Annotated in this window: 45 protein-coding genes (2 of these 45 only partly in view); 21 read left to right on the plus strand and 24 right to left on the minus strand. The window is 47.8% G+C overall.

Annotation, left to right across the window (positions count from 1 at the left end):
• The 3 genes from phoR to CBX96_RS01005 form a co-directional block, all read right to left on the minus strand.
• On the minus strand, positions 1-104 hold the beginning of the coding sequence (gene phoR / locus CBX96_RS00995; protein ID WP_109285404.1) for a phosphate regulon sensor histidine kinase PhoR. The gene continues 1195 nt to the left of window position 1, outside the view; only the first 104 of its 1299 coding nucleotides appear in the window; the start codon lies at positions 102-104; its stop codon lies beyond the left edge, outside the window.
• An 80-nt stretch (positions 105-184) separates the two neighbouring features.
• Positions 185-874 carry a phosphate regulon transcriptional regulator PhoB gene (phoB, locus tag CBX96_RS01000; protein WP_011623460.1) on the minus strand — a complete coding sequence of 230 codons (690 nt, stop codon included), beginning with the start codon at positions 872-874 and terminating at the stop codon, positions 185-187.
• A 185-nt stretch (positions 875-1059) separates the two neighbouring features.
• The gene (locus CBX96_RS01005) at positions 1060-2004 is read right to left on the minus strand and encodes a porin (protein WP_164717875.1); all 945 of its coding nucleotides are present in this window, start codon (positions 2002-2004) and stop codon (positions 1060-1062) included.
• Positions 2005-2296: 292 nt separating this feature from the next.
• On the opposite strand from CBX96_RS01005, the gene rdgC reads away from it, so the two are divergent.
• A complete protein-coding gene (gene rdgC / locus CBX96_RS01010; RefSeq protein ID WP_086902322.1) occupies positions 2297-3211 on the plus strand; it encodes a recombination-associated protein RdgC in 915 nt (304 codons plus the stop codon).
• A 227-nt stretch (positions 3212-3438) separates the two neighbouring features.
• Here rdgC and CBX96_RS01015 read toward each other — a convergent pair whose 3' ends face one another.
• On the minus strand, positions 3439-5250 hold the full coding sequence (locus tag CBX96_RS01015; protein WP_109285405.1) for a M61 family metallopeptidase: 1812 nt from the start codon (positions 5248-5250) through the stop codon (positions 3439-3441).
• 140 nt (positions 5251-5390) lie between these two features.
• On the opposite strand from CBX96_RS01015, the gene CBX96_RS01020 reads away from it, so the two are divergent.
• The 5 genes from CBX96_RS01020 (at position 5391) to CBX96_RS01040 (ending at position 12007) form a co-directional block, all read left to right on the plus strand.
• Entirely contained in the window at positions 5391-7553 is a 2163-nt protein-coding gene (locus tag CBX96_RS01020) for a lipopolysaccharide assembly protein LapB (protein ID WP_109285406.1), read from the plus strand.
• Positions 7554-7702: 149 nt separating this feature from the next.
• Entirely contained in the window at positions 7703-9259 is a 1557-nt protein-coding gene (locus CBX96_RS01025; RefSeq protein ID WP_109285407.1) for a GGDEF domain-containing protein, read from the plus strand.
• 56 nt (positions 9260-9315) lie between these two features.
• Positions 9316-10671: a nucleotide 5'-monophosphate nucleosidase PpnN gene (gene ppnN / locus CBX96_RS01030; RefSeq protein WP_109285408.1), complete on the plus strand. Its 1356-nt coding sequence runs from the start codon at positions 9316-9318 to the stop codon at positions 10669-10671.
• A gap of 14 nt (positions 10672-10685) precedes the next feature.
• Positions 10686-11468 (plus strand): flap endonuclease Xni, encoded by a 783-nt coding sequence (gene xni, locus CBX96_RS01035; protein WP_109285409.1) that lies wholly within the window; start codon positions 10686-10688, stop codon positions 11466-11468.
• Positions 11469-11578: 110 nt separating this feature from the next.
• Positions 11579-12007, plus strand: coding sequence for a DUF3192 domain-containing protein (locus CBX96_RS01040; RefSeq protein WP_109285410.1), 429 nt, complete (start codon positions 11579-11581; stop codon positions 12005-12007).
• A gap of 101 nt (positions 12008-12108) precedes the next feature.
• Here the strand turns inward: CBX96_RS01040 and CBX96_RS01045 are convergent, their stop codons facing one another.
• From CBX96_RS01045 to CBX96_RS01055, 3 genes are all read right to left on the minus strand, one after another.
• On the minus strand, positions 12109-12450 hold the full coding sequence (locus CBX96_RS01045; RefSeq protein WP_109285411.1) for a cytochrome c3 family protein: 342 nt from the start codon (positions 12448-12450) through the stop codon (positions 12109-12111).
• A 65-nt stretch (positions 12451-12515) separates the two neighbouring features.
• Positions 12516-14177, minus strand: coding sequence for an FAD-binding protein (locus CBX96_RS01050; protein ID WP_109285412.1), 1662 nt, complete (start codon positions 14175-14177; stop codon positions 12516-12518).
• A 176-nt stretch (positions 14178-14353) separates the two neighbouring features.
• Complete coding sequence (locus CBX96_RS01055; RefSeq protein WP_181382116.1) at positions 14354-15595, minus strand: OprD family outer membrane porin; 1242 nt, start codon at positions 15593-15595, stop codon at positions 14354-14356.
• 406 nt (positions 15596-16001) lie between these two features.
• On the opposite strand from CBX96_RS01055, the gene CBX96_RS01060 reads away from it, so the two are divergent.
• Positions 16002-16709, plus strand: a complete 708-nt coding sequence (locus tag CBX96_RS01060; protein ID WP_041416929.1) for a FadR/GntR family transcriptional regulator — start codon at positions 16002-16004, stop codon at positions 16707-16709.
• Positions 16710-17042: 333 nt separating this feature from the next.
• Here the strand turns inward: CBX96_RS01060 and CBX96_RS01065 are convergent, their stop codons facing one another.
• Positions 17043-19859 carry a prolyl oligopeptidase family serine peptidase gene (locus CBX96_RS01065; protein ID WP_109285414.1) on the minus strand — a complete coding sequence of 939 codons (2817 nt, stop codon included), beginning with the start codon at positions 19857-19859 and terminating at the stop codon, positions 17043-17045.
• A gap of 254 nt (positions 19860-20113) precedes the next feature.
• On the opposite strand from CBX96_RS01065, the gene CBX96_RS01070 reads away from it, so the two are divergent.
• Entirely contained in the window at positions 20114-21124 is a 1011-nt protein-coding gene (locus tag CBX96_RS01070; RefSeq protein ID WP_011623471.1) for an isocitrate dehydrogenase, read from the plus strand.
• Positions 21125-21258: 134 nt separating this feature from the next.
• Here CBX96_RS01070 and rlmM read toward each other — a convergent pair whose 3' ends face one another.
• The 4 genes from rlmM to CBX96_RS01090 all read right to left on the minus strand — a co-directional run bounded on the left by rlmM (position 21259) and on the right by CBX96_RS01090 (position 24547).
• Positions 21259-22344, minus strand: a complete 1086-nt coding sequence (rlmM, locus tag CBX96_RS01075) for a 23S rRNA (cytidine(2498)-2'-O)-methyltransferase RlmM (protein WP_011717757.1) — start codon at positions 22342-22344, stop codon at positions 21259-21261.
• A gap of 153 nt (positions 22345-22497) precedes the next feature.
• Positions 22498-22890, minus strand: a complete 393-nt coding sequence (locus CBX96_RS01080) for a DUF423 domain-containing protein (protein ID WP_109285415.1) — start codon at positions 22888-22890, stop codon at positions 22498-22500.
• A gap of 93 nt (positions 22891-22983) precedes the next feature.
• On the minus strand, positions 22984-23655 hold the full coding sequence (locus CBX96_RS01085; protein WP_109285416.1) for an alpha/beta fold hydrolase: 672 nt from the start codon (positions 23653-23655) through the stop codon (positions 22984-22986).
• Positions 23636-24547, minus strand: coding sequence for a transcriptional regulator GcvA (locus CBX96_RS01090; RefSeq protein WP_011626781.1), 912 nt, complete (start codon positions 24545-24547; stop codon positions 23636-23638). Before CBX96_RS01090 ends, CBX96_RS01085 begins: the two co-directional genes overlap by 20 nt.
• A gap of 176 nt (positions 24548-24723) precedes the next feature.
• On the opposite strand from CBX96_RS01090, the gene CBX96_RS01095 reads away from it, so the two are divergent.
• Positions 24724-24963: a hypothetical protein gene (locus tag CBX96_RS01095; protein ID WP_109285417.1), complete on the plus strand. Its 240-nt coding sequence runs from the start codon at positions 24724-24726 to the stop codon at positions 24961-24963.
• Between the two features lie 151 nt (positions 24964-25114).
• On the opposite strand, the gene thiI is transcribed toward CBX96_RS01095, so the two are convergent.
• The 3 genes from thiI to pomA form a co-directional block, all read right to left on the minus strand.
• Positions 25115-26569: a tRNA uracil 4-sulfurtransferase ThiI gene (gene thiI / locus CBX96_RS01100; protein WP_011717761.1), complete on the minus strand. Its 1455-nt coding sequence runs from the start codon at positions 26567-26569 to the stop codon at positions 25115-25117.
• 216 nt (positions 26570-26785) lie between these two features.
• Entirely contained in the window at positions 26786-27706 is a 921-nt protein-coding gene (locus CBX96_RS01105; RefSeq protein ID WP_011623478.1) for a flagellar motor protein MotB, read from the minus strand.
• A 3-nt stretch (positions 27707-27709) separates the two neighbouring features.
• Entirely contained in the window at positions 27710-28477 is a 768-nt protein-coding gene (gene pomA / locus CBX96_RS01110) for a flagellar motor protein PomA (protein WP_011717762.1), read from the minus strand.
• 314 nt (positions 28478-28791) lie between these two features.
• Between pomA and xseB the strand changes: the two genes are divergently transcribed.
• Genes xseB through dxs form a run of 3 tightly spaced genes read left to right on the plus strand, consistent with a single transcriptional unit; the run spans position 28792 to position 31805 of the window.
• Positions 28792-29031, plus strand: a complete 240-nt coding sequence (gene xseB, locus CBX96_RS01115) for an exodeoxyribonuclease VII small subunit (protein ID WP_011623480.1) — start codon at positions 28792-28794, stop codon at positions 29029-29031.
• 2 nt (positions 29032-29033) lie between these two features.
• A complete protein-coding gene (gene ispA, locus CBX96_RS01120) occupies positions 29034-29915 on the plus strand; it encodes a (2E,6E)-farnesyl diphosphate synthase (RefSeq protein WP_109285418.1) in 882 nt (293 codons plus the stop codon).
• Positions 29916-29936: 21 nt separating this feature from the next.
• A complete protein-coding gene (gene dxs / locus CBX96_RS01125; protein WP_011623482.1) occupies positions 29937-31805 on the plus strand; it encodes a 1-deoxy-D-xylulose-5-phosphate synthase in 1869 nt (622 codons plus the stop codon).
• 126 nt (positions 31806-31931) lie between these two features.
• On the opposite strand, the gene grpE is transcribed toward dxs, so the two are convergent.
• Positions 31932-32543, minus strand: coding sequence for a nucleotide exchange factor GrpE (gene grpE / locus CBX96_RS01130; RefSeq protein ID WP_086902308.1), 612 nt, complete (start codon positions 32541-32543; stop codon positions 31932-31934).
• 99 nt (positions 32544-32642) lie between these two features.
• On the opposite strand from grpE, the gene nadK reads away from it, so the two are divergent.
• The 7 genes from nadK to CBX96_RS01165 all read left to right on the plus strand — a co-directional run bounded on the left by nadK (position 32643) and on the right by CBX96_RS01165 (position 43431).
• The gene (gene nadK, locus CBX96_RS01135; RefSeq protein ID WP_084789193.1) at positions 32643-33521 is read left to right on the plus strand and encodes an NAD(+) kinase; all 879 of its coding nucleotides are present in this window, start codon (positions 32643-32645) and stop codon (positions 33519-33521) included.
• Positions 33522-34270: 749 nt separating this feature from the next.
• A complete protein-coding gene (locus tag CBX96_RS01140) occupies positions 34271-35917 on the plus strand; it encodes an L-lactate permease (RefSeq protein ID WP_086902307.1) in 1647 nt (548 codons plus the stop codon).
• A 62-nt stretch (positions 35918-35979) separates the two neighbouring features.
• Positions 35980-38784, plus strand: a complete 2805-nt coding sequence (locus tag CBX96_RS01145) for an FAD-binding and (Fe-S)-binding domain-containing protein (RefSeq protein WP_109285419.1) — start codon at positions 35980-35982, stop codon at positions 38782-38784.
• A 303-nt stretch (positions 38785-39087) separates the two neighbouring features.
• Positions 39088-39831: a (Fe-S)-binding protein gene (locus CBX96_RS01150; RefSeq protein WP_011626788.1), complete on the plus strand. Its 744-nt coding sequence runs from the start codon at positions 39088-39090 to the stop codon at positions 39829-39831.
• 10 nt (positions 39832-39841) lie between these two features.
• Complete coding sequence (locus CBX96_RS01155; protein ID WP_109285420.1) at positions 39842-41236, plus strand: lactate utilization protein B; 1395 nt, start codon at positions 39842-39844, stop codon at positions 41234-41236.
• A gap of 1 nt (position 41237) precedes the next feature.
• Positions 41238-41807, plus strand: a complete 570-nt coding sequence (locus CBX96_RS01160; RefSeq protein ID WP_109285421.1) for an LUD domain-containing protein — start codon at positions 41238-41240, stop codon at positions 41805-41807.
• 445 nt (positions 41808-42252) lie between these two features.
• Positions 42253-43431, plus strand: a complete 1179-nt coding sequence (locus CBX96_RS01165; RefSeq protein WP_109285422.1) for an AAA family ATPase — start codon at positions 42253-42255, stop codon at positions 43429-43431.
• 269 nt (positions 43432-43700) lie between these two features.
• On the opposite strand, the gene CBX96_RS01170 is transcribed toward CBX96_RS01165, so the two are convergent.
• The 3 genes from CBX96_RS01170 to CBX96_RS01180 all read right to left on the minus strand — a co-directional run bounded on the left by CBX96_RS01170 (position 43701) and on the right by CBX96_RS01180 (position 47545).
• The gene (locus tag CBX96_RS01170) at positions 43701-44210 is read right to left on the minus strand and encodes a hypothetical protein (protein WP_023268122.1); all 510 of its coding nucleotides are present in this window, start codon (positions 44208-44210) and stop codon (positions 43701-43703) included.
• A 242-nt stretch (positions 44211-44452) separates the two neighbouring features.
• Complete coding sequence (locus CBX96_RS01175) at positions 44453-45964, minus strand: hypothetical protein (protein WP_109285423.1); 1512 nt, start codon at positions 45962-45964, stop codon at positions 44453-44455.
• A 228-nt stretch (positions 45965-46192) separates the two neighbouring features.
• Positions 46193-47545, minus strand: a complete 1353-nt coding sequence (locus tag CBX96_RS01180) for an MATE family efflux transporter (protein WP_109285424.1) — start codon at positions 47543-47545, stop codon at positions 46193-46195.
• 422 nt (positions 47546-47967) lie between these two features.
• Here CBX96_RS01180 and CBX96_RS01185 point away from each other — a divergent pair, with 422 nt between their 5' ends.
• Positions 47968-49512, plus strand: coding sequence for an MFS transporter (locus CBX96_RS01185; RefSeq protein ID WP_109285425.1), 1545 nt, complete (start codon positions 47968-47970; stop codon positions 49510-49512).
• A 143-nt stretch (positions 49513-49655) separates the two neighbouring features.
• On the opposite strand, the gene CBX96_RS01190 is transcribed toward CBX96_RS01185, so the two are convergent.
• Positions 49656-50177, minus strand: a complete 522-nt coding sequence (locus CBX96_RS01190; RefSeq protein ID WP_109285426.1) for a DUF3087 domain-containing protein — start codon at positions 50175-50177, stop codon at positions 49656-49658.
• A 336-nt stretch (positions 50178-50513) separates the two neighbouring features.
• Here CBX96_RS01190 and CBX96_RS01195 point away from each other — a divergent pair, with 336 nt between their 5' ends.
• Positions 50514-51290 (plus strand): ABC transporter substrate-binding protein, encoded by a 777-nt coding sequence (locus tag CBX96_RS01195; RefSeq protein WP_109285427.1) that lies wholly within the window; start codon positions 50514-50516, stop codon positions 51288-51290.
• A gap of 36 nt (positions 51291-51326) precedes the next feature.
• On the opposite strand, the gene CBX96_RS01200 is transcribed toward CBX96_RS01195, so the two are convergent.
• The 4 genes from CBX96_RS01200 to CBX96_RS01215 all read right to left on the minus strand — a co-directional run.
• Positions 51327-52424 carry a GTP-binding protein gene (locus CBX96_RS01200; RefSeq protein ID WP_109285428.1) on the minus strand — a complete coding sequence of 366 codons (1098 nt, stop codon included), beginning with the start codon at positions 52422-52424 and terminating at the stop codon, positions 51327-51329.
• A gap of 123 nt (positions 52425-52547) precedes the next feature.
• Positions 52548-53933, minus strand: a complete 1386-nt coding sequence (locus tag CBX96_RS01205; protein ID WP_109285429.1) for a DEAD/DEAH box helicase — start codon at positions 53931-53933, stop codon at positions 52548-52550.
• 229 nt (positions 53934-54162) lie between these two features.
• Positions 54163-57192 carry an EAL domain-containing protein gene (locus CBX96_RS01210; RefSeq protein ID WP_109285430.1) on the minus strand — a complete coding sequence of 1010 codons (3030 nt, stop codon included), beginning with the start codon at positions 57190-57192 and terminating at the stop codon, positions 54163-54165.
• A gap of 156 nt (positions 57193-57348) precedes the next feature.
• Positions 57349-57671, minus strand: the 3' end of a protein-coding gene (locus CBX96_RS01215) for a glycogen synthase (RefSeq protein ID WP_181382127.1). The gene runs 1261 nt beyond the window's last position; the window shows 323 of its 1584 coding nt (coding positions 1262-1584); the start codon falls outside the window, past its right edge — the gene reads right to left on this strand; its stop codon occupies positions 57349-57351.

Raw genomic sequence — 57671 nt, forward strand, 5'->3', positions numbered from 1 at the left:
AGTATCCAGAGGGGTTTCCCTACCAATAAACCAATTAGCAAACATAGCAGTAAGAACACCGCTAAGCGCGAAAACAACCGGTACCCTGAATAAGAGTCGAACATAAGTAAACCCAGACATCAGGCTAAATAAGAGGAGCACAAGATAGCTTAAAAGCTAACCTGTGCCTATCTCTTATTTGGCACTAAATGCGCGTAGAGAAACGATAACCAGCCCCACGAACCGTTTGAATGAGGCGGTCATGACCCGACTCTTCGACCGCTTTACGCAAGCGACGGATGTGCACATCGACGGTTCTGTCTTCTACATACACATTGGTTCCCCAGACGTTATCGAGCAGCTGTTCGCGGCTGTAAACACGTTCAGGGTGTGTCATAAAGAAGTGTAATAAACGGAATTCCGTTGGCCCCATATCGAGTACGGTATCGCCAACACTCACCCTGTGGCTCACAGGGTCGAGTAACAATCCTTGTACATCGATGGTTTCTTCGAGGCGGGTCGGTGCGCTACGGCGCAACACAGCCTTGATACGCGCCACCAGCTCCTTGGGTGAGAACGGTTTAGTGATATAGTCATCGGCGCCCACTTCGAGGCCCTTAACCTTATCTTCCTCTTCACCTCGAGCGGTTAACATAATAATGGGGATCTGACGGGTAAACTCATCCTGCTTGAGGCGTTTGGCCAATTGAATACCACTTCCACCAGGAAACATCCAATCCAACAAAATCAGATCGGGGTAAGGCTCCTTTAGCAGCGCAATGGCCGAATCAAAATCTTCCGCCGCAGAGGTTGTAAACCCATGCTGTTCCATTACAAAAGTCAGCATCTCACGGATGGCTAACTCGTCTTCTACTATCAATATCCTTGCAGTCATAAGTGATTTTCTGTCAGTGAATGTCAACACGGTTATTATTAGTCATTTTTATTACAGATTTATGAATAAGCGTGCCGCAAAAGCGATATTGTCGCGATAATTGTCATATTAAGTTTATATAACTGTTTGTTTATCGCAATAAAAAAGGAGGCCTAAGCCTCCTTAATTCAACCTTAATGCTGAGATTAGAACTTGTGTTCTAAGCCAACACCGATGTATTTGTCATCGTCGTTAGACGCTTCCATAGAGCGGTTAGTATAGAAAGCAAACACTTTTGTTGGCTTACCTAAGCTGTAGTCCGCACCCACTGACCATGAATCACCTAAGTCTTCCATGTCTTGGTATTGGGCTTTTAATGTCACAGCGTTGATATCGTAAGCTGCGCTTAACAGGTAACCGTTCACGCTGTCAGTGTTAACAGGTAAAGCGTTTTTGTAGGTTTGTTCCTGTTGTTGGTACATACCACCTAAGGTTAAATCAGCGATTTTACCTTGTACTGATGCACGCAGGATTTCGTAACCTTTTACGTCAGAATCGTAAGCGATAGCGGCGTAGAAAGGTGATTTTTTCAGTTTAGCGTCACCGTACATAGCGGCTAAGCTGAAACCGTCTTGAGCTTGCTGGTCAGCATCGCCTTCAGCGGCATAAGTTGCACCAAATACGAAACCACCGATTGAAGGTGACAGGTAAGTTGCAGTTTGGCCTAAACGGTTTTCACCTTTGAACAGGCTCTTTAAGTCACCTGATAAATCGTTGAACTGGTCAACGTTACCTTGAGAGATCTTTAACAGAGTGTCGTTGCGACCAACAGAGAAAGAACCAAATGCACCTTTTAAACCAACGAATTGGTTACGGGCTTTGAAGTTGTCGCTTGTTGCAGCGCCAGTATCCACTTCGTACTCTACTGTGTAAAACGCTTCCAGCGAGCTAGACAGTTCGAAATCACCCTTCACACCAAAACGAGAAGCATTACTTTGAATAGTTGTTGTAGAATCACCTTTCTCATCATTTGATTGAGCGGTAACGTTCAACTTACCATAAACAGTCAGTGGCTCAGCGGCATAAGCAGAAGCCAGAGTTGCAGAAGCTAGCGCAGAAGCAAGTAGAGTTTTACAAAAAACGTTCATCATTTAATCCTTTCGACGTTATGTTCGTCTTGGTTATTGGTTTGGAACGACCGAAAGTTTGCAATGAATCTGTTTCAGTTTTATTTCAATTGTGACAACTTGGGTCAGCCACCACGAAACCGCACTCCCCCTCAAAGATAAAACCGAGTAATACCAAGGGTTACAGGCAGATTTTTTCCAATGTTACATTTTGATGAATTCTGCAACCGGGGCAAAATTTAACGATTTAAGGTAGGTTTACCCCGCTGCAACTATGCCGTAAACTGCGACTTTATTTTTCCAATGAGCGCATCTTATGTGGTTTAAAAATCTTACTCTTTACCGTTTCAATAAACCTTTTTCCATCGAGACAGAAGCACTTGAAACCGCACTCGCCGATTTCACATTTTCCCCGTGCGGCAGCCAAGACGTCAGCAAATTTGGGTTTTCCAATGCCTTAGGTAAACAGGGCAGCACCTTAGTGCACAGCGCCAACAATCGTCACCTTATCTGTGTCACTAAAGAAGAAAAAATTCTGCCAGGCCAAGTGATTAAAGAATCATTAGAAGAAAAAGTGGCGCAAATTGAAGATGAAGAAAATCGTAAGCTCGCCAAAAAAGAAAAAGATGCGCTGAAAGATGAAATCATCACTAGCCTATTACCACGCGCCTTTTCACGTCGCAGCCAAACTCGCGCGCTGATTTTACCTGAGCTGGAAATGATCCTCGTTGATAGCTCTAGCGCCACTAAAGCCGAAGAATTATTAGCCTTATTACGCAAGGCCTTAGGCAGCTTGCCAGTGATCCCATTAAGCTTTAAAGCGCCAGTTGAATCAAACCTCACTCAATGGTTAAAAGATGGCAGCGCACCATTACCCTTTGAAATGCAAGATGAAGCCGAGTTGAAATCGGCCGCCGATGAAGGCGGTATCGTGCGCTTTAAGCAGCAAGATCTGAAAGAAGATGAAGTACTTGCCCACCTTGAAACCGGCAAAGAAGTGCATAAGCTCGCCCTGCACTTTGGCCAATCAATTGCGCTACTGCTGCAATCCGACGCCAGCGTAAAACGCTTAAAATTCTCCGAAGAATTTAGAGCGGGTAATGATGAGCTAGGTAATGAAGATCCAATGGCGCGTCTCGATGCCGACTTTGCCTTAATGGGCAGTGAGTTAGTCGCGCTGATGCACGCCCTAGTTTCGGCATTAGGCGGCCTTGAAGAGACTCAAGCTTAGACTTAACGCTTAAGCAAGCTGATAAAGCACAGCCATATTTAGCGAAAGCGCCAAACGAGCTTAAGCTAAATCAAACGAAATAATGTATAAAGGCGCCGCAGTTGAACTTAGCTCACTGCGGCGCCTTCTTAGTATCGATGACTGAAGTAATACATTGGCAGCGATTCGAGGGAGCGATTCAAGTATGCCAACCTTAATTGCCGCCACTCACTCAAATCGCAAACGGACTAGCTTTTCGTCAGCAGCTCACCCTTATTATCGAACGGCCAATCAATGCCAAGCCAGGCTTTGAAGAAGGCTTTTTGCTGCTTAGTCGCCTTTACATCGCCTTTTAGCGCTAGCTTACCGCTTTGTTTCTCACCTAAGGTTAACGCCACTTGCTTGATTTTGTCGTTGTTAAATAAGGTGATTTCGACCTTATCACCCACTTTAAAGTCTTTGATGCGTTTATCGAAACCTTGTGCCGTGACCTTTAAGCCATTAATCGCGAGGATCTCATCCCCTGCCACGATACCGGCCTGCCAAGCGGGGCCATTACGCAAGACTTGAGAAAGCACTAAAGAGCCATGTTCGCTGCTTAAAGTCATGCCCGTAAAAGGCTCAGCTTTAGAGTCTTTACCATAGGACATCACTAAACCTGCCTGAGACAACAGGCCTGAAAACTCAAGACTTAGAGGACTATTCACATGGCTCTGCCACCAGGGGCCATAATCCTTACCCGATAAGTCCTTCAGTATTTGCTGCACATCGGCCACAGTGTAACCCTTAGGCACGCGGTAATCCTGATAGAGTTTACGATGAACATCGCGATATGAGTGGGCAAGATTCGAGTCAGTCAGCAGGGAGAAATCCAGCGCCAGTGAGGCTAAATAACCTTCAGAGTAAATATTCACACTGTGGTTAATGGCATAATCACCACCCGCGCTGCTCCACTCCCCTAAACTGGCCTCGGCCACAGATTGAATTTCGCGCCCGGGTGTCAGCTCACTCTTCTCAATGCGTTTAGCGAGATCTTCTAAAAACTCCTTAGGTGTCATCACTCCTGCACGCAGCAGTAACTGACCTTGGAAATAACTGGTCGAGCCCTCGGCAATCCACAAAAGTTCAGTCATGTTTTCATGCTGATAATCGTAAGGGACCAAACCCGCTGGACGATAGGCTTTAACGTTCCAGGTATGAATAAACTCATGGGAGGCGGTGCTGATAAAGCGTAGGTAGTCCTTACGCTCGCGAAAACTAAACCGAGGTAGTTGGATGACCGTCGAGTTCAAATGTTCGGTTGCGCCACTCGCGCCGCTAGTGGCGTGCACCATATACACATAACGCTCAAAGGGATAACCATCCCAAATCGCCTTGGCTTGACCACTCAGCGCGGTTAAATCTTTCACCACCTTGTCGGCATCGTAGTTGCCTTCGCCCCACAGTACTAACTCATAGTCTTTACCATTAGCACTGAAGGTTTTGTGGGTGCTCACGCCGGTTTCGATGGGCGAATCAATCAGCACATCATAATTAGGCGCCACAAAGGAATGCGCCGCGTTGCCTGACGACATACCCGAATAACTTTGCCAGTTCTCGGGAACCGTTAACTGTACTGCGACAGCATCGGCTCGAAATTGCGGGCTATACATAAATACGCCACTGGCATCTAAATAGGCGTGGGTAGCATCGATATGACGCACACGTTGACCTAATTCATTGGCATAAAGCTGATAATTCACTGTCACGCTGGTGGGCTTATCGAGGGCTATTTGCCATTCACCGCTGGCGGTGCGTTTCCATGGCAGTGCGTTGCCTCGTGCATCGGTCGCGCTAAATAAACGCACACCGTCGGATAAAGGTAACACTTGATATTTCCCCGTACGCCACACGGGAAGATTGACATTGAACTCACCCGCTTTAGCCTCGGGGAAGGTCACACTCACCTTCGCAAGGTGATGTTCTGGTTGGCTTAAATCAATTTTGTAATCCACATCGGCAAATACGTTAGCCGACCCTAATACACTTAATACCAAAATAGATAATCTACTGGGTTTCACTCTGACTTCCTTCCGTCTTCTGTTATTATGCTTCTTATATTTTTTCCAAGTATAACAAGTCGATGTAGCATCCTCATTAGGCGCTAACAAAAGCTAACAAAATAAGTTCCTTGACTTAGGGAATATAGGGCCACCTACACATGCATAAACTCATTGTTATTTTCGTGACCTTGTTGATGTCTATTTCTTTTCAAACAAAGGCTACCGATCTTGAGGCCGAAGAAATAGAATTGCGTGAAACGCCGCAGAAGATGTATGACAGACTTAACCAGTCCATCTCTTTTCCTATTGCCTTTAAGAATCGTGAACAATTTGAACGTGCCGCCCAAGAGCAGGGTTACAGCAGTGATGAATTCGAGCATATTCTGCAACTGCTTGCGCGGTTAAATCTCGAGCCAAATGTGAAATCCAAAGTTGGGTTTCAAGACGCCAATAGCCTGATTGAATTACTGGCAAGCATAGCGCAGAGTCCCTTCGAACAAGCCACAGTCGCTATGCTCAAGGGGCGTTATATCGGCCGTACCGAACAAAAATACCAAGAGGCCATCGCATTTTATAATGAGGCGCTGACACGGATTAACGACAGTTATGATGTGGAATCCATGCTGCTAAAGCACACCATTCATGAACATTTAGGCGGATTGCACCTCGTCATCCGCCAAGATGTGCCCGCGTTAATGCATTTTCATACCTACCGCGATATCGCCTACAAGCTTAGAAACGACTACCTTATCGCGGCGGCCGAATCGAAACTTGGGCATTATTACAATAAAAATCAACAACTCACTAAATCATTACAACACTATAGCGAAGCAATTCGCCTGTCTAATCGCTCCAATTATCCTTCGATGAAAACCCACCTGCAGCTGCAACTGGCGAAGGTGTATCGGGATTTAAAACAATGGGATGAAGCCTTAAAGAATGCCCATGAGGCTGCAGCAGGTTTCAAAAAACTGGGCAACGACACTTATTTATCAAGCTGTATGACGGTCATCGCCATGGTGTATGGTGAACAAGGTGATTGGAACCGCGCCATCGATTACTACCTAAATGCCCAGCAGCTCGACGCCAAACGCGGTAACTACATCGCGCAAGGGCTAAATTTTCACAATCTCGGCCAAGCCTATTCACACCTTCATGATGAGGTAAACGCCCTCAAATACTTATTGATGGCGAATCAGATATTTCAAGAAAAACAAAGCCATCACTATTTAGTCTATAACGAACTGCTTATCGGTGAGATTGCCCAATCGAAGGAAGATTGGCCGCTGATGATGAGCCACGCCGAGAATGCTTTGGCTCTCGCCAGTGATTTAAAATTGCAGGATGAGCAAAAATCGGCGCTGACACAAATCGCCCTGTCTGCGGAAAAGCTCAACGACCAAGCTAAAGTGATTAGCACACAAAAGCGCATTATCGAATTGAGCGAAGCACTCGAAAGCACAGCCAAAGATCCATCGGTTTCCGCCTCCGTGCTGGCCGAGCAGCAACTCAAGCTCGAACTCAGCATGTTGCAAGGCAAACTGAACGATGCGGTTGAAACCACTAAAAATACTAACAAATTGCTGGCCTTTAGTGGCCTGATTGCGACTGTACTCTTAGTGGGGATCATCATACTGCTCAATCAGCGCCTTAAGCACAAACGCCAAAACGCCATGCTGCAGCAGTTAAGCCTCGAAGAGCCTTTTACCCACCATCAGGGATATGCCGCGCTATTAAAGGATCTCGCCCAAAGCACAGCGAATGCGCCCACAGCCGCCCTCGCCTTAATTGAATTTCGCGAGCATGTCAGTACCGATCTGAATCACGGCCAATATTTTGCCAATGCCATTACACGCCAATTAACTGGCCATATCACTAATGCATTGTCGATGCCCGTGTATGTGATCCGTCAGGGCTTGTTTGCCGTAAGATTTACCGAGGCAGAAGAACCACAGCGGGTATTACAAACACTGCGGGCACAGCTGGATACCAACGGCATGGGCTATCATTTTAATTTAGGCTGGATTAGCTTACCGCTGTTGACTAAAGCAGAAATCAAAATAGCCCCTAAATTACTGTTTGAAACCCTGCAAATGGCACTTGCAGGCGCGCGCAGTTTGCCGAATGACACTAGCCATTATGTGAGCCTTAGAGCCTTAGATTTTGTGCCACCGACACTCTTTGCCGATCCGCTATTTTTGCACCTCGAAAAAGGGATTGAACGCGGCCTGATAAGGGTCGAGACCAGCGCAACCAAAGACGACATCATTTGGCCCTGCTGGGAAAATAACCAAGATCGACATTTATTAGAAAATATTTGATCAATATCGACAATTAATCATCGTGGCATGGGGAAAGCAATTTGCACTCTACCGCCATTGTTATAACATTAGAAGCATATGAGTTTACCGCTAATCTGGACAGAGGACGTCATGCTTGTTAGCCCTACAGAGTTAGGAAAATACTCCGGATGAAGGATTCCAACGCGACAGTGACACAGCTGGCATTGCTTCAGCAAAAACTTCACTCGGCAAAATTGGCCCTCGATGAAGTAAACGAAGACAGGAATGCTAAGTTACAAACACTACTCCAATTTATTGGCCATTTAAGTCTTGCCTGCAAAGGGCAGAATTTAGAACTGGATAATAAACTTGCCAAACTTCGCCACAATTTAAATACCTTTGAGCGAGTCGATGAAGCATTACCGGAGTTGGTTGATGTTGAACGCCTGTTAAAGGGTCAGTACAACCACGTGATGGTGCAACTGGAAGAGAGCCGCACTGGGCTTGCTCAAGTCATTCGCCAAATCCAACGGGTTAACTCGGCGCCAGAAAAACTCAAAAAAGAAGTTAACTACTTCAAGCAAGATCTTTCAAAACCGTTCCACACTGTGTGGGAATATATTCCTAAAGTTAAACAAATCATTGGCTTCTACGATACCATCCTGCAGCAGCAGTTCAACGAGACTGAAAAGCTCGATGTCTTGCCTAAGCACAGGCAACTCGCCCACGAACTGGCGCAGATGATTTCGGAAATCGAGTTTCGTAAAGATCAACGTGACCAAGTGCTGGTGATTAAAGAGCTGCTGGCATCGGAAGTCGAAATCGATACCTTGCTCGAAGCCTATCAAACCATTTTATCTCTGCTGCTCGATAACATCGCCCGCGAAAAATCGGCCTCACAAGAGTTTTTGTACGCCCTAAACGATGCTTTAGCCGCGGTACGTGAAGTCGTGAGTGAATCCTACAATCACAACCAGCGCAGTTTTCAGCTTAAAACCCAGCTCAACCGTGAAATCAATTCGCGCGTCGATAATGTGGGTGAAGCCATTATCGATACCGACGATATTGTCGATCTTAAAGCCCAGTTGACCGAGCAGCTTAGCTCGATTCGCTCCGCCCTCGCCCGCAAAGAAGCCTTAGAGCAACGTGAACAAGCTTTGCTGCGCAAGTCGATGGAAACAATGCGCAAAGAGCTTAACGAGTTGAGCAACGAGGCGAACACCTATAAAGAGCGACTCTTCGAGCAACAAAAACTCAATCTATTGGACAGCTTAACCCAGCTCCCTAACCGTGCAGCCCTCGAAGAGCGCATGGAACTTGAGTACCGCAATTATCAGCGCCATAAAAGCCCGCTGTGGATTGCGGTGGCCGATATCGACCACTTTAAGAGTATCAATGACAGCTTTGGCCACAGCACGGGCGATAAAACCCTGCAGGTCATCGCCATGGCATTAAAGAACTCTCTACGGGATACCGAGTTTGTCGCCCGCTACGGCGGCGAAGAGTTTGTGCTCATCCTGCCAGATATTGGCGGAGGCGACATTGCTCAACTTTTAAACAGAGTCCGTGAAAAAGTAAAAAATATTCCATTTAAATTTAAAAATCAGCGAATTACAGTTACAGTATCTATAGGGGCTGCGCAGGTTATGGGGAACGAGCTCATACATGAAACCTTCGAGCGCGCCGATGCAGCACTCTACAAAGCAAAACATGAAAGCAGAGACAGGGTTGTGATTGACGTATAACAAAGTCCGCCTATACGTCGCTAGTTATCACTCCTGTCGAGACGAAGGAGTGATAAATGATAGTAAAAGTCAGCCCAAAGGGCAGCATGGATCAGCTTTCACAACTTGAAGTTGATCGCCTCAAAAAAAGCGCCAAGAGCGCCCTATATCAACTGTATCGTAACTGCTCACTCGCCGTACTCGCCGCAGGCCTCAAGACCGACAACTCTAAAGCGCTATTCGAGCAATATCAGAACTTCGATATCAATGTGCTTCAACGTGAACGTGGGGTTAAACTAGAGCTTATCAATCCCCCCGAGCAAGCCTTCGTCGACGGCCAAATTATCACAGGGATCCAAGAACACTTGTTTTCGGTGCTCAGGGACATCCTCTATATCAGCGATAAATACGACACCCTAAAGCATATCAACCTCACTAACGCGAGCCACATTACTAACGTGGTGTTCGATATTTTGCGTAATGCCCGCGCCATTGCACCGATGAAAGACCCCAATGTGGTCGTCTGTTGGGGTGGTCACAGCATTAACGCTGTCGAATACCAATACACCCGTGAAGTGGGCTATCAACTTGGTCTAAGGGAATTAGATATTTGCACCGGCTGCGGCCCTGGCGCGATGGAAGGTCCGATGAAGGGCGCCGCCATTGGTCATGCAAAACAACGGATTAAAAACGCCCGTTATATTGGTCTCACAGAGCCCAGTATTATTGCCGCCGAGCCGCCCAATCAGATTGTTAACGAGCTGGTGATCTTACCCGATATCGAAAAACGCCTCGAAGCCTTCGTGCGCTTAGGCCACGGCATTATCATCTTCCCCGGCGGTGCGGGTACCGCCGAAGAGCTACTGTATATTTTGGGCATTTTGCTCAATAAAGAAAATCAGGATACCCCCTTCCCACTGGTGCTCACTGGCCCCAGTGAGAGCGCGGATTATTTTATTAAAATTGATGAGTTTATCGCCGCCACCTTGGGGCCTCAGGCGCAGCAAAAATATCAAATCATCATAGACAATCCCGCCGAAGTCGCGCGGGTGATGAAGCAAGGCATGGAGCAAGTGAAAACCCATCGCCGCGCCACCGGCGATGCCTATCAATATCAATGGGGACTGAAGATAGAACCCGAGTTCCAATTGCCCTTTATCCCTAGCCATGAGGTGATGGCCAACTTGAATTTACATTATCAAGCCAATAAAGCCGAGCTGGCCGCCAATTTGCGTAAAGCATTTTCGGGTATCGTGGCAGGTAATGTAAAATCAGACACCATCAAGCAGATTGAACAACTAGGCCCCTTCCACATTAAAGGGGATCCACATTTAATGGAGCTGATGGACAATTTGCTGGGCGCCTTTGTCGCCCAACATAGGATGAAACTGCCGGGAAGCGCGTATGTTCCCTGCTATCAAATAGTGAAGTAAAACAATAACCGCCAATGAATAAGTTTTTAATTATCGATGGTCTCAACTTAGTTCGCCGCATTTATGCGGCGATCCCTGATGAGAACGATATGGACAGTTTAACGGAGCGTGTGAGTGTCGCCTGCACTAAACTGCTGCGCATTCACCACCCGACCCATGTCGCCATCGTCTGGGATGGTGATGAGATCTCCTGGCGTAAACAGCTTTACCCCGATTATAAAAAGGGCCGTAAACCTATGCCCGAGCCTCTGGCTGCGGGCTTACCGGCACTGCAGGAACACCTAAAAAGCTTACCAATCCAATCGATTTATGCCGCAGCCGAGGCCGATGATGTTATCGCCACCCTTGCGATGAAAACCGCTAAAGCCCAAGGTGAAGCCGTTATAGTGTCAACCGATAAAGGCTTTAGCCAACTCAATCACCCGCGTATCAGTCAATGGGATCATTTTAATCAGCAGTACCTCAACATCGCTGAGCTTGAGCAAAAATTGGGCGTCGATCGCAGCCAATTTCTTGATTTAATGGCACTGGCGGGTGATAGCGGCAATAAAATCCCCGGCATCGCAGGCATAGGCCCCAAATCGGCGGCAGAATTACTGCGAACCTTCAGAACCCTAGCGGCGCTGTTTTCTTCTCTGCCCAATCTTGGCGCAAAACAAGCCAAGAAACTCGCCGAAGGCCGAGACATGGCTCGCCTCAGTTATAAATTAGCCCAGTTACAAATCGATTTACCCTTAAACATCAACCTCAAGGATTTTAGGGTCAACGGCCACGCCAATACGCCGCAGGTCGATTAGCACCTATTGTTAACACTAAGTTGCAATAAAGCCGTTTACCTTAGGTCATCAAAGGCGTATTTTATTGACTTGCCAGATAGTACATTGGATATGCAAAGGAATTAGATTCAATGAAATCAAAAACTTCGGTCATTATTGGTAGTATATTTGCCGCGTATGTCGCCTTCGTCGCGGTTGTGGTGCTGGTATATGAGCCCACCCCTGATGAAATGGATTGGGAAGACAGGCAAGTCTATAACAGCCAAAAATTAAATGAGTTAACACTCGGACAGGATATTTCTACCGTTAAGACTTTATTTGGCAAAGCCGACTTTTCAGAGGCGAAATCCATTAAGGATGGCCAGCTACAAGTGCTCTTTTATCGTACTCACCATGAAAAATCCGATGGCGTGACCACCAAAGAAGAATGCACCCCGCTGATGTTTAAAGACGATAAACTTGTGGCCTGGGGTGATGATACTTATAAGCAGTATCTCGAAGCCGGCACAGATATCGTCAGCCGCACCGCCCAAGAGGCAGAAAACGCTAGCAAAAATTAACTTTGCCTAGGCACTTCTCATCACTCACCAATATTCGATATAAAAAACCACCTCTGCAGGGAAGGTGGTTTTTTAGTCACTTATGGTTGCTTTGAGTGAAATTATGGAGTGACAAAATCAAACTTTAAATGGCAACCTTGGCAGTAATTTTCAGACTTTTGGTGCACATGGTGACATTTAGCACAGTCAGTTTCGGTACTGAAGTGGCGATTGTTATGTGGATTTGTTGGTTTAAAATTCTCCGTTTTAACCGCCAATTTCGCAGTGTTGTGGCATTGCACACACTTCAACATAGGCACAGCTTCGCGAGTTTCCCCTTGGTGGCAGCTAGTACATTTTAAGCCTTTGGCCATGTGGGTTTGATCAAGTAGTTGATCGGCGGCAAAAGTACTGCCTACAAACAGGCTTAATGCCAGTGAGAGAATAATAGTTAAGTTCTTCATGGTTTGATTCCGTTATTCATTTTGAAAGATGCCGATAAAGGCACCACAATTGATGACGTTATGGCCTAAAGCTTGGCGACATACTTACCAGTTAAATAACCAAAGGTGTAACAGCGACCAAGGGACAGACCAAATACCGTTAATGGATAGTCAACACCACCGTAAAAACCGCCCCCCATGTTACCGACAATGAACAAGCCACCGATTGGCTTACCATCGGCATCGAGTGCTTGATGGTTTTCGTTAACTAATACACCAGAGGTGATCGCGGATAAACGCATGCGGCGGTGAATACCATAGAATGGGGCCTTTAACACCGGAGCCATTTTGCTTGGCGCTTTACCAAAGTCCTCATCACGACCTGATTTGCATAGCTCGTTGTAACGGTTAACATTTTTCACAAAGGTTTTAGGGTCGCAACCTAATTTCACAGCGAGTTCTTCTAGAGTGTTAGCCACAAAGGTATTGATTTGTGATGGGAATACGCCTTTCTTCTCTGAAGGATCTTCCGGCATATAGTTCTTCAATTCTTCAGGTGTGTAGGCTTTACCAGGCCAGTTTTTAGCTTGTTCCATATAGTCAGAATCGAAGATCTGGGAGTAACAACCTTGGTCAGCTTCGCTGCGTAGGTAGTTATTCATCAGTGACATTTCAACGGCTTCGTTGACGAAACGCTCCCCTTTACGGTTTACCACGAGGAATGGCATGTCACACATAGCCGCGGGACCCGCATCAAAGTCGTGGAGCATTTTAGTGTGCCCAGCAGGCTCAATGACGCCACCGGCCCAATACGCCATGACAAAACCGTCACCCGTACGCTCCATTTGCTTACGCTCGAAGTTTTTCAGATCGGGGATAAAGAAGTCACACATGGCTTTGTTATTTTGGTAATCACCCGCGGCCAAAATCACCCCTTTTTTGGCCATAAACTTATGATATTTACCATCACGATTTTGGGCTATGACCCCAATGACCTTACCGGTAGCATCTTGGATCAGTTGATTAGCGGGTGTGTTAAAGAAGAATTTAACCCCTGCTTTTTCGGCAGTTTTTGCCAGAGCACGCATACCATCACCAGCGGTATAGGGTTTAGGGCCAAAATAGGACGTCACAAATTCCAATGGATATTCGGTAATGCCTTTAATACCGTGTTGTGGCTTAGTGCCTTGGTCAACAACGGATGCACCGCCTTGTTTGGCTCGGTCAATAACCCAAGATACCGCCTCGCCTGAGTTATAGGCCCAACTTCTGAGTAGTGCTGGATGACTGCGATGAGCGTTGTCGGCCATTAGGCGGTTTATCAAGGCTTCAATTCCCGCCTTATCGCTTTTCTTCAAATCTAGACCAGAGCCAGTGTTACCTTGAGCCACGGGAATTGCCTGTTTTTGCAATACCGCGACTTTAGCACCATTTTCCGCCGCCGAAAGCGCAGCAGGAACACCCGATGCCCCCGCGCCAACCACAACGACATCGAAGGTTTGGGTCGATGCAATTTCACTGTCGGGAATGGCTCTTGGCTTTGGCATAAATTCCAACGTCGCATGGCCAATTTGGGCGTATTCCTGCGCTTGTGTAGAAACAGGAGATGCACTAGCAGAACCCGTTAATCCAGCAAAGGCTAAGCCCCCAGTCCCGATCGCCGCTCGGGTTAAAAAGCTTCGGCGTGATAGACCATTCTGCAAAACATGTGCGGTATATTGGTCAATTTCTCTCGATTCTTTACTCATTTTCATTACTCCGTTGACTATATCGTTTGGTGCTCTGCACCATCTACAACGACATAAGATTTGCTCTAACGTCAAAGCTGACGAACGGCTTGTTAGCCAAGTGATAAAGATTTAAAAAAGGGTGTATTCAAATGACGTTAATACACCCAACAAGTAGGCGCAGGGGAGCGCGCGAATTAATGACCTATAGCGAACTTGTAAGTTAGATATAAGCGGAGATCGTTGAGGTCTTCTTTCTGATCGAAATCGACGATGGCATAACGAGCTCTTACACCCAGTCCCTCCAAGGCACCAGCAAATTTGTAGGTCACAGAAAAGTTGGTTTCGGTAAAGTCATTGAGACTTTCCGGTGAGTCATAATCCCCAAAGAAGGCATAGGCGCTAAGGCCTTTAGCTCCGACTTGACCGAAGTCATACTCCAGTTTCAGGGCGTTCACTTCTTCATCGGCGAGTGCGGATTGGTATACTTGTTGAATCACAACCTTGTCATCGCCCCATGGCGTCAGAACAGTGTCATCACCAGTTTTGGCGTACATGTAAGTGACATCCACGCCAGCAAACTTAGCCCCTAAGTGGAAACCATATTGGTAAGTATCCAGATCACCGGCAGATTTATTACCTGTGGCCTGTTGATTGAGGTAGGAAGGAATGAAGTACAGATTAGTGCTACCCAACTGGGTCGACAGATTTACCTTGGCATAGGTCTGTTGGAACACATCTTCCATATAGTATTGCCAGAGGTTGATTTGAGTTTTGACTGTATCAAAGGGCAGCTGATATTTAGCACCAACGGCATACATAGGATTATCTTCGACATCCACCACATTGCCAGTATTGCGTTTTACTTCAGCTTTTACCGCTTCACTCACAGAGATAAAGCGTTCATCGGTCCATCCCATAGAATCGGTGATATAGAGTGCTGATAGTGTCAGATTTTCAATGCTGTGGTTTTCGGCTGAAAAGCCACGGAAGGTGCGAGGTATGGCGCGAATATCATGGGGGTTCATCATTGGCGTGCGTAACTCTTGAGCACCTAAACGAAATTGAGTATTCCACCAATCGCCTTGAACATAATATTCCTGCATCCGGTTGACACTCTGGTGATCACCATTCGCATCTCGACCAACTAAGTTATAAACCGCGTCGGAATCGTTAACCCAAATCGGGTTGGCAGAGGCAAAGCTAGTGCCAATACTCAGGCCATTCACTTTTGCAGTCTTGTAATAGAACAGACCGCCGAGTGACGTCGTGTGCTGGGTGGTGGTGCCTTCATCGAAATCTTTGGTGAAATCTAAAAGACGTAATTCACCTTTTACTGTGCCTTCACTGAACATCTTGTCGATACTGGTGTCGGCGATTGCGGGTACCGCTAATGCAGACAACACTACCAAGGATAAATAAGACTTTTTCATCATCATCTCTTCCTATTATTAGTAGCCTAAAGCGATTTTTAGGCTTTTAAAAAGCCGCAAGAGCTTTTGGTCAAATGTATGACGTATGAACAATGTCATCAATGGCATGTTTCGAGATATGAGAATTAAGTTACGAAATTCGTAGAGATGTAACTTGGATCAACAAAAGTGAATGTTTTTTAATCTCTAATATAGCTGTTGGTTGATTGCAAAATGGACGAAAGGAGATGCTAGCCTTAACTCAATAATTCAACTTTAAATTCAGAACCTTACACAATTCAGACTGACCAAATAACGCCTTAAATCGAGGACTAAACTGAGTAAACAAATGTCAGGCTTAACCTAATGAAAATTCAAACATCAGCTTGATTTATGTTAAGATTTCCACTTAGTTTTGATTCGAGATGACATTTTGAATACCTTTAAACCCGTTAAGCAGTTAAGAGCATCGACAGAAGTTGGACAGCAACTCAAAGAGGCCATTATTGACGGCAGGTACAAAGCTGGGGATAAACTTCCTTCGGAGCGAGAGTTAATCGAGCTGTTTATGGTCAGCCGTACTGTGGTCAGAGAGGCCGTAAAAATCCTCGAAGCAAGTGGTCTAGTTGAGATTCGTCAGGGTGCCATGGGAGGCGCCTTTGTAAAGCAGGTCGACTACGAGCGTTTAAGCGATGCCTGTCGGGATCTACTCACTATGGGTAAAATGTCGTTGCCTGAAATTGTCCAGGTCAGGATGTTGCTCGAACCACAGGTTGCCCGTTTAGCCGCGAAAAACTGCACGGCCGAACAAGCGGCAAGATTGCATGATGCTAATCAGCATGAAAACGATACCTTAGAATATCCCGACACAGTGTATTTACGTTCCCAAGTGCATTTTGTGTTGGCCGAAATTTGCGGCAATCGTTGCTTAGAAGCCATTAGTAAATCGCTGCTGTTGTTATTACGTCGAAATACCTTAACCTTGAAACCGCCGACTGACGAAATCCATCCCTCTGGTTCACATGATAAATTGGTCCAGGCTGTCGTTAATGGGGATGAAGACCGAGCCGAGGCAGAGATGCGTGCCCACTTGGAAGATTTTTGTAACAGAGTGGCCGAGGTTGAGCGTAAATACAGATAATACTAGCCTTTGGTACGACCGCGCTTTCTACAAATCCCGAATTAGTTCGGGATTTTTGCTTTACGAGAGTGGCATCAATACATATATCGAGGTCAGTACGAAATCTTTATAGTACGCATAAATCTGTGGGTACTTGTTATGCGTCGGCGCAGCCCCAAAGATTTCTTGCTTAAACTGGTGGATATAAGAGTAATAAACTCAAAGTGTTACAAATTCATCCCCCTCACTTCCGCAACTCTTTATCAGGAATAGAACAGCAGAAAGGATTTCCTCCCTCGGCATAAAAACGCCACCTTTCGGTGGCGTTTTTATGGATAAACCTAAAACAGAAGATTACTCATCATCGGCTTTATATTCGACATAGGCTTCTCCTTGGCTTAGCCAGGCTGGCGCGGGTTTACCTTTAAGATAATGGTCGAAGTATTCCATCATCCGAATGCTGTAATCGAGCTTATTAGGGTATTTCTTCAGATGATGGGGTTCATCTTCATATTGTAAAAACACCACATCTTTACCCGCACGGCGCATCGCCAAGTACATTTCAACACCTTGCTCCCAAGGCACCGCATCGTCTTTATCGCCAAACATGATCATCAACGGCGTTTGAATGCGATCGGCATAGAAGACCGGCGAGTTCTCAATATACTTTTGCGGCGCAGCGAAGAGGCTTTCACCTATACGGCTTTGGCCGGTTTCGTATTGGAATTGGCGCGCAAGCCCTGTGCCATGGCGAATACCGCTGTAAGCGCTGGTCATGTTGGCCACTGGCGCACCCGCCACCGCAGCTTTAAACATCTTGGTTTGAGTGATAGCAAATGCCGTTTGATAACCGCTCCAAGAATGTCCTTGTAAACCAATGGCGTTAGCATCGGCAACGCCCATGTCGATAAGCTTTTGCACGCCAGAGGTCAGTGCTTGAACCGAACTGGCACCGGGATAACCGATATCGAAACGAATATCCGGCAAGAATACCGCATAACCGTTATTCACATACCAAGCGAAGTTTGGTCTATGGTTGACCTTCATTTGCGGGAAGGCATGCAGTCTGTCGGTCATAAAGCGATAGTAGTACACCAATACAGGATAACGTTCGCCCGCTTGATAGTTTGTCGGCTTAATCAGCACGCCATCGAGCGGCTTGCCATCACCATTGGTCCAATGCACTAATTCGGCTTGGCTCCAATTAAAGGCTTGACGCTGCTTATCTAAATCGGTTTGCTTCACGGCTTTTTGTGGAGCCTGATAGCTTGCGGTATACAAGTCAGGGAACAGATCGAAGCGCTCCTTAGAGAACACCAGCGTATCCGCATCTTTACTGCGCCCAAGCACAGTTAACTTATACTCGCCTTCCATCAAGGTCTTAACGCCCGCTTCGCCTAAGGTCGCTTGATAAAAACCATCGGCCTTAGTCTTGTCGCTGTAACCATGCAGCAGCACAGTGGCATTGTAGGCCAATGTGGTTGGCTCATCGGGATTATCGACTAAACCTTCAACACGATATTGGATTTTTTGAGCGCGGCCCTGCCCTGCAGTTAAGGCAAATCCGCTTTTCGATGCGGTATTAAACTGCCACACATCGTATTTGTCGTAGACGAGGAAACCAGCATCGTCCTTCAGCCAAGGGCCAAAACCATAACCCGGCGCATTGGAGGGATAATCATGGTCTTCATCGGCAAAACTCACCTTTAAAGACTTGGTCAGATTAGTACGGCGCCCTTCGGCAATGTCGTATAAGTACACATTACCTTGCTGATAATAAGCCACATATTTACCGTCACCCGATAAACTCGGCTCAGCATCGCTGGGTTGTTGGGTTAACAGCGGTAACTTGCGCCCGGTGTTGATATCCACCAAGTAATAATCTTGATAAAAACCCGCCCAAGTGATCATTTTGCGATAGGGTAAGTCAGAGCTTGCCAGCATATAACGCTTATGCTGCGACAGAGTCACATCCGGCACCGTTTTATCGCCAAGCTGCACCACATTGTTTGAACCTAAATGCAGCACGGCTAAGTAAGTGTGCTTTTGCTCTTTATCATATTGTTTGATTTCATGGGGTTTAATCCGTGGATCGTCCCCATGCCAAACCTTAAGCCCACGTAAGCCTGTGACAATCTCTTTGTCGTAAAGATCTTTTTCTTCAGCAATTTTCTTCAGGCTAAGCTGCTGGCTCACCTCGGGCACGCGGCCAAAGAAGAGTCGCTCACTGTCTAGCGAGAAGTTTAAACTGGCGTAACGGTTTAACGTCCACTCTTTGGTGTTTGGTACAGGGCGAATTTTGCCCGAAGCGATATCGACTAGGCTTAGCTGATAGCTGCGGCCATAGGGTAATTCACTCGCATCCCCTTGAGTAAAGGCCAGCCAGCGACCATTTTTCGACAGTGAAACCGCACCAATTTGTTGAGTTTGAGATTCAAATGCCGTTGATTTTTTGTAGTCTTTCAAATCAATCAGTTGCAGTTGATGTTGTTTCGCCTCGATATCATTGACCGCAACGGCCAAGCGGCGACTGTCTTTATCAAACTGATAGGCGGTCACATGCTCCAGATCCACCCGCTGCGATGGTGAAGACAAATTCACTAAACTCAAACGACGGCCTTGGTCGAACTTATCGACCTTCACCTTCTCGGCTTTGGGCTTATCATCAGTGCCTTCGGGCTTCTCTTTGGCGTCTTTCTTGACCTCCTCGTCGGCTTCAAACCAAATGGCTAAATGCGCGCCATCGTCGCTAAAGACAAATTCTTTTACCCGTTCAAATTTGGTTTGCGTACCCGTTTCAGTGTCGAGCAGCACCATATCGGCCTTAAGCTTTTTCTTCGCTTTAGCATCGCTGGTTTCAACGGTGAGTAAACTGGGTTTAACCGCCATCGCTACATAACGGCCTGTGTGACTCACGATAGGATCCGAGCCACCTTCAATTTGGAATGCGTTACCTGTTTGTAGATTCTTAATCAAACCATGGCTATCGCCACGATCCGGTGCCACCTCCACCGCGAGCACTTGACCATTGTCAGCGATAACGGGTTTTTCGAGGGACTCAAAATGCATAATGTCGGTCAGGGTAAGCGGTTTAGTGCTGGTTTCTGCATGGGCATTGGGCAGTATTCCGAGGGATAAAAGCACTAGCGATGTGATAGGTAATAACTTCAATGTCTTCCTCTTTTATGTAGTTGTTAGACTAAAGTAGACTTTTTTAACTATTGGTCCTCCATCATCGTTATAACCCAGTATTTTTACAAGTTATACCCGATAAAAAATCGTGATATTGCTCACTATTTCCTGTGAAGTTTGACCAAAGACGGTTAAAATAATGGGGAGAAAAAACACCAAATTCATAGTCATGTTACCCGGCTAATCCCGGGTCGGACAATTGCAGTAACGACGAACCGTGGAAGGACTTCTCCATGTCAAAAAGAACGATAACCGTAATTCCAGGTGATGGAATTGGCCCAAGTATTATTGATTCAGCCTTAAAAATTCTTGATAAAGCAGGTTGTGATTTTGAATATGAATTTGCCGATGCCGGCTTAACTGCTCTCGAGAAGCAGGGCGAACTACTTCCGCAGCGTACTTTAGAACTGATCGAAAAAAACCGTATCACCCTGAAAGGCCCGCTGACAACACCTGTAGGCGAAGGCTTCACCTCTATCAACGTGACATTACGTAAGAAATTCGGCCTGTACGCTAACGTGCGTCCAGTGTTGTCTTTCAAAGGCACTCAAGCCCGTTATGAAAACATTGATATCATCACAGTGCGTGAAAACACCGAAGGCATGTACTCAGGCCACGGTCAAAAAGTTTCTGAAGACGGCACCACTGCTGAAGCGACCAGTATCGTCACTCGCCAAGGCGCTGAGCAGATCGCGACATTCGCCTACGAACTGGCCCGCAAAGAAAACCGTAAGAAAGTCACTATCGTGCACAAAGCAAACATCATGAAGTCAACTTCAGGTCTGTTCCTGAAAGTGGCCCGTGAAGTGAGCCAGCGCTACCCAGACATCAAAACCGAAGAAATGATTGTCGATGCGACTTGCATGAAGTTAGTGATGAACCCAGAAAACTTCGACGTCATCGTGACCACCAACCTGTTTGGTGACATTCTCTCGGATCTGTGTGCTGGTTTAGTCGGTGGTTTAGGTATGGCACCTGGCGCCAATATTGGCCGTGATGCAGCGATTTTCGAAGCGGTTCACGGCAGCGCGCCCGATATCGCAGGTAAAAACCTCGCGAACCCAACGTCAGTGATCTTAGCCTCTATCCAAATGCTGGAATACTTAGGCATGGCCGATAAAGCCGACATGATCCGTAAAGCCGTATCGGCAGTGATTGAAGAAGGCGACCGTACGACTCGCGATTTAGGCGGCACCCACGGCACGACAGACTTCACTCAAGCGGTACTTGACCGTCTGTCATAATCGCTTTGCGCGAAACAAAAAAACGCACCCTAGGGTGCGTTTTTTTATGGCCGCAATCTTGCAGAACTGCCAAATAAAAAGCCCCAGACATGACTTGGGGCTTCACTCACTAACAGAACGCTAAAAACCGCTGATTAGTTCCAAGCCTGGCTCGGTCTAATCCACAGGTGCACAGTCACTTCATCACGGTCATGGTATAAATGCTTACACTGTAACTGGAATTCGTTGATGCCGTTTTCCTTGAGGATTTCCTGCATGGTATTCAAAATTGCCATCACTTCTTTATAACGGCTCTTCATCGGCAGTTTGAGGTTGAAAATCGCTTCTTTAAACCAGCCATTGATGGCCCAAGCTTCAATCAGCTCAGCCACGCGCGCGGGTTTTTCAACCATGTCACACACTAACCAATAAATGTTTTTACGCTGTGGCTCGAAGCGGAAACCATCCTCGCGGAAATGTTTCACTTGTCCGGTTTCCATCAGCTTTTCGTTCATCGGGCCATTATCGACCGCGGAGACCATCATGCCACGACGCACTAACTGATATGTCCAGCCGCCTGGGCAAGCGCCTAAGTCCACTGCGTTCATGCCGCTGCGAACCCGCACTTCTTGCTCTTCTTTAGGCACAAACTGCGCGAAGGCTTCATCGAGTTTCAAGCTTGAGCGGCTCGGCGCATCGGCAGCCATTTTCAGGCGCGGGATCCCCATAAAATAGGGTGAGCTATTGTTACTGAAGGAATAACCTACGTAGGCGCGACCTGGGCCGATAAAACACACGTGGATAATCGGACGCTTAGGATTTTCCTGTGCCAGCAAACTGCCGGATTTTTTCAAATGCTGGCGCAAAGGCACGGTAAACTTACGGCAAAATGCCGACAGTTCTTTCGCTTCATTGGTGTCAGGGGTTTCAACCCTCAGCTCACCCGCTTTACTCACCTCACTGAGCGCCGCCACAATCGGGCTGACACGATCAGACTCGGGTAAATCCGCCAACAGCTCGCTTGCGGCAAACATCTGACGGGCAAAAATCAGTGAATCTAACGGCAGTTGCTTCACTAAGGTATCGCCGCCGTCTTCTTCAAAACATTGATATACCACGTAGGCATCGTTGTTGTTGGCCTTAACAAAGCCACCCACATTGAGCTCGGCGGCTCGCTGTTGGATTTCTGCTGCGCATTCTTTCTCATAGCCTGCACGGCAAAATAAAAATAGGTTTTTCATGGAGATCCTTAAGAAATCCAAGCCATAAACATGGCCGACTATCGATTTGGGCGCCAGTATAGCAATTTCAATGCACAAAAGCCCGATTTGCTATCGGGCTTTTGTGTTATTGGCAGCATGAACACATGGCGCAGTGGCTGCGCCACACAAGTATTATGACTCGTTGCCATCCACCACTTTATGGCGCCATACGGCTGCAGCCAGCAATAACCAACCTAAGAGGAAACAGCCACCACCCATTGGGGTAATAGGGCCTAACCATTTGCTACCGACCAGTGCTAAACCGTAGAGCGAGCCAGAAAACAGCACTATGCCTGCCATAAACAGGTACGCCGCCCAATCTAGCAAGCGTGAGGTTAACCACTGCCCGGCAAAGGCCACGACAATCAGCGCAAAGGTATGGTAGAAGTGATATTGCACGCCTAGATTAAACACATCAATTAGCTCAGGCGGCGCGACAGCCTTGAGTCCATGGGCACCAAAAGCGCCTAGTGCGACCGCAAAAAATCCGCTTACCGCGGCGAGTAACAACAATCCTTTACGCATTTTTACCTCCAAAAACCAATAGGCTTTACGACGGATGACGCTCAAGCCGTTAATCCAGACTCTGAGCGCTTTACGCCATATCAAGAAAAAACATTAGCCAATAAATTTTGCTGATAAATCAACAGCCAATGCAAGGTTAGCCGCTTCGGTCATGCCTGACGACTTTCTTGGGACAAAACTATGATCCCCATCGGCTAAGTATTCAATTTGGATATCGCGCTTAAGCGGCCAAGTGGGGATCTGCACCTGAGTGCCAAACTTATCCCGCTCACCCTGTAGCACTAATACGGGCACTTGGCAGTCGTTTAGGGGTTCTAACCTAGGTTCACCGCCCTTAAGCGGAATAAAGGGATAACCTAAACAAATAACGCTGTCGATACGGCTCGCTAGCACACTATCGCAGGCCAGTAATGCCGCCATGCGTCCGCCCATAGATTTTCCCATCAAGACCACACGCTTAACCTTAGGCTGAGCGTGCGCCACATCGAGCATCTCGCTAAAACAGGCAAGCAACTTTGGCGCTCTGTCAGGGGGGCGCTTTTTACCATCCACGGCATTGGCCTGCATATAGGGAAAGTTAAAACGCATCACTTGAAAACCCTTGGCGACAAGACCTGCGGCCATTTGGCACATAAAGTCGGAATCTCGATTCGCTCCCGCGCCGTGGGCAAATAAAATCAAGGTTTCTGATGGCTCTCCTTCTAACACATAGGCATTTGAAGCAACATCCTCGTTGACCGAGGGATTATCCGGGCAACAACTCACTGCGTGACTCCTCGGCAAACATATCTAACATCCACTCACGAAACGCGACCACTTTACCGAGCTCGGCATGATTCTGTTGACAGACGAGGTAATAAGCATCTTTGCTCACTAACACTTCTTGGAATGGGCACACCAGTCGCCCCGCCTTAATATCGGGACGAGCCAACACGCTATAACCTAAGGCCACACCTTGGCCGTGGGCCGCAGCCTGCAAAACGAGGGAAGAGTGACTGAAAATCGGCCCTTGGTTAACGTTGATATCACTTATCCCACATTGTCTAAACCAAGCCTGCCAATCGTGGCGGCTCATATCGTGCAGCAGGGTGTGGTATTTTAAGTCTTCCGGCTTTGACAATGGCTTAGGGCCATTTAACAGCATGGGCGAACATACAGGGATCAGCACTTCATTGCGGAGTTTATCGGCCCGCAGTCCCGGCCAATTGCCTAAACCATAATAAATGGCAACGTCGACATCGTCGGTTAAGGAGCTGGCCTCTGTGTCTACCGCTTTAATTCGTACGTCAATGTCGGGATTTTTTTCACTAAACTTCGACAGGCGCGGCACAAGCCACTGAATCGCAAAGCTTGGCGACATGCTCACGGTCAACGAACCAATGGCGCTACGTGCGAGCAGTCTGTCGGTCGCATCCGCCAGTTGGGTGAAGATATCTTTAATATCGAGAAAATAGCTCTGACCTTCTTCGGTCAGCAGCAGCGAACGATTCTTTCGGCGAAATAATTTTAATCCGAGAAAATCTTCCAGCGCCTTAATTTGGTGACTCACCGCAGCCTGAGTCACAAACAATTCTTCAGCCGCTCGAGTAAAGCTCAAATGCCGTGCGGCGGCCTCAAATGCTTTAACCGCATTCAGTGGTGGTAAGCGTCTTGACATAGTGATCTCTATCTCAATTTTTAATTAGTTTTTCTAATCCTTATTGTTACATTTAATCGTTTGTAAAGGCCAGCGTTTTTGATTAAATTTTGCGCCAACGAAACACATGAGTTGGACAATCTCGAACGGGTGATGGGAATGTCTGACAGCAATACTTTGTCAGCCCGGAGGCGACTATGTTCAATTTAAAATCTGCTTTTGCGTTAGTGTTAGTGTTAGTCAGCGCACTCAGTGCCAATGTCAGCGCAAATGTTATCGATGCAGAAATTATCATCGACACCAGTGATTTACAGGCAAGCATCAATGCCGAACTGACTGCGACGATGGAAAAAATGCATGAAGAAGCGCTGCAGGATCCTACCTTATTGCTTGCCGATGAAGTGTTACCGGCCCAGCAAGTGGTCAAGACCGAATAAATTGCACTGTTTATCCGTAAAATAAAAGCCGCATTCCAATGCGGCTTTTTTGTATTCGTTTACCTGCGAATTGGCGCATTAAGACCCAAATTCATGCGCATTAAGGCCAAAATTGACGTTTGGCCTTCGCACGTGCATTACTGGCAATCGCTTAAGGGCGGTAAACCTTAACATTGTGATAACCTTGCTCAATCAGGTATAGCGCCTGTAATTTACTCATCACACCACGCTCACAGTACAACAGGTAAGTCTTCTGCTTATCGAGATCGGCAAACTGAGTCGCTAATTTGAAGAAAGGAATACGCTTGATTTCCACGCCTTCAATCTCCAGCGGCTTGTTCTCTTCTTCCTCTGGGGCGCGAATATCAATCACCACTTCATTGGTGTCGATAGCAACAACGGTTTCAGTTTCAGTGATACGCGTATTCATTTGTTCTGCTATCTCCCTGATATCAATGGCCACGGCCTGCTCAACGATACGGTCAATCAAGTCCTCAGAGAATTTAGTCTCCTCGGCCTCAACCTTGGCCAGTACCGCCTTCACGGTCGGCTTTTGCGAAATCACGCCGCAATATTCAGGCATAGATTTAGCAAAATCTTCGGTGCCAATACGGCGACATTCGTTGATGATGTCCTGCTTGTCCATGGCGATCAGCGGGCGCAGGATCAGCATATCGGTGCAGCGGTCAATCACGTTTAAGTTGGTTAAGGTTTGGCTCGATACTTGACCTAAACTCTCACCTGTCACAATCGCCTGAATGCCCATACGCTCGGCAATGCGCGCCGCGGTGCGCATCATCATACGCTTGAGCACCACGCCCATTTGACCGTTGTCGATTTTCTCTAAAATCTCGGCCACCACAGGCTCGAACGGCACGGACACAAACTTCACCTTGTGGGATTCACCATAGGTTTTCCACAAATGATAAGCGACTTGTTTCACGCCAATTTCATGCTGCGCGCCGCCGAGGTTGAAGAAACAGTAATGGGTACGTGCGCCCTTCTTAATAAATTGGTAGCTCGACACGCCTGAGTCAAAACCGCCCGAAATCAAGGACAACACATCTTCCTGTGTCGCCATTGGGAAACCGCCTAAGCCTTCGATACGCTTGGTCACCATATACAGTTTATCGCCCTCGATTTCGAGGTTAACTGTCACTTCTGGGTTCTTTAAACGCACGCCAATCGCATCGGTAAACTGGTTTAAACCACCACCGACATAACGCTCGACTTCGATAGAGTTAAAATCGTGGGAGCCAGTACGTTTGACGCGCACACAGAAGGTTTTACCGGCAATTTGGTCGCGATATACGGGTAAGACTTGTTGGTAGATATCGTCAACAGAGGTAAAACTGTATTCATCCACTTGCACCACATGGGCGATCCCAGGAATACAGGCTAAACGCTCACCAAAGGCCTGAGCTAATTCAGGTTTATCATTTGGCACCTTTACCCAAATACGGTCCCATTGACGTTGCACTTTAGCATCTTCATCAACTTTTTTGAGCACGTTACGGATGTTGGTTTCAAGCATTTTGGTGAAGCGCATGCGCACGGGCTTGCTCTTCATCATGATTTCTGGGTACAGCTTTACAATAAACTTCATGGGATTTCCGCGGGCAATTTTGTAAACAGCAAAATTGGTTAAAAGAATAATCGCCGGATTATAACAAACTCACGGCGATTGGCGCACCTGTTTCCACACTCGGACTGCACGTGGCGTGCGCTTATGTACAGTTGAACTTATAGTCAAAAAATCACAAATAAAAAAGCCGTGAGCAAGTCACGGCGTTATTATCGAATCACAGGTTTGAATTAAAAGCTATTTACCTACTTGAATTTCTTCGGATTCTTTGGCTTTACCCTGTTCAATGGCAATCTCAACTCGACGATTTCGCGCACGGTTTTCTGGTGAGTCATTGGGCACGATTGGATTATTCGACGCCATACCGACCACTTTCATCCGCTTAGGATCGAAGCCCTTCACTTGCAGCAGCACATCGGCCACTGCCACAGCGCGTTTACTGGAGAGATCCCAGTTCGAGCTGTAGAGCTCATCACTTATCTGCATATCATCGGTGTAACCCGATACCGTGATGATCCCCGGCACATCTTTTAGCAATTCGCCGACCGAGCGCACCACGGGTTTAAATCGCGGCTGCAGGAAGCCAGATCCTGAGGCAAACGAGCCCTTCTCACGGATACGGATAATGATTTGCTGCCCAAGTGACTCAATTTCGATCGCCCCATCGGTGATCTCATTATTGAGTTCCTGTGCCATTTTCTTCACTTGTTGATTGATTTTATCCTGCGCCGCCGCGGCTTCGGCTTTTACCGCATCCGCCGTTTCTTGGGCCGTCGCCGAGGCTTCACCGCCCCGCTGCGAACCATTTTGCTGCTGCACACCACCCGCGCTATCGTCTTCGCCCGCTTGATAATCCAATACAGGCTCGGTCATTTCGTTGGTTTGTTGGTTAATGATTTCAATCGGCGTGGGATCGGGACGACCAGGACGAAACTCCAATGCAATCACAGACGTCCCCTTAGGAATGTCTTTGACTTCGACCTTGTTTTGCACCCCGAAGGCATACTTCATCGAGCCTGCGATCTGCTTAAACTTCATCACGTCCATTTCAGAGAATGACAGCAGCAGCACGAAGAAACACATCAAGAGGGACATCAAATCGGCAAATGTTGCCAACCAGAGCGGCGCTCCGGGCGGTGGACAGTTGCACTTAGCCATGGGCTACTCCCCGTCCGTTGTATCGATTTTCCGCTGTTTTTCAGCAAGATAATTCTTCAAGAAACCTTCAATCACCCGCGGGTTTTGGCCATCTTGAATGGCTAATACCGCATCCATAATCAGGTTGCGGTTAAGCATCTCTTCACCCATGCGTAGGGTGAGTTTATCGGCAATGGGAATACATACCATGTTGGCAACCACGGCGCCGTACAACGTCGTTAACAAGGCCACCGCCATCGATGGACCAATCGATTTAGGATCCGACATGTTGGATAACATGGCCACCAAGCCCACTAAGGTACCAATCATCCCCATCGCGGGACCAACGTCACCAAAGGCCCTAAAAATCGCAATGCCGTTGCGATGGCGCTCTTCTGTAAGGGCTATGTCTTTTTCAAGTGCGGCGCGCACCACTTCACCATCGTGACCATCGACCAACATATCGACGGCTTTTTGCATAAAACTGTTGGAAATTTGCGCTTCTTCGAGGGCAAGGAATCCGCCTTTACGGGCGGCGTCCGCCATAGTCACGGATTGCTCGATAAGATCTTCAGGCTTATCAATCTTAAACATAAAGGCTTTGACGGCGATTTTTACCGCCCCCAAAAACTGTTTGAGATTGAATTTCATCATTACAACGAAGAATGAACCACCGAACACGATAAACACTGAGGGGACGTCGATAAAGATTGCCAGGCCGCCGCTGGTCATCATAGCCCAAAGGATAAAACCAAAGCCCCCGACTAGTCCTATAACTGTAGCTAAATCCACAACGGCTCCTCAATATTCGGTATAAACGACATGATACTGACTCTATTCGCAAAATAATACAAAATGTCATCCGCATAGGGATTACACTTTGGTTTTAACCTGAGCCTTACTCTATGATGTCAAAGGATGATTATAAGCATAATGCTATTATTGTCATTTATCGGACAAGCACTAAGCAAGTTTAGCGACAATTTCTATTTTCTGAAAAAAATTCAGCAACAAAGCGTGCTATTGAGCAAATATCCGTCGACTGAATTTGACCCTTGAGTCGCCCTGATATACCTTGTGTCCGCTCTTTCAAAGGAATTATTAACGTGGCGAAGAAACCCGAAAATCTCAGTTTTGAAGAATCCCTTGGTGAACTCGAGCGCATCGTTGCCGAATTAGAACAGGGCGATGTCTCTCTGGATGATGCGTTAAAACAATTTGAACGTGGCATCAATCTGGTGCGTAACAGCCAAGCAAAACTTGAGCAAGCTCAGCAAAAAGTGGCCATTTTACTCAAGCAGGATGAAAATGCGCCCCTCTCTCCCTATGCCGTTGAGGGCGAATAAGCGTGTTAGTCAATGCAATAAAAGAATATCAACTACGGGTTGATGACCAATTAAAACAACGTTTCAGCACACTCGAAGACACTGCGCCACAATTAAAGGCCGCCATGACCCACGGCGCGCTGTTAGGCGGTAAGCGTATTCGTCCCTTCTTGGTTTACAGCGTGGGGCAAATGTTTGGCGTGTCGCTTGAAAAGCTCGACGCCTGCGCCGCCGCCATTGAGTGTATTCATGCTTATTCGTTAATTCATGACGATTTACCCGCCATGGACGATGACGACCTTCGTCGTGGTCAGCCCACAGTGCATATCGCCTTCGATGAGGCGACCGCCATCCTTGCTGGGGATGCTCTGCAAACCTTAGCCTTTGAAATTGTTACCGAAGCAGTACCAGGGATCAGCAGCGAGCAACATATCGCCATGGTGAGATCGCTGGCGAAAGCCTCGGGTTACCGTGGTATGTGCGGCGGCCAAGCGATTGACTTAGCCTCAACCGATAAGCTCATCGACCTTAAGGCCCTAACTCAACTCCACAATATGAAAACGGGCGCCCTTATCAGCTGCGCCGTTGAGTTAGCCTTGATTGCCGCTAATGCGCCAAAAGATGAATATCAGACTATGATGGAATTTGCCCATGCGGTAGGACTTGCCTTCCAAGTGCAAGACGATATTCTGGACATCATTGCCACCACGGAAGAACTCGGCAAACCCCAAGGCTCAGACGCCGAGTCCAATAAGAGTACTTTTCCGCAACTACTTGGACTGCAAGGCGCCAAAGATACCGCCGCGCAACTGATCCAAGAGGCACTATCAGCGCTGGCTAAATTGCCATACAATAGCCAGTTAATCGCAGACTTCGCCCGCTATATCATTGAGCGAAGAATATAATAAGAGACGAAGTATCTCGCTATGAGTTTGGACATTTCACAGTTTCCCGTGTTGGCTCAGGCCAACACTCCTAATGAACTCCGCCAGCTTCCTCAGGCCCTGTTACCTCAATTGGCCGATGAGTTGCGGGAGTTTCTTCTTAAGTCCGTTGGCATGTCCAGCGGACATTTTGCCTCTGGACTCGGCACAGTCGAACTGACTGTCGCCCTGCATTATGTCTATAACACCCCGTTTGATCGTTTGATTTGGGACGTTGGCCACCAAGCCTATCCCCATAAAATTCTCACTGGTCGCCGCGACAGAATGCACACCATTAGGCAAAAGAACGGTTTACACCCTTTCCCTTGGCGGGAAGAAAGTGAATACGACACCTTTAGCGTCGGACACTCCGGCACATCCATCAGTGCCGCATTAGCTATGGCCGTTGCCGCCGAAAAAGAACAGGCTGGACGCAAAGTGGTCGCCGTGATTGGCGATGGCGCCATGACGGGTGGTATGGTGTTCGAGGCCATGAATCACGCGGGTGATTTGCACAACGATATGCTGATGGTGCTGAACGATAACGAAATGTCGATTTCAGAAAACGTCGGCGCGCTCAACAATCACTTAGCGCAACTGATGTCAGGCCGCCTCTACACCACGATTCGTGAAAGCAGCAAGAAAGTGCTCAAGGGCATGCCGGTCATCAAAGAGATGGCCAAGCGCACTGAAGAACACCTTAAGGGCATGGTTGTACCTGGCACTCTGTTTGAAGAGTTAGGCTTTAACTATATCGGCCCAATTGATGGCCACGATGTCGACGCTCTAGTGGAAACCCTGCGCAATATGCGCTCTCTAAAGGGTCCACAAGTACTGCACATCATGACCAAAAAAGGTCGTGGTTATGAACCGGCCGAGAAAGATCCTATCGGTTGGCACGCGGTACCTAAATTTGACCCGTCACAGTTTAAGAAGCCAGCCACTAAGCCGGGCCTGCCGACCTTCTCCCAAGTGTTTGGCAAATGGTTATGTGATATTGCCGAGCAGGACGAAAAAGTCTTAGGCATTACCCCTGCCATGCGTGAAGGTTCGGGCATGGTGGAGTTTTCGCAGCGCTTCCCGAAACAATATTTCGATGCCGCCATTGCCGAGCAACATGCGGTGACTTTAGGTGCCGGATTTGCCTGTGAAGGCTTTAAGCCTGTGGTCGCCATTTACTCGACCTTCCTGCAACGGGGTTATGATCAACTGATCCACGATGTGGCACTACAGCGTTTGCCTGTATTGTTCGCCATTGACCGTGGCGGTATCGTCGGTGCTGACGGCCCAACCCACCAAGGCGCATTCGATTTAAGCTTTATGCGCTGCATCCCGAATATGGTGATCATGGCGCCATCGGATGAAAATGAATGTCGCCAAATGCTCTATACCGGTTATTGCTATGATGCAGGCCCGAGTGCCGTGCGTTATCCAAGGGGCAGCGCCACAGGCGCGACTCAGGTCGAAGCCATGACTGCATTGCCGATAGGTAAAGGCGTGATTAAGCGTTTAGGTAAACGTATCGCCATGCTGAACTTCGGTACCACCTTAGCTGCCGCCTTAACCGCCGCAGAAAGCTTAGACGCCACCGTCGTCGATATGCGCTTTGTGAAGCCACTCGATGTTGATTTGGTTAAAGAAATGGCGCAAACCCACGATGTCCTCGTGACAGTGGAAGAAAACGCCATTATGGGCGGCGCAGGCTCTGGCGTTTTAGAGCTACTGCAAAAGCTTAAAATGCCCAAACCTGTGCTGCAAATCGGCCTACCCGATGAGTTTATTAAACATGGCTCTCCAGAAGAAGTGACCCATGATTTACAACTCGATGCCGAAGGTATGTTAGCGCAAATTAATGCCTTTCTTGCCGATTGAGTGTTGATGGGAGCTAAGCTCCCATTAATCGTAATGAATCACGATTAATGGCAAATAGAAAAACAACAGACAAATAAAAAGGACTGCATCGGCAGTCCTTTTTATTAGTTAGCGCTAAGCGTTAGCTTAGGCTTCAATGTTGATTTCTTGGCTAGGGCCGCCCTGTGACACCATCACCATGGCTGGACGCAGTAAACGGCTGTTTAGCTCATAACCCTTTTGCATCACTAACATCACAGTATTGGCTGGATACTCAGCACTTGGCTGCATACCAATGGCTTGATGTTGGTCAGGATTGAAGGCTTGCCCCTGTGGATCGATAGGTTTTACCCCAAACTTAGCCACGGCGGTTAAGAAGCTCTTTTGCGTGAGCTCAACACCTTCGAACAATGCTTTGGTGGTTTCATCCTGTGGATTAGTACCTTGCAGTGCACGTTCCATATTGTCTAACACTGGCAGTAATTCGTTGGCGAATTTTTCCAATGCAAATTTGTTAGCCTTTTCCACATCCATCGCCGCACGACGACGAATATTGTCTACTTCGGCAGCAGCACGGATAACTGAATCTTTTTGCTCTTCAACTTTCGCCAAAGCGTCAGCGAGTAACTGTTCCAGCTCTTCAATACGGAAATTGGCTTGGGTAAGCTCGTCAATCAGACTCGCTTCTTCGGTAGAAACTTCAGACTCTACACCCTCTTGGATCAGATCCTGTTCTGCTTTAATCGACTCGTTGCTCATTTTCACTCCAGCTAAAAATGCTTTGTTTCTAAATACTCTGGGCATATTATGGGGATCAATTTTGACGTTTCAAGGCCTAAGGCCAGATCTAGCATAAATATGACCACAAAGTTCCACACCATTGGCCTGATTGGCAAGCCACATCACCCAGGGACAAATCAAACCCTCAAACGTCTGCACCACTGGCTGACGGTGCAAGGGTATGAAGTTCTCGTGGAAGAGCGTGTTGCCAGCGAGTTAGGGACCAATATCGTCGCGGTCGATTTATTAGAGATTGGCGCACGCTGCGATTTAGCCATAGTCGTGGGTGGTGATGGCAATATGCTCGGTGCTGCCAGAGTGCTAGCGCGCTTCGATGTGGGCGTGATTGGGGTAAACCGTGGTAATCTCGGCTTTTTAACAGATTTACCGCCCGATGCCTTTGAAGAAGCCCTCGCCAAAGTGCTCGATGGGGAATTTGATACCGAGCACCGCTTTTTACTCGAGGCCGAGGTCTATCGCCATGGCATGTTAAAAGCGAGCAATACTGCCGTTAATGAAGCGGTACTCCATCCGGGTAAAATTGCCCATATGATTGAATTTGAAGTCTATATAGACAATCAATTCATGTACAGCCAACGCGCCGACGGCATGATAGTCTCAACCCCGACGGGATCGACCGCCTATGCCCTGTCGGCAGGTGGCGCTATTCTGACACCGAATTTACAGGCATTAATCCTAGTGCCTATGTTTCCACATACACTGTCGTGTCGCCCCATAGTGGTCGATGCCTGCAGCACCATTAAGATGGTCGTCTCCCCTGAAAATGGCGAAAATCTCGAAGTAAGCTGCGATGGTCACGTGCATTTAGCCGTCTTACCCGGCGATGAAATCATAGTGCGCCGCAGCTCTGAGCAGCTCAGGCTTATCCACCCTAAAGGCCATAATTACTTCCATGTGTTACGCAGTAAGCTCGGTTGGGGCAGTAAGCTGTTTTAAGCCTACATAGTATCGGAGGCATAATGGCCACAACGGCTCGCCATCATTAGTCACTCAGTTAATCTCCACACCAGTTGTTAACAGAATGGTGTGTTGCGGCTGCGCGGCTGTAAACAGCTTTATTAACCGTTATTAAATTTCAGATTAAAACAAAATTCATTAAGTGACATTCATCACGCGAAATTTAGCCATCACTAAAACTTGATCTCGCTCTCATTATTCCCTGCGGTGCTAAACTCAATAAATACCTATTTATTCATTATCTTACTCAATTCAATTTAGCGGAGTGATTTTTACCGCCACATAAAAATGAGACACTGGTCACATCTTAATATTGTCTTAAAAATCCATTAAGTACTCATTAATGAAATAAATGGATCAGTTAATTGCAATACTGATAGCTAATTTAGCAGATATCTCGATTTTTATAACCTTAAGGAATATAAATCAGTGAAACATCCCATTATCGAAATATAAAAAACCACCTTCGAGTGACATGGATCACAGTTAGAAAAATCCTCTGAGAGAAGCCTCCCGCAGCACTGTAAATTAGCATTTTATACAGCAGTCAAAATGATCTAGATCATATTAGTTAAGCCCCGAATAGCGTCTAGTACACACCACAGAATGTTGTGACTCTTGGCATTGGCAGTTGAAACTGCTGATTTACCCGCCGAGGGTTAAACAGGAAAACACTAGCAAGATCCAAATATAAATAATAAGACAGACCACTTTATGTAGAGGCAAGCATGACAATACTTCAACTCCTCGCCAGCTTGACGCCAGTAATCAGTGTAATGATCTTTCTCGTATTACTCAGAATGCCAGCGTCCAAAGCTATGCCCATCTCCATGATAGTTACGGCGCTTGCCGCCGTGTTTATTTGGCAAATGGATACCACACTGTTAGCCGCATCGGTTCTCGAAGGACTGCTGTCAGCCATCACCCCCTTAACCATCATCTTCGGCGCGGTATTCCTGCTTAACACCCTGAAATACTCTGGGGCCATGGATACCATTCGCGCGGGTTTCACTAACATCAGTGCCGATGCCCGTGTGCAAGTGATTATTATCTGTTGGTTATTCGGTGCCTTTATCGAAGGGAGCGCGGGCTTTGGTACACCTGCCGCGATTGGTGCGCCGCTGCTGGTATTGCTGGGGGTTCCGCCCGTTGCCGCCGCCGTTGTGGCGCTGATTGCCGACTCGGCCTGCGTATCCTTCGGTGCGATTGGTTTACCCGTGCTGTTTGGTATGGAACAAGGCTTAACCCAAGGTGGTGTGAGCATGGCTGCGGCGCAAATTGCCGAGCACGGTGGCACTTATCCTGACTTTGCCCAGTTCATTGCGATGCATATGATCACTATCGACTTAATCACAGGTACCTTAATCCCGCTGGTGATGGTGTCGATTCTGACGGGCTTCTTCGGCCGTAATAAGTCATTTAAAGAAGGCTTAGCCATTTGGAAGTTTGCGATTTTCGCCGGCCTTGCCTTTACCGTGCCCGCTTGGATTATCAACTATATTGCTGGCCCTGAGTTCCCATCCGTGATTGGTTCTCTCATCGGTATGGCGATGGTTATCCCTGTTGCCCGTAAGGGTTACTTATTGCCAAAAACGCCTTGGAATGATTTTGCCGAAAATGATAACCAAGAAGAAAGCGCAAAAATTGAGACCACCACTAAGTTCTCCCAAATCGCCGCTTGGACACCTTATATCATCATGGCAGCGCTATTAGTGTTATCACGTACGGTTGCACCACTTAAAGCCTGGTTATCGGGTTTCAACATCAGCTGGACTGGTTTATTGGGGACTGAACTTAAAGCCAGCTTTGCGACCCTGTACGCACCAGGCGCCTTCTTCGTGGCCGTGTGTATCTTAGGTTTCTTCCTGTTCAAGATGAAAAGCCCTGCGATTAAGCAATCTATCGGCGTGTCATGCAAGTCGATGTTACCGACTATCATCTCATTAGGCGCATCCGTGCCTATGGTGAAAATCTTCTTAAACTCTGGTGCAAACGGTGCGGGTCTCGCGTCTATGCCTGTTGCCTTAGCCGACATGCTGGCCCATTCTATGGGCGCTGTGTGGGCATGGATGGCACCGATTGTGGGGATCTTCGGCGCCTTCCTTTCAGGCTCGGCCACCTTCTCCAACATGATGTTCTCCGGCCTACAATACAGTGTGGCCGACAACATTGGCATGAACCACGCGCTAGTATTAGCACTGCAAGGCATCGGCGCGAACGCCGGTAACATGATGTGTGTGATGAACGTAGTGGCCGCCGCGACCGTTGTAGGTATGGCGGGTAGAGAATCAGAAATCATTCGTAAAACTATGCCTGTGGCGATTGGCTATGCGCTACTTGCAGGCACCATCGCAACTCTTTGGGGTGGCTTCTAAGCCAATCTAAACCTAAGGCCGCTTGGCGGCCTTAGTCATTTTTAGCGTTGAGAGAGTAACTTATGTCTATTAATTATGACGCTGTTTATAAAGAGCTTATTCAACAACTCGGTGAGTCAGCCGTCTCAAATGACCCTGTGCGCCGCTTTGCGTGGTCAACTGACGCCAGTTATTTCCGTATCGTGCCTGAAATTGTGGTCCACGCAGATAACCTCGAACAGGCCAAACAAACCTTAGCCATCGCCCGTGCCCATAAAGTGCCAGTAACCTTCCGTGCGGCGGGGACCAGTCTATCGGGCCAAGCCATTGGCGAAGGGATTTTATTGATCTTGGGCCACGACGGTTTTAGAACCATTGAAATCAGTTCCGACAGCAATAAGATCACCTTAGGCGCGGCGGTGATTGGTGCCGATGCCAACGCGGCGCTCAAGCCTCTCAATAAGAAAATCGGTCCCGATCCGGCGACCCTTGCCTCGGCCATGGTCGGTGGTATTGTGTCTAACAACGCCTCGGGTATGTGCTGTGGTACGGCGCAAAACAGTTACCAAACCATCGCCTCGGCTAAACTGCTGTTTGCCGATGGTACAGAACTCAACACGGGTTGCGATAAGTCTAAGGCCGCCTTCACCCAAAGCCACGGCGAGTTGCTCGACTCACTGACCTCTCTGGCTAAATTGACCCGCAGCAATGACGTGCTCGCGCAGCGTATTCGCAAAAAATACTCCATCAAAAACACCACGGGCTATAGCATCAATGCTCTAGTGGATTTTGAAGACCCGTTCGATCTGATTAACCACTTGATCGTCGGCGCCGAAGGCACCTTAGCCTTTGTCGAAGAAGTCACTTACCACACGGTCGATGAAGCCAAATTTAAAGCCTCGGCCATGGCGGTATTTTTCAATATGGTGGATGCGGCGAGTGCCATTCCACCGATTATTGGCGATAGCGTTGCCGCCGCCGAATTACTCGACTGGGCATCTATCAAGGCCGTCACAGGCAAAAAAGGCATGCCAGATTGGCTCAATGAACTGCCAGAAGGCGCAGCCATCCTGTTGATTGAGTCCCGCGCTAACGATGCCCAAACCTTAGAAAGCTATACCCAAGATGTGATTGCCAAACTCGCGCACATCAAAACCGAGCGTCCAATTAGCTTTAGTAGCGACGCCAATGTGTACAGCAAATACTGGGCAATGCGCTCTGGCCTGTTCCCGATTATTGGTGGCGAGCGACCAAAAGGCAGCTCAGTCATCATCGAAGACGTGGCCTTTAACGTCGAACATTTAGCCGCGGCCGCCGCCGATTTAACCGAGCTTTTCCATAAGCACGGCTATCCCGAGGGTGTGATTTACGGCCATGCGCTGGCGGGTAACTTCCACTTTATTATCACCCCGACCTTCGCCTCCCAAGCCGACATCGAGCGCTTCCAAGGCTTTATGCAGGATGTGGCCGAGATGGTGATCCATAAATACGATGGTTCGATGAAGGCCGAGCACGGCACTGGCCGCGCCGTTGCACCTTTCGTTGAAATGGAATGGGGCGCCGATGCTTACACCCTCATGAAACGCATCAAGCATATCTTCGACCCAGAAGGCCTGCTCAACCCCGGCGTTATCTTAAACGACGACAGCACAGTGCACGTGAAAAACATCAAGCCTTGCCCTGTGGTCGATGATTTTGTCGATAAATGTATCGAATGTGGTTTCTGCGAAAAGACCTGCCCGACTTCGGCGCTAAACTTCTCGCCACGCCAACGTATCGCCACCCTGCGTGAAATCGAGCGCTTAGAGCAATCTGGCGATAAAGCCGCCGCCGATAAAATGCGTGCCGATGCCAAGTATGATGTGATTGATACCTGCGCGGCTTGTCAGCTCTGTACAATTGCCTGCCCAGTCGATAACAGCATGGGTCAGTTAGTCCGTAAGCTACGCACACCCTATATCAGCACCACAGAGCAAAAAGTGTTGGATTTCCAAGCCAAACACTTTGGCGCCGTCAACCAAGTGATCAGCACTGGCTTTGATGTACTTGGGGTTATCCATAAAATCACCGGCGATGGTATCACCAACGCGCTGATGAAAACCGGCCGCTTACTCTCTAAAGAAGTGCCCTATTGGAATCCAGACTTCCCGAAAGGTGGCAAACTGCCTAAACCATCCCCAGCTAAAGCAGGGCAAGAAACCGTGGTTTACTTCCCAGCCTGTGGTGGCCGTACCTTTGGCCCAACACCTAAGGATCCCGATAATCGCACCTTGCCAGAGGTGGTTGTTACCCTGCTCGAACGTGCGGGCTATAACGTTATTACACCAGAGAAGACCCGCGATTTATGCTGCGGCCAAATGTGGGAATCTAAGGGCGACTTTAAAAACGCCGACGCCAAACGCCAAGAGCTTATCGATGTGGTCAGCAAGATGAGTAATGGCGGCAAAATCCCGGTATTAGTCGATGCCTTGTCTTGTACCTATCGCACCCTCACGGGTAACCCTCAGGTGCAAATCACTGACCTTGTTGAGTTTATGCACGACAAGCTGCTGGACAAATTGACCATCAACAAAAAGGTCAATGTGGCCCTGCACTTAGGTTGTAGTGCACGCAAGATGAAGTTAGAGCCTAAGATGCAAGCGATTGCCGATGCTTGTTCGAGCCAAGTGCTCAAACCTGCGGGCATTGACTGCTGTGGTTACGCCGGTGAAAAAGGCCTGTATAAGCCAGAAATCAACGCCAGAGCCCTGCGTAATATTAAAAAGCTCATTCCTGTCGAGATTAAGGAAGGCTATTACGCCAACCGTATGTGCGAGGTCGGCTTAACGCAGCACAGTGGCATTTCCTATCGCCACTTAGCGTATCTGCTCGAAGAGTGCAGCCGCTAAAACGCAGAATAAACGGGGCTTAAAATAGCCCCGTTTTTCTATCAGAAGAAAACTATTCTCATTTATCGTTAAACACTATTAACCAGCGAGGTAAGTCACAAAACAAAAATCACATTTAATAGATTAAAATCAACATATTAAAATATTCTCATTTTTGCAAAAATCAACAAGATCATTTACTAAATTAGCGCTACTTATTTACTTACGATAAGCCTATATTTGATCAACTACCTTAGCATTTGTGTGGACTTTGGGGTCACAATGCAAGGCAATGTCGTTCACTAACAAGAAAGAGAAAGCACAATGAAAATCGCCCTTTTCATCCCGTGTCTTGTTAACCAAATGATGCCAGATGTCGCAATCGCAACACTGGAATTACTGGAAAAACTCGGACACCAAGTGATTCTACCCGCAGGCCAAACTTGCTGTGGCCAACCTATGACCAACTCGGGTTGCTTTGATGCAGCACGCAGTACTACCTTGAAATTACTTAATGCTTTCAAGGGTGTGGAATGTGATGCCATTGTTTGCCCTGCTGCCTCTTGTTTAGTGGCCGCCAAAGAAAACTTCCACGAGTTTGATAACAGCCCAGAAGCACAAGCCGTTATCGACAAACTCTATGAGCTGACCGAGTTCCTCCACGATGTCGCTCCAATCCCAGCGTTCAACAAACCTTTTGCCCATAAGATCAGCCTGCAACTGAGCTGTCACGGCATTCGTATGCTCAGCCTTGCCACGCCAAGCGAGCAAATGGGCCCGCGATTCAACAAAGTTGAAGCCGTGCTCGCCAATATCGCCGGAATCGACATTGTCTATCCAGACCGCCGCGATGAATGCTGTGGCTTTGGTGGTACTTTTGCCGTTGATGAAGGCGCCGTATCCGCCAAGATGGGTAAAGACAAGGCCCAAGCCCACGCGGCAACAGGCGCGCAATATGTGGTTGGCTTCGACCCTTCATGCCTATTACACCTCGATGGCATGATCCGCAGACAACAATTGCCAATTGAAATTCGTCACATAGCGCAAGTGCTTAACGCCGCGCTCTAGGAGACCCACTATGGCATATCAACATAATCACGAGGCAACGGGTTCACAGGTTCATGCCCACAAGGCCGATATTTTCTGCCGTGATGAAACCCGTGTTGACTGGCACTCAAAAGCCCTTTGGGTGCTGCGCGAAAAACGTGACCGCGCCGCAGGCAGCTTACCCGAGTGGGAACAACTGCGTCAGTTAGGCTCCGAAATCAAACTGCATACCTTAACCAACCTTGCACAATACCTTGAAACCTTTGAGCAAAACTGTCTTGCAAACGGTATCAAAGTGCACTGGGCAAAAGATGGCGCCGAGCACAACCGTATCGTGCACGACATTTTAGCTAGCCATAAAGTGAAGAAGTTAGTTAAGTCTAAGTCCATGCTTACCGAGGAATGTCACCTCAATCCTTACTTAGAGCAACACGGGATTGAAGTTATCGACACCGACTTGGGCGAGCGTATTATTCAGCTGGCGAAAATGCCGCCTTCGCACATTGTGGTGCCCGCCATCCACATGAAGAAAGAAGAAGTGGGCGATCTGTTCCATGACAAATTAGGCACTAAAGCAGGCGAGTCCGATCCACTCTATTTGACCCGCGCCGCCCGTGCTCACCTGCGTGAGCAGTTCCTCAGCGCCGATGCCGCCATGACAGGGGTAAATATGGCGATTGCCGATAAGGGCGCCGTGGTGGTGTGCACCAACGAAGGTAACGCCGATATGGGCGCTAACCTGCCCAAGTTGCAGTTGCATTCAATGGGGATCGACAAAATTGTCCCCGATATCGACAGCGCCGCCGTGTTACTGCGCACCCTAGCGCGTAACGCGACCGGTCAACCGGTGACGACCTACAGCGCCTTCTACCGTGGACCACAGGTCGATGGAGAGATGCATGTAATCATCGTCGACAATGGCCGCACCGAGATGATGAAGGATAAAATCCTTGCCGAATCATTGAAATGTATTCGCTGCGGCGGTTGTTTAAATACTTGTCCTGTGTATCGCCGCTCTGGTGGTTACAGCTACAACTACACTATTCCCGGCCCGATTGGGATTGCCGTAGGTGCTAAGCATGACGATACCAACTCCATCGCTTGGGCTTGTACCCTGTGTGGTAGCTGTACCTATGTCTGCCCGACCAAGGTGCCGCTCGATAAGATTATTTTCCACCACAGGCGCCTTAAGGCCGAAACCGGACAACTCCCTTACGGCAAAAACAGTTATATGCCATTAGTGGGTAAATTTATGGCAAGCACGACCATGCTCAATTGCTCAATGGGCGCAGCCCGAACTGCACTGCGCATTCTGCCCGGTAGTCTGCTCAAGCCATTTAGTGGCGCCTGGGGTAAATACCGTGAACTGCCCGTCGCCCCCAACTCCAGCTTCGAAGCTTGGTTTAAGAAACACAGGAGCCTATAAGATGTCTAGTAAGCACGAAATTCTCAATGCGCTCAAACTGTCGGCTTTAACAAACCATCCAATGCCAAGCATCGATGTCGCCCCGAGGGTAGAAGATCTGGTTGGCCAGTTTGAAACCAATCTTAAAACAGTGGCGGGTACACTTCACCGCGAAGGCGGTCTTGCGGCACTGCAAACCAAGGTGGATGAGCTTCTCGCCCAAGGCTTACAAGTCATCTCACTCGTTGAAGGCATCACAGCAAACCGTGATGTGCCACCCACAGCCCATGAACTTAGGGATATCGATTATGCGGTGATCCCTGGGGATGTTGGTGTTGCCGAAAATGGTGCCATTTGGGTAAACAATAAGAACTTAGGCCACAGAGTAACGCCTTTTATCTGTGAAAACCTGATCTTAGCCCTGCCAACCAATAAGATTGTGCCAAACATGCACCAAGCGGCAAAAGACATCACGCTAGCCTCAGGTGAGTTTGGTGTGTTTATCGCAGGCCCCTCAAAAACCGCCGATATCGAGCAAGCCTTAGTCGTCGGTGCCCACGGTGCCTGTAGCTTGAACGTGTATTTGCTGTAATGCCTCAAGATTTAATGTAACCAAGAAAACGCAAAGGTTACGGGACAATCGAAACAAGAAAGCCGACCTTCATTGGCGGCTTTCTTATTTAAAATTTAGCATGACGATATTTGAACAATTTGATTTATAAGGCTTAATCATCTAAAGGTACAGGCTTGCCATGGCCTTCGCTCGCCGACTAGGTGAATAGAGCAATCTAGGATTTTTAAGCTTATGAACGAGAGTCATGGTCGTTATCACGTATCCCTGCATTGCACGACATTCAGGCGCCTACTCTTTGATAAGCGCCGCAGCCAAAGCAATAGCTAGTGATAAGTAAGGGATCTTTATCAAGTCGCTTTAACCAAGTGCGATAGCGCAATACTGAGGATGCCTTGCGAGTATCCTCGACGTGGCTGGTCGTATTCTCGACTATCTATTTGGCATTTATAGTAAAGGTGAGTAAATGAACGAGGTATTACTACAAATAAAGGCGCTCACCAATAGTGATCCTTTGTTGACGGCTGTCATTGTCGGAGTATTAACATTTACGTTAATTGGACTCGTAGGCTACATACTAAAAGATGTTCCCGCGAAACTGTTTAGTTGGCTCAGTAGCCTGCTATTTGTGCGGCTCACTATAGACGATAGCCATCAGGCACGCACAGAGATATTCAATAAGCTGTCCTTTTTGATCAGTAATACTACCATTCCGTTTTTTTCACGCTCTATCTCTGAGGCTGTGTACTTTGACTATGATGTGAACTACGACGGGCGTGTCAGTGTTAAGTCTATTGGCTACGGTATGCACCTGTTTAAATACGATGGCTGTTTTATGTTGGCAACCCGCACTAAGGTCGATAGTACGATGGCATACGATTCTATTACTGTAAGCGCACCATGGTGGGCAAAAGATAAACTTCATCGTTTTTTAGAAGTTACTCGTGGAGACATCTCTACTGAGCCAAAAGTGAATATTTTCGAAGAAACCGAATGGTGTCGCTATGGCACATTGAAATCATCGGGGTTTAGTGACTTAGTGCTAGATGAAGGGTTTAAGCAGGAGTTGATGAGGGAAGTTGATAACTTCGCAAGTCGGGGAAAATCGGTTGTCAGTAAGCTAACCATACTGCTACATGGAAAAACGGGCACGGGTAAGACGGGTATCGCGAGGGCCTTAGCGGTTGAGTATCATCGCGATCTATACATATTAAATCTATCGACTGTCAATGATGCCACTATTCATAAAGCAATTAGAAAGGTAGCGCCCGGAGCGATGTTGTTAATAGAGGACTGTGATTGTGTAAAGGCTACGGTATCACGTGCAGCTGAAAGCAATGTCGACAACCCACCACTCACTTTAGGTGGCGTATTAAACGCGTTAGACGGGATCATTCCTCTTGATGACTGCCTAGTCATCATGACCACAAATCATCTTGATCATCTTGACCCAGCCTTGATACGTAAAGGTCGTGTCGATGTCAGTATGGAAGTACCACTGATCAGTGCAAAGCAAGTTAATGAGGACTACTTTGAGCGTTTTGGCGCAGTGCTGAATAGAACTGAGCCATTGTTAGGTTGTGAAGTCTATGAACTCCATCGCAGAGCGAAGTTAAGATATGGCCGTGTCCATCATTCTATGTGATTTCAGTAAAAATCTGGCCATCCATTTTAGATCAACAACATATGCACTTTTGGTTTGTCTACAACTTGTACGTGTTAAATGAGAGTAATCAAAAGTTAAAGGGCGAAAGCTGAGGCATAAATTTGAGCTAACGCATTAAAATATTGGTGTATTTAAAACATATTAACCCAATAACACAAATGGGCAGTGTTGGTTTAGATAAACAGGATTACTGTGAGTTGCAGGACATGACATCCCATGTTGAGATTGGCCAGTCAATAATTGATTTTTTATTTTTTATAAGGGAACAACCAAGTGTTCTTGGGCGTTTTTATATTTGGGTTAACTAACCGCAATGCATCGTATAGTTCGCTTCGCTTATATGGATAGTTAGGGCTCAATAATACTGATGAACCATTACTCATTTTCACTAAAATAAGGCTAGCGTTTGATCCTATATCTGTGCTGTGCTCAATTTCAATAATATCTTGTGGATTTACGCTAAACGTCCATTCTTTAAAAGTAGGGTGAAATGAGCTGAACTCGGAGTTTGTCAGCTTGATATAAAATTTAGCAGGATGAGTAAGCAACCACGCTACTAGCGATAACAGGGCAAGCTCAGAAACCACAACAATATATTTTGCGTAATACAAAAACTCGTTATAAAAAGGATTACTTTTGGGAATCAATATCAAAAAAAGCCAGAAGATAACGGGCAAAAAAAGCATATTGAAAGCGAGAATTTTGGCTTGTTGTTTTCTGTTTCTTTCATAATAGAAAAATGTGCGTGTGATATTCATATAATTAACGCCTAGATTCAGTGCGACAATCACCGCAGTTGGTTGACGTAATCACCCGCACCTTCTGCTGGCGATTTTAAATCAACAACATAATGCACTTTCAATTTTCATACAACACGCTCAGATTAAAATGGTTTATTAAACGATCGGTTGGGTAAATTGCGTATATAAAAAATGGCAGAGAAAATTTCTTCTCCGCCATTTTTATGAAAAAACTCAATCTATGTTTCTACAACAAGCCGCTACATAAAGGCCTTAGTAAAAGCTTCCTTCGATTGGCGAATATAATTGCGTGCACTTTGGGCATGTTGCTCCCAAACCGCCCTATCGCTGGGGTCAGTGAAGGGGTTTTGCTCGGCGGCAATAGAGCGCTCGAAGCGATCGTAGAAGGTTAACATCGCTGAGGTGATTTGATTAAAACGCTCTTTAAATTCCTGAAACTCATCCATTTTTTCAGTCGTTTTAATCATGTACTGCACTAGCTCAGCATTACTATTAGAGGCAAGTAATGCTTCGGCCTTGGCGCTGATATTGGCATTCACGTCGGCCATGATTTGCGCTCGAGTCTGCTCATCTTTACTCATGACCTTACTGTAATTTTCGGGTGTACGGGCTATGCTGGCGTGTTGCAGATAGCTACGCAGATGCTTATCTAAATCCTTACGGAAAGCATCTAAGTTCTTCTGCATACTCACTAAATCGTTATCGAGCGCCGTAACCTGTTGCAGCTCTTTTTCGATCTCAGACATAAAGCGTTCGGCTTGCTGATAAATCTTAAGGCCGTTTTCCTCGGCAAACTTTTTATCACTGCGGCTTAAGTCGCTGTTGTCATAGTTTGAGCGGTCAAAGGTGGCCGCGAGGAAGGATTTAAAGGGTTCGGCAAATGCCGAATAAGCGCCCGCACTCACCACATTTAAAGTGGCGGTGGCTAAGTCACCAAAGGGTTTGACCATAGAGCCTAAACGCGCCTGTTGGATCGGCGATGCCACCCGCTTAGCATCGGTTAAGACCGACCTAAAGGTGTTATAACCCAATGGGTTAGACATTTTGTTACGCTCAGAGGTCGCCAACACAAAGGTGATGCTCGAGTAAATCGCATTGGAATATTCGAGGTACTGTCTTTGGCTTTCGAGCTGAGCGGCGTAGTTTTTACCTAGGGTTCTAAAGGATTCGGCCTGAACCTCGTAGTTTTTGTCTTCTTTAAGCTTATCTAAAATGCCGCCAATGATTTTTTGCTCGTTCTTTTGCAGCGCAATATCGAGGCGAATTTTATCTAGGGTTAAGTCATCCAAACTAATGGGGCCATTAATGGCTTCGATATCGAGGCGAATGTATTGGCGGCTCGGATCGTCAATCGACACCCTGTGGGCCAAATATTCGGTAGTTGCTGGGGTGATATCAATCAGCGCCACATGCTGCCACTGGGCATCCAGTTTTAATACCGGTGATGTGAGTACATTAATCCGATATTGGGTTTGGATATTTTGGGTCTTGACCCAGAACTCCAATAGGCCCGCTTCGGAGACAGGGAATTTACTGACAATACTGCTATTGCCTTCGGCACATAACAATGCGCTCTCACCACTGTGGGGCTCTGCGCCCTCAAATTGGCAGCCCATGATCCAAGACCAAGGTTGGGATAAGCGGTTACCCTCAAAATCGCTAGCAAACACTAGCTCATTATCCTTGGCACTGGCATTAACACTGGTTAACACGCCAAACAACAGCATAGAGATGACTGCAGCGGTGCGCATAAGAGCCTCATAAAACATAAATAACAAACGACGAGCCTGAAAAGGCCCAGAATTCTATCCTATCCGCACGCTTTTACCGTCAGTAGGCAGCCGTATTTTAGTGATAAAAAACATGCTAAAAACTGCGCTAAATTTAAGCTGGGATTAAACCAGCGAAATGTAACAGAGCGCATGCCGACACGCCAGTACTAAGTCGGTTTCAAAGGTAAAGATAATGCGTAAACAACATCAGACTTTAGCGTTCACTTGGAGCCGCCCCATCGCGATAAACATCCAAATCACCAGCATAGTGCTACAGGTCGCGAGCGACACCCACACGCCAATCACGCCAAAGGCCCAGGCAAAACAATAGATAATGGCCGCGATAAGCAGCAGTTTCGCCCCTGTGAGTATCGATGCCTGCTTAGAACAATTAATCGCTTGGAAGAAACTGGCGCCCACAAGAATCAAGCCTTCCATAGGTAAGCCCCAGAAATACCAGCGCATTCCTTCAATCGCGACCGGCGTTAAGCTTGGGTTGTCACCGGCAAACAGGTACACCAACCATTCGGGGCGGGAATAAATCAACACTAAGCCAAGTGCGGCGGTGAGTAGGGTCATGCCAAAGGCGATATTGCGTGCCTGCTTAACCCTGTCGAAGCGCCCTGCCCCCGCATTAAAGCTGTAAATCGGCTGAGTACCGAGGGCAATGCCTTCAAAAATCAGATAGAAAAACGCTTCGGTGTAACTCACAACCCCGTATGCCGCCACATGCAGAGGACCACCGACCCATAAAAATGCGGTGTTATGCAGGGTCAATACAATCGACAAATACAGGTTCATCAAAAAGCTTGGCAGGCCAACACGGGCAATATTGAGGCAGTTGTCGAGCTTTAGCTTCATCTGCTCAAGATTGATTTTGAGCTGTGTGCGCGCCCCAAAGAAATGCTGCAGGCAGAGTAAACCAGTCACGGCCTGGGACAACATGGTGGCAATCGCCGCCCCGGCCAAGCCGAAGGGAAACACCACAATAAACAGCCAATCTAAAAAGGTGTTCAGCACACCACCTAAAATCAGCACAAAGGTCACCATAGACGGACGACCATCGTTACGCAGCAAGGTGGTAAATGCCATTGAAATAATAGGGAAATGACATAAAGCAAAATACCAGAACAAGTATTCGTTAGCGTTTTCGAGTATCTCTCCCTCGGCGCCGAGGGCAATTAAAATATCCCGAGAAAAGATCCCGCCCACTAAGGCAAAAAATGCCCCTGCCAGTAAACACAAGCTAAAGGCGTTGCCGAGCAACTTACGCGCCTTGGCGACATTACCTTGCCCTAAGTTAATCGAGACTAACGCCGCGCTGCCCATGCCTATCATGGCGCCAACTGCATAGAGAATCGCGCCCACGGGATAGGCCAACATCATGCCCGCCAATCCAGTTTCACCGAGATAATGGCCAACGAAGATACCATCAATGGTGACATACACCCCAGTCACCAGCATGGAGGCGATCGTTGGAATGGTGTAGCGCCAAAAAAGCTTTGAAATCGGCTCTTGCAGCAGGCGTTGGTCCGTTGCGGCAGCGGAAATAGCAGTCATAACCTAATCTCACAAAAATAAAGGCGGGCGGGCGCGCACTCAGCTTGTTCTGGCGGTATTACACAGAGAAATAATGGATGAACAAAAATGCGGCAGTGGATTGTACCTAAATTTTACCTTAATACCAATCGCGTTTAACGGGATAAACTTGTAACAAAAACTAATCAGCACAATACTTTACTGCTAGCACATATTTATTCCGTGATTGCAACAAGCAAGCATCACTTAATAACAGATGTGGTGAAAGTCATCATTTTTCACTACTTTTTTGGTATTTAACCCTTAATTAGGTAAAGTGTAGGCTTAAATTGCCCGAAATCGGTTAATTATTACGGCGTTATTTGCCCAAGCAATTGCGTTAACCATTTAATTAATAATGAATTAGTGAAATTAAATTCAATAACAATAATAAAGGGAAGGACATGAGTCACAGCAGTCCAAATGCAGAGAATGATCTGCGCGAAGTCAAGCAGTTAGGCATGTGGGCCTCGATCACTAGCCTAAGTTATATTTTTTGGTTAGTGGGCGGTATGGAGCTGGTCGAGCGTATCGCCTATTACGGTGTCAAAGCCAGTGCGGGCTTATACGCCAAAGCCCCCGAGTCGGCGGGCGGTCTGGGGATAAGCCTCAGCGACTATGGCATCATTATCTCGCTCTGGGCCATTATGCAGACCTTTGTGCCCGTGTTTACTGGCGGGATTTCCGATAGGGTTGGTTACAAGGAAACGATTTTCGGCTCAACCGTGATTAAAATCATGGGCTACCTGACCATGGCGTTTTTCCCCACCTTTTGGGGCTTCTTATCGGGGGCACTGTTACTCGCCATCGGCACTGGGATATTTAAACCCGGTATTCAAGGCACCTTAGTACTCTCCACCAATCGCAATAATACCTCCATGGCCTGGGGGATATTTTACCAAGTCGTGAATATCGGTGGTTTCTTAGGCCCATTGGTTGCCGTGCATATGCGCCAGCTTTCTTGGGATAATGTGTTTTATGCCTGCGCCGCGATTATCTCGTTAAACTTCTTGTTCCTATTGACGTATACCGAGCCGGGTAAGGCCGAGCGCGTTGCTCGCAATCAACAAATTAAATCCGGCGAAGTTAAGCAAGAAGCGCTCTGGCGCGACGCTTGGCATGAGCTTAAAAAGCCTATCGTGATTTATTACATGTTAGTGTTTGCCGGCTTTTGGTTCTTGTATAACTCCCTATTCGACGTGCTGCCGATCCACATCTCCGAGTGGGTCGATACCAGCGTGATTGTCACTAGTCTGTTTGGCAGCGAAGGTACCAGTAACGGCATTTTACAATTCTGGCTAGGGTTAAATAACGAAGGCACTAAGGTGATGCCAGAAGGCATGCTGAACCTCAACGCCGGCCTGATTATGACCAGCTGCTTTTTAATTGCCGCCCTAACTGCCAAATACCGCATCACCACAGCGATGCTGATTGGCTGTTTACTCAGTATCTTGGCCTTTGTATTTATCGGCGCCTTTCATGCCGCTTGGTTTATCGTGTTCGCCATTGCCATGTTCTCCATCGGCGAGATGATGATAAGCCCAAAGAAGAACGAGTTTATGGGTAACATTGCCCCCGAAGGTAAAAAAGCCATGTACCTTGGTTTTGTGATGCTGCCGCAAGGGATTGGTTGGGGCTTAGAAGGCTATTTTGGCCCTAAACTCTATGAGATTTTTGCCTCGAAAGAGTTGTTTTCACGCGAGTTATTACTCGAGCGTGGCATGAACTCAGCGGATGTGAATGCCATCCCGCAAGGGGAAGCCTTTACCACCTTAGTCAGCTTTACTGGCGAAAACGCCCATGATCTGACTCAGCTGCTCTACCACAGCCACAATATCGGTATGGCTTGGTATATTATCGCCGCGATCGGCACCATTTCGGCTGTAGGGATTTATATCTATGGTAAGTGGTTACTGTCGCTGCAACGGGCGCAGCAAGCCGCGCACTAATGGATTGAGGTCTTTAGGGGCGCAATATGAGGCATAAGATCTCGCTCCAATAGGCTTATGTAAAAAGTGAGTTCTAAAAAGTGAGTCCTAAAAAAGTGAGTGTACATGCACTCACTTTTTTATTGGATGTTTGACCGAAACCATTAAAAGCCTGCTAACAGTGTTACCTCAAACTGTTCTGCTGACAGAGTTAAACCCAAGGCATCACATTGTGCTTGCAGCTCAGAGAGTTCCTTATCGACGGACGATAAAGTTAAAGTATTATCATCCAGCAGGTAAACCTGTCGTAAACTGGTGAAGTAAAACAGCATTGTAATCAGGGCGTTTATATCATTATTCGCCGCCGCAGCTCGGATTTTATTCAACTTTCGATAAATGCGATTTTGCAGTTGCTTTAACTGCCACACATAATAAATTTCCTTAAAAAAGGGCTGAGTCTTAAGCTGATACACTATGGCGCTACTGAGTAATACCGCCAAAATCACCCCGAGTAGATTCCAATGGAAATTCCCCGTTGGCTCACCGGGCACAGCCTCGACACCAAAGAGTGCGATAAGTCCAGCACCAAACCCGAGGGAGCTGATTATCAACCCCAAGACTAAAACCACCATAAACAGGTTCATATTACTGCGGTAAACCGTTTTATCGACTTGCTGTAACTTCATTTGCTCACTTCTTATCGAAAAATACCCATTGGCGGCGCAGCATACCTCAGATTGCTTGAATCTGCCTGAATATCCGCGTCTTCATCTATAGCCACCCTAGCAAGATACAAATTGAAACAGGTATAGCCAGATAAGCAAAATAAGTAAAACATCCATAAATTTAGCCGCTTATCGTCCATTTAAAGAAACACTCTTATCCCGTATAGTCACTTTGCAAACTGCGAGTAAGCATAAAAATCGGTGTACAATTTGCCAGTATTGAGGAAAAAGAACATTTACCTAATAACTACCTCGAAATTGAACTAAATTCCTATAGTCGTCATAAAGGAACCGTCAATGGCATGTAAAAGAGTGCTTATCGCTTGCAGCCTTTTTATCCTCTCGAGCCTGTGCCCACCCGCACAGGCGGAGGAGCTGCTTGCCGTCGGTACCTCGTTTAGCCAGATTTTTGAACAAAACGCCAAGGGCGAATACAACGGCTTAGCTGTGGATATTCTGAATCGCTTTGCCGAACGCCAAAAAGTGACGATTCACTATCAACTTGCACCCTGGCGCCGCGCCCAATCTATGGTCGAACGAGGGCAAGCGGATATCCTAATTGGCCCCTACATTTCAGAAGCTCGTCAGAAAGTCTTAGCCTTTTCGTCCCTCGCCTTTTACCGTGACGACATTGTCTTTTACGCCAGACCCCATCATCCCACGCCTTGGGATGGCAATTACGCCAGTATCCGTGGCCTAAGAATTGGTAAAATGCAGGGTTGGAGTTACGGCTATCTGTTTAACGAGCGCACTAAGTCGCTCACCATCAATGAATTTGCCGATCTTAAGAGTGGTATAGAGCGCTTATCCCGTGGGGATCTCGATCTGCTCGCCAGCAATGTCCGCAACACTGAGTCGCTACTGGCACAAATCAAGCTTCCACAGGCCATCATGCCACTTTCGCCCGCGATTGATACTCAAGATGGCTTTATGGCTTTTCCAAAATACGCCCAATTTCAGCCGCTTCTGGAGAGTTTCGATCTGTTTCTGCAGGACATGGTGCAAAGTGGTGAATTAGCAAACCTCGCTAAGGCGAGGGGCGTGTCTATCCCCGATACTATGCTGACCGAGTAGCACGCGCCCCACTGAAGATGAAATGGCGCACTTAGCCTAGCGCGCTAAACACCCCAACAAACCTTGCTCAATCTCATCCCAATTGAGCGCTTGGGTCGCGATCATTTCTAAGCGTGAATCTAGGCTATCGTCCAGCTCAGTCACCGCCATATCGCCATCACTCCAATTGATCCCAGCAATGCCATCGCTGGTGATCATCACAGCTTTTAGCCGCAAAAGTGCAGAATGGCCTTGAGTCTGTGCCGAGATAAACTGCATGAGTTTATCGAAATCAAACTCTTGCATTGGCTCAATAACCCAGCCGCAGCTATAGCAGCCTTCACCCTGATTGTGCTTACGCACTAGGCCGCGCGCATCGAATTGAAATGTTTGCTCGCTCACGCCCTCGGCAAAAACGCCCTGTAGTCCTAAGCTGTCGCGGCTATTACGCAAAAGACTTACGGATGTTGTCACGGGTCGAAAAGCGGCGGATTTGCCATTCGATGCTTTTTGACGCCGTGGCTGTCTAAGGCCGTCGAGCAAGGCTTCGGATAATCCCTTTGTCGCACTGTGTTCAATCACACGGGTATCACTCAGCTGTAACTCATTCAAATATTGGCTTAAGTCGTCCGCCAAGTGCCCGCCCTCTGCCGCTTCAAACTCGGGGTATAAATCGGTTTTCGTGGTGACTATCATATCGGCGACGTGCAACTGCTGGATAAAATTGTCGTGCCCACGGTAGCGTTCATCCCGTAATTTGCGGGCATCGATAAGGCATAAAGTGCTCTGCAAACTAATGACATTTTGATAATGGGGCGCACTGAGCACTTTGATAATCTCGTTGGGATGCCCAAGCCCCGTCGGCTCAATCAGCAATCTGTCGGGCTTAGCACGGGCGATCAGTTGATTAATGGCCACTTGAGTCGGCACACCTGCGGCGCAGCACATGCAGCCACCCGCCACCTCACGAATTTGCACGCCGCTGTCGCTAGCATCCATCAACCCAGCATCAATCCCCACTTCGCCAAACTCATTCACTAATACTGCCCAGGTTTCGCCTTCGGGCCTGGTCTTAAGTAGCTGTTTAATAAGGCTAGTTTTACCTACGCCTAAAAAACCTGTGATGATATTAGTGGGAATGGCTTTGATTATCATGGACGACACTCTCATGGCAACGAACAGAATTGAGGGCACTCGAGTGTAGGGATTATCCCTTTAAAGCTCAACAAAAAGCGCGCCAATGGCGCGCTGATAAATGGATAAACCGATACAGAGGGATTATTTACCCTTTTGAGTATTCGGCTTATTTTTAGCGTATTTACCTTCACGGGCTGGCGATTTACGCGCCCGCGCTTGGCTTTCGCTCGATTGACCGAATCCGGCGTTGCCACCAAAGCCACCCTTGCCCCTCGCACCATTAGCTTTAGTGCCATTGGCGCCCGCGCCTTTAGCCCCCGTATTGCGACTGCTCTTGTAATTCCATTTAGCGGTCTTAGTGGTTGCCGTCGGCGCCTCACGGTAACGCGCAGGCAGCGGTGTGCCTTCCTCGTAACCGGGCTGTACCGTCACTGGCAGAGTTTGGCCAATCAAGGCCTCAATCTCAGCCAGCATCTCATCATCTGCTGGAGACACAAATGATATCGCGCGGCCCGAGAGCCCCGCACGGCCGGTGCGGCCAATACGGTGAACATAGTCTTCCGCAAGGAATGGCAATTCGAGGTTAATCACTAAGGGCAGCGCCTGAATATCTAAGCCACGCGCCGCCACATCGGTCGCCACTAGCACTCGCAATTTGCCCGCTTTAAAATCATCGAGCACGCGATTACGCGCGCCTTGGGTTTTATCGCCGTGGAACACGCCCGCGCTGATCCCATCGAGGGTGAGTTCCTGCAATAGATGTTCGGCGCATTCCTTGGTGCTGGCAAACACCAGCACCTGACGCCAATTGTTGCGCCCGACAAGCTCTGACAATAATTCGGCCTTACGGCGTTTATCGACTCGATAGACCAGCTGCTCAACCGTAGATGCCGTGGTATTTTCGGCCACATTGACCCACTCGGGTTGATTGAGCATCTTATGGGAAAGCTGCTTGACCGCATCGCTGTAGGTGGCTGAAAACAACATGGTTTGATGCTCAGTGGCGATAAGGCGTTTTACCTTTTCAATGTCGCGCACAAAGCCTAAATCGAGCATGCGGTCCGCTTCGTCGATCACTAAGGTGGTCACACTCGAGAGATCTAAATGGAACTGGCCAATAATGTCGAAGAGTCGCCCCGGCGTCGCCACCAGGATATCCACGCCCTGCTCCACCCCTTTACGCTGCGGATTCATGTTCGCGCCGCCATAAACGGCTAAGGTTTTCAGGGGTAAAAACTGACTGTATTTCTGAATGTTAGCGCAAACTTGAATTGCCAGTTCCCGGGTCGGCGTCATCACCAGCGCCCTAAGCAAAGGCTTATCATTTGGCTGCTTTGACAGTTGCTCAAGCAGGGGTAAGGCAAAGGATGCGGTTTTGCCCGTGCCCGTTTGGGCGCAGGCCATAATGTCTTTTCCTTCGAGCGCGAGGGGGATAACCTGCTGCTGCACTTGCGTGAGCTGCTGATAGCCACACTCAGCTATCGCATTCAAAATAGGGGAAGATAAGCCGAGTGTGTCAAATTTCATAAAAGCTCTTTTTGTGAGTGCGAAGTGTTAATGCAAAACCGATAAATGCAGCTTGGTTCCATAAAGTGCGACGTCGTTAGCAGGCTTTATCAAGCACTACTCTGATTAACTGCCATTCGAATCAGCCGCCATATGCCCTTTACGGGGCCGCGGAGTCTAGCAAAATTTGCGGCGCATTTATAGGCAAAAGATAGGCATAAACTCAAGGCTGCGTTCACGCTATGCTCGCCTAAGCCTCTTTCACCAAATGCTGACGCGCAAATTCGCTGGCACTCACAGGCTTAGAAAATAAATAGCCTTGACCATAGTCGCAGCCCGCATTGAGCAGCACTTGGCGCTGCGCCTCGGTTTCGACCCCTTCGGCGATCACTTTCATCCCGAGTTTATGGGCCATAACGATAATCGCCTCGCACAGGGTCTGGTCGCTTTCATCCGTGTCGATATTGCGGGTAAAAGATTGATCGATTTTTAAATAATCGATATCGAACTTCTTCAAATACGCCAAGGAGGAATAACCCGTACCAAAGTCGTCCAAGGAGACTTGTACGCCCGCGTCCCGATAGGCCAAGAGTTTTTCGGTCACGCCCATACTGGCATCGAGAAGTAACCCTTCGGTGATCTCGACGCACACCCCTGTGCCTGTCACATCCAATTCCTGCAGTAACTCGAGCCAATTGTGCAGCAACGTGCCTTCATCGCGAAACTGGATCGGGGATTTGTTGACGCTGATTTGAATTTCAACCCCCAGAGTCTTACGCCACTGAGCGCTTTGGCGCGCCGCCTGCTCAAAGACCCAGTTGCCAATCTCGACAATCAGTCCAGTATCTTCGGCAACCGGAATAAATTCCGCAGGGGACACATAACCCCGCTCAGGATGGAACCAACGCAATAGCGCTTCGGCCTTAAGCACCTCGCCCGTGGTCATAGTCACTATCGGCTGGTAGTGCAGTTCAAATTCTTTATTCAACACGGCTTGGCGCAAATCTTGGATTAAGCGCATCCGATATTTGGCGTATTCCTGCATCGAAGGGGTGAAATAATTAAAACGATTGCGGCCCTGATCTTTCGCCGCATACATGGCCTGATCCGCATGTTTGAGTAAGCCTTCAATGCTGGTCGCATCATCGGGATAAAGGGTGATCCCAATACTGGCGCTGATATAGGCGGTTTCTTCCCCCAGCACATAGGGCTCGGCAATGCGGCGTAAAATGTGTTCGGCGACCCGCTCAATGCCCTTGTGATCCTCCATGGCGCTCAGCACCACAGTAAACTCATCCCCTCCGAGGCGAGCCACCACATCGGTATCCCGCACACAGGATTTTAAGCGACTGGCGGTTTCAATCAGCAATAGATCCCCCATGGCATGGCCAAGGGTGTCGTTCACTTCTTTAAAGTAATCCAGATCGAGGAACATCAAGGCAAAGTGATTGCGATTGCGATCGGCACTCTTGATTTCGGCGCCCAAATATTCGAGCAACATGCGCCGATTCGGTAGGCCCGTGAGCGTGTCGTAGTTAGCCTGTTTCCAGATCAAATGCTCGCTCTGTTTTTTATCTGTGATATCGGAAAACAGCGCCACACGGCGATAGGGTTGACCATCTTTATCGTTAATGGTGTTGATGGTCAGCCAAATAACGTACTCTTCGTTGTTCTTACGTCGCTGGCGCATTTCGCCCTGCCACTCGCCTTTTTCGCGAATTTCATTATTCATCTCGGTATAAAAGCCGTGACCGTTGAGGTCGCAGTAGAGCATGCGAATATGCTGGCCGCGAATTTCTGACTCGCTGTAACCCGTAATCGCGGTAAACGCGGCGTTGACCGTGATGATAATACCGGTTTCATCGAGCACGCTCATGGCCTCTGAGCTGTTGTCATACACCAGTGCCGACAGCTTTAAGGATTCTTCAATAAGCTTGGCCTCGGTGATGTCCGTATAGGTACCACACATCCTTAAGGCATTGTTATTAGCATCGCGGCTCACCACTTTGCCCGTATCTAAAATCCAGCGAATATCGCGGTTGAGGGTTTTTAAGCGATATTCCATCTTATGCTGCGGCGTTTCTCCGCGAATATGGGCCTCGATGGAGTGCAGCACCTTGGGCCTGTCTTCGGCGACAATCGAGTCCATCCATTGGCGGCTATTGGCATTGAGCATGTCGATATCGCAACCTAGGATATCGGCGCTGCGGGCGTTACGCTCGATATGGTCATTACGGATATCCCAGTCCCAAACGCCCAAATCGCTACTGCTTAACACCAATTCAAGTTGCTCACGACTGGCGAGCACTTCCCTATCGGCTAGAGTCTGTGCTGTGACATCCAAATAACCCGCAATCACCAATAACACCTGATGGTTCGCGCGCTTACAGGCGACCGTCATATGGGTATACACAATCGAATTATCTTTGGCGATAAAGCGTTTATCCATCTCATAGTTATCAATCTTGCCCGCGAGCATGAGTTCAAACTTGACGATATCAGCCTCGACATCATCGGGATGGGTGAGCTGTTTCCAGGTCATATGCAGCAACTCATCCTCTGAGTATTTCAGCATCTGGCAAAGCCTTGGATTCACCTTCATCCACTTTTGGTCAACGCCGGTAATAGCGATCCCTATATTGCCGACGTTAAATTGGCTGCGGAATAAAAAATCATCCTGCAAACGGATCTGCTCGTCACGTTCCAGCTCAAAACGGCGGGACAGCAAACGGCTCAGTAGCCAAGTCGCGAGGGGATAAATGGTTAGCACAGGCAGCATGATTTTTTGCAGTACGGGAATGGCAACCTTATCCGGCAGCAAAAAGAACCACAGCAACATAACGATATGTACAACAAAAGCAAAACTGAAGATTTCTCTGCCCGAGATATTGGCAAGGTAAGATTTACGCTGTTGACGCCAGAGCACGCCAATCAAGCCCGAGGACATAATTACGCCTAACCCCACCCACATGGCGGCGCCGCCAATACTGTAACGATAAATTCCAGTGATAATCACCGCCACCGCAGTAGGCAAGCCACCAAAAAAGAGACCGGTAACACATAAGAGTACTGAGCGAGTATCGAAGATAATGCCGGGTTCGTACATCCATGGGGTACTCATAATCGTGACGCCTATGCCACCTATGAGTAATCCGATCCCCAGACGCCACAGCAGAAAATACTGCCGCTGATGCTTTTTAGGAATCGCATCGTACAAAAATACCAAGGCGAGCAGTAACGCCGCATTTTGTACTAAGGGTAAGAAAATGCTTTTATCCATGGATGTGGAAGCAACTCCAAAATGAGGGAACGGATTATCTTACGAAAACTCTCCCTCACAAGTGTAGCAGAATTGCTTACAAATCATGATCTAATTACAGTGCCTTGCCGACAAAATCTTGCCTTGGCAAGCGGCCAAAATCCCGTGCAGGCAGGCTTATGCGTAGAGCCGAGTCTGGTATTCGAGGGCAATGCCGTGCCAGTCGAAGCGTCGTGCTTTCGCCTGACGTTTGAGTTGCATCCAATCATTACCGCCAAATGTCTCCAGCGCGTCGCCAAGCTTTGCTAGCAAAGCCTCACCCTGCGCCTTGATATCGTCGCCATAGAACACAAAGCCATCGACATTATCCTCGACCGTATCCCGCAATCCGCCAACCCCATGCACAATGCAAGGCTGACCGCTACGCATGGCGAGCATTTGGCTAATTCCACAGGGTTCAAAGGAGCTTGGCATCAAGAACAAATCACCCTGTTGGTAAA

Origin of the sequence: Shewanella sp. BC20 (genome assembly GCF_003129585.1) — a bacterium.
Classification (GTDB): domain Bacteria; phylum Pseudomonadota; class Gammaproteobacteria; order Enterobacterales; family Shewanellaceae; genus Shewanella; species Shewanella seohaensis.

Excerpts from the sequence above, each read along its gene's own strand:
- rdgC (WP_086902322.1), top strand. The coding sequence starts at position 2,297 with ATGTGGTTTAAAAATCTTACTCTTTACCGTTTCAATAAACCTTTTTCC.
- CBX96_RS01190 (WP_109285426.1), bottom strand. The coding sequence starts at position 50,177 with ATGAAGTTACAGCAAGTCGATAAAACGGTTTACCGCAGTAATATGAAC.
- nadK (WP_084789193.1), top strand. The coding sequence starts at position 32,643 with ATGACCACAAAGTTCCACACCATTGGCCTGATTGGCAAGCCACATCAC.
- CBX96_RS01195 (WP_109285427.1), top strand. The coding sequence starts at position 50,514 with ATGGCATGTAAAAGAGTGCTTATCGCTTGCAGCCTTTTTATCCTCTCG.
- CBX96_RS01045 (WP_109285411.1), bottom strand. The coding sequence starts at position 12,450 with ATGAAGAACTTAACTATTATTCTCTCACTGGCATTAAGCCTGTTTGTA.
- CBX96_RS01155 (WP_109285420.1), top strand. The coding sequence starts at position 39,842 with ATGGCATATCAACATAATCACGAGGCAACGGGTTCACAGGTTCATGCC.
- rlmM (WP_011717757.1), bottom strand. The coding sequence starts at position 22,344 with ATGAAAAACCTATTTTTATTTTGCCGTGCAGGCTATGAGAAAGAATGC.
- dxs (WP_011623482.1), top strand. The coding sequence starts at position 29,937 with ATGAGTTTGGACATTTCACAGTTTCCCGTGTTGGCTCAGGCCAACACT.
- CBX96_RS01175 (WP_109285423.1), bottom strand. The coding sequence starts at position 45,964 with ATGCGCACCGCTGCAGTCATCTCTATGCTGTTGTTTGGCGTGTTAACC.
- xni (WP_109285409.1), top strand. The coding sequence starts at position 10,686 with ATGAATAAGTTTTTAATTATCGATGGTCTCAACTTAGTTCGCCGCATT.
- CBX96_RS01040 (WP_109285410.1), top strand. The coding sequence starts at position 11,579 with ATGAAATCAAAAACTTCGGTCATTATTGGTAGTATATTTGCCGCGTAT.
- CBX96_RS01055 (WP_181382116.1), bottom strand. The coding sequence starts at position 15,595 with ATGATGATGAAAAAGTCTTATTTATCCTTGGTAGTGTTGTCTGCATTA.
- CBX96_RS01160 (WP_109285421.1), top strand. The coding sequence starts at position 41,238 with ATGTCTAGTAAGCACGAAATTCTCAATGCGCTCAAACTGTCGGCTTTA.
- CBX96_RS01210 (WP_109285430.1), bottom strand. The coding sequence starts at position 57,192 with ATGGATAAAAGCATTTTCTTACCCTTAGTACAAAATGCGGCGTTACTG.
- CBX96_RS01140 (WP_086902307.1), top strand. The coding sequence starts at position 34,271 with ATGACAATACTTCAACTCCTCGCCAGCTTGACGCCAGTAATCAGTGTA.
- thiI (WP_011717761.1), bottom strand. The coding sequence starts at position 26,569 with ATGAAGTTTATTGTAAAGCTGTACCCAGAAATCATGATGAAGAGCAAG.
- CBX96_RS01145 (WP_109285419.1), top strand. The coding sequence starts at position 35,980 with ATGTCTATTAATTATGACGCTGTTTATAAAGAGCTTATTCAACAACTC.
- CBX96_RS01080 (WP_109285415.1), bottom strand. The coding sequence starts at position 22,890 with ATGCGTAAAGGATTGTTGTTACTCGCCGCGGTAAGCGGATTTTTTGCG.
- CBX96_RS01090 (WP_011626781.1), bottom strand. The coding sequence starts at position 24,547 with ATGTCAAGACGCTTACCACCACTGAATGCGGTTAAAGCATTTGAGGCC.
- CBX96_RS01025 (WP_109285407.1), top strand. The coding sequence starts at position 7,703 with ATGAAGGATTCCAACGCGACAGTGACACAGCTGGCATTGCTTCAGCAA.
- CBX96_RS01205 (WP_109285429.1), bottom strand. The coding sequence starts at position 53,933 with ATGAAATTTGACACACTCGGCTTATCTTCCCCTATTTTGAATGCGATA.
- CBX96_RS01150 (WP_011626788.1), top strand. The coding sequence starts at position 39,088 with ATGAAAATCGCCCTTTTCATCCCGTGTCTTGTTAACCAAATGATGCCA.
- CBX96_RS01105 (WP_011623478.1), bottom strand. The coding sequence starts at position 27,706 with ATGGCTAAGTGCAACTGTCCACCGCCCGGAGCGCCGCTCTGGTTGGCA.
- CBX96_RS01200 (WP_109285428.1), bottom strand. The coding sequence starts at position 52,424 with ATGATAATCAAAGCCATTCCCACTAATATCATCACAGGTTTTTTAGGC.
- CBX96_RS01180 (WP_109285424.1), bottom strand. The coding sequence starts at position 47,545 with ATGACTGCTATTTCCGCTGCCGCAACGGACCAACGCCTGCTGCAAGAG.
- CBX96_RS01170 (WP_023268122.1), bottom strand. The coding sequence starts at position 44,210 with ATGAATATCACACGCACATTTTTCTATTATGAAAGAAACAGAAAACAA.
- CBX96_RS01095 (WP_109285417.1), top strand. The coding sequence starts at position 24,724 with ATGTTCAATTTAAAATCTGCTTTTGCGTTAGTGTTAGTGTTAGTCAGC.
- CBX96_RS01185 (WP_109285425.1), top strand. The coding sequence starts at position 47,968 with ATGAGTCACAGCAGTCCAAATGCAGAGAATGATCTGCGCGAAGTCAAG.
- CBX96_RS01165 (WP_109285422.1), top strand. The coding sequence starts at position 42,253 with ATGAACGAGGTATTACTACAAATAAAGGCGCTCACCAATAGTGATCCT.
- CBX96_RS01070 (WP_011623471.1), top strand. The coding sequence starts at position 20,114 with ATGTCAAAAAGAACGATAACCGTAATTCCAGGTGATGGAATTGGCCCA.
- ppnN (WP_109285408.1), top strand. The coding sequence starts at position 9,316 with ATGATAGTAAAAGTCAGCCCAAAGGGCAGCATGGATCAGCTTTCACAA.
- CBX96_RS01020 (WP_109285406.1), top strand. The coding sequence starts at position 5,391 with ATGCATAAACTCATTGTTATTTTCGTGACCTTGTTGATGTCTATTTCT.
- CBX96_RS01050 (WP_109285412.1), bottom strand. The coding sequence starts at position 14,177 with ATGAGTAAAGAATCGAGAGAAATTGACCAATATACCGCACATGTTTTG.
- phoB (WP_011623460.1), bottom strand. The coding sequence starts at position 874 with ATGACTGCAAGGATATTGATAGTAGAAGACGAGTTAGCCATCCGTGAG.
- grpE (WP_086902308.1), bottom strand. The coding sequence starts at position 32,543 with ATGAGCAACGAGTCGATTAAAGCAGAACAGGATCTGATCCAAGAGGGT.
- CBX96_RS01005 (WP_164717875.1), bottom strand. The coding sequence starts at position 2,004 with ATGATGAACGTTTTTTGTAAAACTCTACTTGCTTCTGCGCTAGCTTCT.